This window comes from Hydrogenophaga intermedia, from assembly GCF_023715105.1.
In the GTDB taxonomy this organism is placed as follows: Bacteria; Pseudomonadota; Gammaproteobacteria; order Burkholderiales; family Burkholderiaceae_C; genus Hydrogenophaga; species Hydrogenophaga intermedia_A.
This window is the reverse complement of sequence record NZ_JAMBNO010000014.1, coordinates 1-56,687: the sequence shown is the minus strand read 5'-3', so window position 1 is coordinate 56,687 and position 56,687 is coordinate 1. Positions and strand designations below refer to the sequence as shown.

Annotated in this window: 54 protein-coding genes and 1 pseudogene (1 of these 55 running past the window's edge); 22 read left to right on the top strand and 33 right to left on the bottom strand. The window is 66.2% G+C overall.

Annotated elements, in window-relative coordinates; translation table 11 throughout:
- Positions 1-5,909, bottom strand: partial view of a PAS-domain containing protein gene (locus M3149_RS14350; RefSeq protein WP_251710229.1) — the 5' portion only. It extends 421 nt beyond the left edge of the window; the window shows 5,909 of its 6,330 coding nt (coding positions 1-5,909); the start codon lies at positions 5,907-5,909; the stop codon falls past the left edge of the window.
- A gap of 219 nt (positions 5,910-6,128) precedes the next feature.
- Positions 6,129-6,521, bottom strand: coding sequence for a response regulator (locus tag M3149_RS14345; protein ID WP_251710228.1), 393 nt, complete (start codon positions 6,519-6,521; stop codon positions 6,129-6,131).
- A 102-nt stretch (positions 6,522-6,623) separates the two neighbouring features.
- Here M3149_RS14345 and M3149_RS14340 point away from each other — a divergent pair, with 102 nt between their 5' ends.
- Positions 6,624-7,631: an alpha/beta hydrolase gene (locus M3149_RS14340; RefSeq protein ID WP_251710227.1), complete on the top strand. Its 1,008-nt coding sequence runs from the start codon at positions 6,624-6,626 to the stop codon at positions 7,629-7,631.
- A gap of 23 nt (positions 7,632-7,654) precedes the next feature.
- Here M3149_RS14340 and M3149_RS14335 read toward each other — a convergent pair whose 3' ends face one another.
- A complete protein-coding gene (locus tag M3149_RS14335; protein WP_251710226.1) occupies positions 7,655-8,806 on the bottom strand; it encodes a glycosyltransferase in 1,152 nt (383 codons plus the stop codon).
- Between the two features lie 119 nt (positions 8,807-8,925).
- Positions 8,926-9,651: a PEP-CTERM sorting domain-containing protein gene (locus tag M3149_RS14330; protein WP_251710225.1), complete on the bottom strand. Its 726-nt coding sequence runs from the start codon at positions 9,649-9,651 to the stop codon at positions 8,926-8,928.
- 317 nt (positions 9,652-9,968) lie between these two features.
- Here M3149_RS14330 and M3149_RS14325 point away from each other — a divergent pair, with 317 nt between their 5' ends.
- Positions 9,969-11,489, top strand: coding sequence for a sensor histidine kinase (locus M3149_RS14325; protein ID WP_251710224.1), 1,521 nt, complete (start codon positions 9,969-9,971; stop codon positions 11,487-11,489).
- 168 nt (positions 11,490-11,657) lie between these two features.
- Here the strand turns inward: M3149_RS14325 and M3149_RS14320 are convergent, their stop codons facing one another.
- Positions 11,658-12,452, bottom strand: coding sequence for an IclR family transcriptional regulator (locus M3149_RS14320; RefSeq protein ID WP_251710223.1), 795 nt, complete (start codon positions 12,450-12,452; stop codon positions 11,658-11,660).
- A gap of 145 nt (positions 12,453-12,597) precedes the next feature.
- Here M3149_RS14320 and M3149_RS14315 point away from each other — a divergent pair, with 145 nt between their 5' ends.
- The 5 genes from M3149_RS14315 to M3149_RS14295 are packed head-to-tail and all read left to right on the top strand — an operon-like array spanning position 12,598 to position 16,757.
- The gene (locus M3149_RS14315; RefSeq protein ID WP_251710222.1) at positions 12,598-13,050 is read left to right on the top strand and encodes a type II 3-dehydroquinate dehydratase; all 453 of its coding nucleotides are present in this window, start codon (positions 12,598-12,600) and stop codon (positions 13,048-13,050) included.
- 46 nt (positions 13,051-13,096) lie between these two features.
- A complete protein-coding gene (dctP, locus tag M3149_RS14310) occupies positions 13,097-14,089 on the top strand; it encodes a TRAP transporter substrate-binding protein DctP (protein ID WP_251710221.1) in 993 nt (330 codons plus the stop codon).
- Positions 14,086-14,580 (top strand): TRAP transporter small permease, encoded by a 495-nt coding sequence (locus M3149_RS14305; protein ID WP_251710220.1) that lies wholly within the window; start codon positions 14,086-14,088, stop codon positions 14,578-14,580. Before dctP ends, M3149_RS14305 begins: the two co-directional genes overlap by 4 nt.
- Positions 14,577-15,878: a TRAP transporter large permease gene (locus M3149_RS14300; RefSeq protein ID WP_251710219.1), complete on the top strand. Its 1,302-nt coding sequence runs from the start codon at positions 14,577-14,579 to the stop codon at positions 15,876-15,878. Before M3149_RS14305 ends, M3149_RS14300 begins: the two co-directional genes overlap by 4 nt.
- Before the next feature lie 24 nt (positions 15,879-15,902).
- Positions 15,903-16,757 carry a shikimate dehydrogenase family protein gene (locus tag M3149_RS14295; protein ID WP_251710218.1) on the top strand — a complete coding sequence of 285 codons (855 nt, stop codon included), beginning with the start codon at positions 15,903-15,905 and terminating at the stop codon, positions 16,755-16,757.
- A gap of 33 nt (positions 16,758-16,790) precedes the next feature.
- On the opposite strand, the gene M3149_RS14290 is transcribed toward M3149_RS14295, so the two are convergent.
- The 17 genes from M3149_RS14290 to M3149_RS14210 form a co-directional block, all read right to left on the bottom strand.
- Positions 16,791-17,240, bottom strand: a complete 450-nt coding sequence (locus tag M3149_RS14290; RefSeq protein ID WP_251710217.1) for an SRPBCC family protein — start codon at positions 17,238-17,240, stop codon at positions 16,791-16,793.
- A 108-nt stretch (positions 17,241-17,348) separates the two neighbouring features.
- Positions 17,349-17,705: an ankyrin repeat domain-containing protein gene (locus tag M3149_RS14285; RefSeq protein WP_251710216.1), complete on the bottom strand. Its 357-nt coding sequence runs from the start codon at positions 17,703-17,705 to the stop codon at positions 17,349-17,351.
- Positions 17,706-17,873: 168 nt separating this feature from the next.
- Positions 17,874-18,260: a DUF4148 domain-containing protein gene (locus tag M3149_RS14280; protein WP_251710215.1), complete on the bottom strand. Its 387-nt coding sequence runs from the start codon at positions 18,258-18,260 to the stop codon at positions 17,874-17,876.
- 191 nt (positions 18,261-18,451) lie between these two features.
- Positions 18,452-18,778, bottom strand: a complete 327-nt coding sequence (locus M3149_RS14275) for a hypothetical protein (RefSeq protein WP_251710214.1) — start codon at positions 18,776-18,778, stop codon at positions 18,452-18,454.
- A gap of 96 nt (positions 18,779-18,874) precedes the next feature.
- Positions 18,875-19,900 (bottom strand): ACR3 family arsenite efflux transporter, encoded by a 1,026-nt coding sequence (arsB, locus tag M3149_RS14270; RefSeq protein ID WP_251710213.1) that lies wholly within the window; start codon positions 19,898-19,900, stop codon positions 18,875-18,877.
- Positions 19,900-20,418: an arsenate reductase ArsC gene (locus tag M3149_RS14265; RefSeq protein WP_251710212.1), complete on the bottom strand. Its 519-nt coding sequence runs from the start codon at positions 20,416-20,418 to the stop codon at positions 19,900-19,902. Before M3149_RS14265 ends, arsB begins: the two co-directional genes overlap by 1 nt.
- Before the next feature lie 10 nt (positions 20,419-20,428).
- Positions 20,429-20,761: an ArsR/SmtB family transcription factor gene (locus tag M3149_RS14260; RefSeq protein WP_251710211.1), complete on the bottom strand. Its 333-nt coding sequence runs from the start codon at positions 20,759-20,761 to the stop codon at positions 20,429-20,431.
- Positions 20,762-20,771: 10 nt separating this feature from the next.
- Positions 20,772-22,028, bottom strand: a complete 1,257-nt coding sequence (gene arsJ, locus M3149_RS14255) for an organoarsenical effux MFS transporter ArsJ (protein ID WP_251710210.1) — start codon at positions 22,026-22,028, stop codon at positions 20,772-20,774.
- Positions 22,029-22,041: 13 nt separating this feature from the next.
- Positions 22,042-23,088 carry an ArsJ-associated glyceraldehyde-3-phosphate dehydrogenase gene (locus M3149_RS14250; protein WP_251710209.1) on the bottom strand — a complete coding sequence of 349 codons (1,047 nt, stop codon included), beginning with the start codon at positions 23,086-23,088 and terminating at the stop codon, positions 22,042-22,044.
- A gap of 86 nt (positions 23,089-23,174) precedes the next feature.
- Entirely contained in the window at positions 23,175-24,284 is a 1,110-nt protein-coding gene (locus M3149_RS14245) for an FAD-binding domain-containing protein (RefSeq protein WP_251710208.1), read from the bottom strand.
- Positions 24,281-25,807, bottom strand: coding sequence for a cryptochrome/photolyase family protein (locus M3149_RS14240; protein ID WP_251710207.1), 1,527 nt, complete (start codon positions 25,805-25,807; stop codon positions 24,281-24,283). The genes M3149_RS14245 and M3149_RS14240 overlap by 4 nt, the downstream gene beginning before the upstream one ends.
- Positions 25,804-25,965 (bottom strand): DUF2256 domain-containing protein, encoded by a 162-nt coding sequence (locus M3149_RS14235; protein WP_251710206.1) that lies wholly within the window; start codon positions 25,963-25,965, stop codon positions 25,804-25,806. Before M3149_RS14235 ends, M3149_RS14240 begins: the two co-directional genes overlap by 4 nt.
- A complete protein-coding gene (locus tag M3149_RS14230; protein WP_251710205.1) occupies positions 25,962-27,413 on the bottom strand; it encodes a cryptochrome/deoxyribodipyrimidine photo-lyase family protein in 1,452 nt (483 codons plus the stop codon). The genes M3149_RS14235 and M3149_RS14230 overlap by 4 nt, the downstream gene beginning before the upstream one ends.
- A gap of 11 nt (positions 27,414-27,424) precedes the next feature.
- Positions 27,425-27,910, bottom strand: coding sequence for a TspO/MBR family protein (locus M3149_RS14225; protein WP_251710204.1), 486 nt, complete (start codon positions 27,908-27,910; stop codon positions 27,425-27,427).
- Between the two features lie 67 nt (positions 27,911-27,977).
- Positions 27,978-28,433 (bottom strand): fasciclin domain-containing protein, encoded by a 456-nt coding sequence (locus M3149_RS14220; protein WP_251710203.1) that lies wholly within the window; start codon positions 28,431-28,433, stop codon positions 27,978-27,980.
- Between the two features lie 343 nt (positions 28,434-28,776).
- The gene (locus tag M3149_RS14215; RefSeq protein WP_251710202.1) at positions 28,777-29,373 is read right to left on the bottom strand and encodes a glutathione S-transferase family protein; all 597 of its coding nucleotides are present in this window, start codon (positions 29,371-29,373) and stop codon (positions 28,777-28,779) included.
- Positions 29,374-29,383: 10 nt separating this feature from the next.
- Positions 29,384-29,809, bottom strand: coding sequence for a VOC family protein (locus M3149_RS14210; RefSeq protein WP_251710201.1), 426 nt, complete (start codon positions 29,807-29,809; stop codon positions 29,384-29,386).
- An 85-nt stretch (positions 29,810-29,894) separates the two neighbouring features.
- Here M3149_RS14210 and M3149_RS14205 point away from each other — a divergent pair, with 85 nt between their 5' ends.
- A complete protein-coding gene (locus M3149_RS14205) occupies positions 29,895-30,803 on the top strand; it encodes a LysR family transcriptional regulator (protein WP_251710200.1) in 909 nt (302 codons plus the stop codon).
- A gap of 42 nt (positions 30,804-30,845) precedes the next feature.
- Here M3149_RS14205 and M3149_RS14200 read toward each other — a convergent pair whose 3' ends face one another.
- Positions 30,846-31,682, bottom strand: a complete 837-nt coding sequence (locus M3149_RS14200) for an AraC family transcriptional regulator (RefSeq protein ID WP_251710199.1) — start codon at positions 31,680-31,682, stop codon at positions 30,846-30,848.
- A 122-nt stretch (positions 31,683-31,804) separates the two neighbouring features.
- On the opposite strand from M3149_RS14200, the gene M3149_RS14195 reads away from it, so the two are divergent.
- Genes M3149_RS14195 through M3149_RS14185 form a run of 3 tightly spaced genes read left to right on the top strand, consistent with a single transcriptional unit; the run spans position 31,805 to position 33,605 of the window.
- Positions 31,805-32,233 carry an organic hydroperoxide resistance protein gene (locus M3149_RS14195; protein WP_251710198.1) on the top strand — a complete coding sequence of 143 codons (429 nt, stop codon included), beginning with the start codon at positions 31,805-31,807 and terminating at the stop codon, positions 32,231-32,233.
- 37 nt (positions 32,234-32,270) lie between these two features.
- Positions 32,271-33,221, top strand: a complete 951-nt coding sequence (locus M3149_RS14190) for an alpha/beta fold hydrolase (RefSeq protein WP_251710197.1) — start codon at positions 32,271-32,273, stop codon at positions 33,219-33,221.
- 21 nt (positions 33,222-33,242) lie between these two features.
- Positions 33,243-33,605: a DUF4148 domain-containing protein gene (locus tag M3149_RS14185; RefSeq protein WP_251710196.1), complete on the top strand. Its 363-nt coding sequence runs from the start codon at positions 33,243-33,245 to the stop codon at positions 33,603-33,605.
- A gap of 104 nt (positions 33,606-33,709) precedes the next feature.
- On the opposite strand, the gene M3149_RS14180 is transcribed toward M3149_RS14185, so the two are convergent.
- From M3149_RS14180 to M3149_RS14165, 4 genes are all read right to left on the bottom strand, one after another.
- Positions 33,710-34,468 carry a CPBP family intramembrane glutamic endopeptidase gene (locus M3149_RS14180; RefSeq protein ID WP_251710195.1) on the bottom strand — a complete coding sequence of 253 codons (759 nt, stop codon included), beginning with the start codon at positions 34,466-34,468 and terminating at the stop codon, positions 33,710-33,712.
- A gap of 109 nt (positions 34,469-34,577) precedes the next feature.
- Complete coding sequence (gene map / locus M3149_RS14175; protein WP_251710194.1) at positions 34,578-35,324, bottom strand: type I methionyl aminopeptidase; 747 nt, start codon at positions 35,322-35,324, stop codon at positions 34,578-34,580.
- Positions 35,325-35,423: 99 nt separating this feature from the next.
- A complete protein-coding gene (locus M3149_RS14170; protein ID WP_251710193.1) occupies positions 35,424-36,674 on the bottom strand; it encodes a beta-lactamase in 1,251 nt (416 codons plus the stop codon).
- A 64-nt stretch (positions 36,675-36,738) separates the two neighbouring features.
- Positions 36,739-37,134, bottom strand: coding sequence for a RidA family protein (locus M3149_RS14165; protein WP_251710192.1), 396 nt, complete (start codon positions 37,132-37,134; stop codon positions 36,739-36,741).
- Positions 37,135-37,263: 129 nt separating this feature from the next.
- Between M3149_RS14165 and M3149_RS14160 the strand changes: the two genes are divergently transcribed.
- Positions 37,264-38,193, top strand: coding sequence for a LysR family transcriptional regulator (locus tag M3149_RS14160; RefSeq protein ID WP_251710191.1), 930 nt, complete (start codon positions 37,264-37,266; stop codon positions 38,191-38,193).
- A gap of 151 nt (positions 38,194-38,344) precedes the next feature.
- Here M3149_RS14160 and M3149_RS14155 read toward each other — a convergent pair whose 3' ends face one another.
- Both M3149_RS14155 and M3149_RS14150 read right to left on the bottom strand, forming a co-directional pair.
- Positions 38,345-38,695 (bottom strand): hypothetical protein, encoded by a 351-nt coding sequence (locus M3149_RS14155; RefSeq protein ID WP_251710190.1) that lies wholly within the window; start codon positions 38,693-38,695, stop codon positions 38,345-38,347.
- A gap of 53 nt (positions 38,696-38,748) precedes the next feature.
- Positions 38,749-39,615 carry an oxidoreductase gene (locus M3149_RS14150; RefSeq protein WP_251710189.1) on the bottom strand — a complete coding sequence of 289 codons (867 nt, stop codon included), beginning with the start codon at positions 39,613-39,615 and terminating at the stop codon, positions 38,749-38,751.
- A gap of 278 nt (positions 39,616-39,893) precedes the next feature.
- Here M3149_RS14150 and M3149_RS14145 point away from each other — a divergent pair, with 278 nt between their 5' ends.
- The 7 genes from M3149_RS14145 to M3149_RS14115 all read left to right on the top strand — a co-directional run bounded on the left by M3149_RS14145 (position 39,894) and on the right by M3149_RS14115 (position 49,649).
- A complete protein-coding gene (locus M3149_RS14145; RefSeq protein ID WP_251710188.1) occupies positions 39,894-40,403 on the top strand; it encodes a carboxymuconolactone decarboxylase family protein in 510 nt (169 codons plus the stop codon).
- Between the two features lie 32 nt (positions 40,404-40,435).
- Complete coding sequence (locus tag M3149_RS14140) at positions 40,436-41,401, top strand: AraC family transcriptional regulator (RefSeq protein WP_251710187.1); 966 nt, start codon at positions 40,436-40,438, stop codon at positions 41,399-41,401.
- Positions 41,402-41,695: 294 nt separating this feature from the next.
- Positions 41,696-42,388: a TnsA endonuclease N-terminal domain-containing protein gene (locus M3149_RS14135; protein WP_251710186.1), complete on the top strand. Its 693-nt coding sequence runs from the start codon at positions 41,696-41,698 to the stop codon at positions 42,386-42,388.
- On the top strand, positions 42,381-44,612 hold the full coding sequence (locus M3149_RS14130) for a transposase family protein (protein ID WP_251710185.1): 2,232 nt from the start codon (positions 42,381-42,383) through the stop codon (positions 44,610-44,612). The genes M3149_RS14135 and M3149_RS14130 overlap by 8 nt, the downstream gene beginning before the upstream one ends.
- Positions 44,609-46,030 (top strand): ATP-binding protein, encoded by a 1,422-nt coding sequence (locus M3149_RS14125; RefSeq protein ID WP_251710184.1) that lies wholly within the window; start codon positions 44,609-44,611, stop codon positions 46,028-46,030. The genes M3149_RS14130 and M3149_RS14125 overlap by 4 nt, the downstream gene beginning before the upstream one ends.
- Before the next feature lie 24 nt (positions 46,031-46,054).
- Complete coding sequence (locus M3149_RS14120; RefSeq protein WP_251710183.1) at positions 46,055-48,010, top strand: TnsD family Tn7-like transposition protein; 1,956 nt, start codon at positions 46,055-46,057, stop codon at positions 48,008-48,010.
- Positions 47,973-49,649 carry a TniQ family protein gene (locus tag M3149_RS14115; RefSeq protein ID WP_251710182.1) on the top strand — a complete coding sequence of 559 codons (1,677 nt, stop codon included), beginning with the start codon at positions 47,973-47,975 and terminating at the stop codon, positions 49,647-49,649. Before M3149_RS14120 ends, M3149_RS14115 begins: the two co-directional genes overlap by 38 nt.
- Positions 49,650-49,686: 37 nt before the next feature.
- Here the strand turns inward: M3149_RS14115 and M3149_RS23190 are convergent.
- The 4 genes and pseudogenes from M3149_RS23190 to M3149_RS14095 all read right to left on the bottom strand — a co-directional run.
- A pseudogene (locus M3149_RS23190) lies at positions 49,687-49,764 on the bottom strand (XRE family transcriptional regulator); the annotation flags it as partial.
- A gap of 670 nt (positions 49,765-50,434) precedes the next feature.
- Positions 50,435-51,688, bottom strand: a complete 1,254-nt coding sequence (gene pncB / locus M3149_RS14105; protein ID WP_285887119.1) for a nicotinate phosphoribosyltransferase — start codon at positions 51,686-51,688, stop codon at positions 50,435-50,437.
- Positions 51,689-51,713: 25 nt separating this feature from the next.
- Positions 51,714-52,529 (bottom strand): isochorismatase family protein, encoded by an 816-nt coding sequence (locus M3149_RS14100; RefSeq protein WP_251710181.1) that lies wholly within the window; start codon positions 52,527-52,529, stop codon positions 51,714-51,716.
- Position 52,530: 1 nt separating this feature from the next.
- On the bottom strand, positions 52,531-53,283 hold the full coding sequence (locus M3149_RS14095) for an NUDIX hydrolase (RefSeq protein ID WP_251710180.1): 753 nt from the start codon (positions 53,281-53,283) through the stop codon (positions 52,531-52,533).
- Positions 53,284-53,359: 76 nt separating this feature from the next.
- Between M3149_RS14095 and M3149_RS14090 the strand changes: the two genes are divergently transcribed.
- From M3149_RS14090 to M3149_RS14080, 3 genes are all read left to right on the top strand, one after another.
- Entirely contained in the window at positions 53,360-54,421 is a 1,062-nt protein-coding gene (locus M3149_RS14090) for an SPFH domain-containing protein (protein ID WP_251710179.1), read from the top strand.
- Complete coding sequence (locus M3149_RS14085) at positions 54,418-55,362, top strand: sugar kinase (protein WP_251710178.1); 945 nt, start codon at positions 54,418-54,420, stop codon at positions 55,360-55,362. The genes M3149_RS14090 and M3149_RS14085 overlap by 4 nt, the downstream gene beginning before the upstream one ends.
- A 138-nt stretch (positions 55,363-55,500) precedes the next feature.
- Positions 55,501-56,687: IS1182 family transposase (locus M3149_RS14080; RefSeq protein ID WP_251710177.1), on the top strand; the 1,187-nt coding region annotated here is incomplete at its 3' end.

The following is a 56,687-nucleotide window of genomic DNA, read 5'->3' as shown; positions in this document are numbered from 1 at the left end:
TTGTGCAGCCGCGCGGCCAGCCGCTCGCGCTCCAGATCCGACAGGACCGCAGGCAGTGTCTCGTCGGCCAGCGGGCCGTATTCGTCGAGCAGGCGGCGCAGGCTGCGACGCAACAGGCCCTGGTCGTTCCCCAGGCGGCGCGCAGCCTGCTCGCCGTCGATGCCGGCGATCACCGGCCAGTCGTGTGCGCTCGCGGGCATGGCCTCGCTGGGGGCCACGGCCTGCCGCGCCACACCGCGTTCGTCCAGCAGTTCCACCACCGCGGCCAGCAGTTGTTCGGGGTCGAGCGGCTTGGTGAGGAAGCGGTCCATGCCGGCGTCGATGGCGCGGCGGCGCTCCTCGGACAAAGCGCCCGCGGTAAGCGCAATCACCGGCAGGTGGCGCAGGGCCGCGTCATCGCGCAGCAGGCGCGTGGCCTGCAGGCCGTCGAGTTCGGGCATCTGCACGTCCATGAGCACCAGGTCGATGGCACCTGGGTCGTCGCGCAGCACGGCCAGGGCCTCGCGCCCGTTGCCCGCGAGGTACACGCTCGCGCCCTCGCGCAGCAGCATGTGCATTGCGATTTCCTGGTTGATCTCGCTGTCGTCGACCACCAGCACGCGCGCGCCGCCCAGGCGCGGGCCGCCGGGCGGCGCGTTGCGCTGGGAAGGCAGCACGCGGCCGCTGTGGCCGTGGCGCGCCACCACGCCCTGGTGCACGGCGTTGAAGAGTACCGAGGCGTTGACGGGTTTGGTCAGGATGTCGTCGGCCAGGCGCAGCCGGTCTTCGCGCGCCACGCGCTCGCGCTCGCTGGCCGAGACCATGAGCGCCGCCGGCAGGTGCGACAGGCCGTAGCGCTCCGCGAGCACCGCCAGCGCCTGCAAACCGTCCATGCCCAGGCCGTTTTCGCCCTGCATCTGCCAGTCGACCAGCATGGCGTCTGGCAGGGGCTTGCCGTGCGCCACACGATCGGCCACCCAGGCCAACATCGCTTCGGCGGATTCACAGGCTTCGGTGCGCCAGCCAAAGGCACGCGCCATGTCCACCAGCGCCTGACGCTCGTCGCTCACGTCGTCCACCACGAGCACCTCCAGCGCACCGGCGCCGGTGGCCGGCAGTGCGGCGGCCGGACGCAGACACACTTCAAACCAGAAACGGCTGCCTTGACCGGGCGCGCTTTGCACACCGATGGTGCCGCCCATGAGCTCCACCAGGCGGCGTACGATGGACAGGCCCAGGCCGGTGCCGCCATGGCGGCGCGAGGTCGAGGCATCGGCCTGTGAAAAGGGCTGGAACAGCCGCGCCTGCGCCACCGGGTCGATGCCTTCGCCGCTGTCGTGCACCTCGCCGCCCAGGCGCACCTGCTCGGCGGTGGTCTCCAGCACACGCAGGCTCACACGGATGTCGCCGCGTTCGGTGAACTTGAGCGCGTTGCCCAGCAGGTTGGTGAGCACCTGACGCAGACGCATCGGATCCCCGCGCACCAGCGCCGGCAACGTGGGGTCGGCCTGCACGCGCAGCGCCAGGCCCTTGGCCTCGGCCTGCTGGCGGAACACGGCGTCGAGTTCGGCCAGCAGGGCCGCGGGGCTGAAGGCCGCGTCTTCAAGCGTGAGCGCGCCGGCCTCGATCTTGGCCATGTCGAGCACGTCGTTGACGATGCCCAGCAGCGACTGGCTGGCCATCTGCGATTTGGCCAGCAACTGCTGCTGACGCGCGGTGAGCGGCGTGTCGGCCAACAGGTGGGACAGGCCGATGATGGCGTGCAGGGGCGTGCGGATCTCGTGGCTCATGTTGGCCAGGAACTCCCCCTTCGCGCGCGACGCAGCCTCGGCGGCCTCGGTGGCGCGCACGAGATCGGTGATGTCGATGCGGAACCCCACCGTGTGGCCATCGGGCAGGCGGGCATCGACGACGCGCAGCACACGGCCATCGGCCTGTGGCTGGATCAGCATGGTGCCGCCGACGCGGTGGGCCGCAAGCCGCCTGGCAAACCATTCCTCTTCCCGGCCCACGGCCTCGGGATAGTCGCCAATGGCAAGGCCAGCGCGCACCAGCGCTTCGAAGGTGACGCCAGGCTCCATCAGGTGGGCCACCCGCGGATAGGCCTCGCGGTAGCGCTGGTTGCACATCACCAGACGATCCTCGGGATCGAACAGCACGAAGGCTTCATTGACGGCGTCGATGGCGCCGCGCAGTAGCGCCTCGCTGCGGGCCACGCTCTCCTCGGCACGCTTGCGCTCACTCATGTCCATGTAGGTGGTGACGAAACCACCGTCGGGCATGGGCGTACCGCGAATCTCGATCAGCGTGCCGTCGGGCCGCAAGCGCTCGAAACGGTGCGGCACGGGGTTGCGCGCTTGCGCCAGCGTGCGCTGGATGTGGGCCTCGACGTCGCCGCTGCCGTACTCGCCGCGCATGGCGTTGAAGCGGATGATGTCTTCGAACGTGGGCACGCCGCGCGCGAACAGTTCCTCCAGGCCGAGCAGGCTCACGAACTCGGTGTTCCAGGCAACCAGGCGCAGGTCGGCATCGAAGGCACTGATGGCGCACGGCATGTGCTCCAGGATGCTGTGCTGCAGCGCGTTGATGCGCAACAGCTCGGTCTCCATCAGGTCGCGATCGGTCACGTCCTGCATGGCACCGACGATCTGCGACACCGTCATGGTTTCGTCGTAGATCGGTTCACCCACCACGCGCACGCGGCGCACCCGCCCCTTGGCGGTGGTCAAGGGCACCTCGAAGTCGAACGGCTCCCCTTCCTTGCGCGCCAGCCGCAGGGACTGCATCACGCTGCGCCGCGCCTCACCGTCGTAGAAATGCAGCGGCATGGCGGGGTCGATCGGGGTGTCCGGGTCGAGCTCGTGCAGCGCGTACATCTGCGGCGTCCAGACCACCGACCAGGCCTTGAGATCGAACTGCCAGCCGCCCACGCCGGCCACGCGGCCGGTGCGCTTGAGCAACGCCTCGCTGGCGGCCAGGCGCTGCTGCGCTTCCTTGGCGGCGGTGATGTCGCGGTGCGTGCCATACATCCACAGCGGCTGGCCGTCGTCGCACCAGCTGTTGACGCGCCCGCGGTCGAGAATCCAGACCCAGTGACCGTCGCGATGGCGCATGCGCAGCTCGCATTCGTACTGGTCGATCTCGCCCGCGAAGTGTCGACGCAGCTCGATGCTGGAGCGCTCCTTGTCGTCGGGATGGACAAGCTGGTGCCAGACACCGCCTCCCATGGCCGCGACATCGCCGAGGGTGAGGCCCAGCATGGTGGCCCAGCGCTCGTTGTAATGGCGCTCGCCGGTCTGCACGTTCCATTCCCAGGTACCGGCGTTGGTGCCGCGGATGATGTTCTCCAGCCGCTGGCGCTCGTCCGACAGGCTGGCGGTGCGCTCGCGCACCTGCTGCTCCAGGCTTTCGTTGAGCGCAATCACCTCGCGCTGTGCGGCGCGCTCGTCGGTGATGTCGCGCACGATCGCAGCCGCCCCGGCGGCGCTCCCATCGGGCGCACGGATCGGCGAGAGCGTGATCGCCACCTCCACACGACGGCCGTCACGCGTGCGCAACCAGCGCTCCATGTGCGGCGTGTCGCCCGCGCCGCGCACCGCATCCGTGTGCACCCGGGCGCCGTCGTCATCGCCGGGCACCACCAGCGATTCGAGCGATCGCCCCACCGCCTCCTCGGCGCTGAAGCCGAACAGCACCTGCGCCCCGCGGTTCCACGAGTTGATTTCTCCCGCCGGGTCGAGGCCGATCACGGCGTCGTTGGTCTGCTCGACGATGGCGGCCAAGCGCAGCCGCTGGCGCTGCGCATCCTCGCGCCGGCGCATGCTCAACCAATACAGATACAACACCCCGTGCCCGGCCAGCAGGGCGGTCAGCATCAACGGCATGTGCGCCACCAGCGCCGCCCAGGCCGTGGCCTGCACCACGCTCTGCGGCATCCAGGCAAGAAAACGCAAGGTGCCGATGTCGCTGCCGGGGTTGGCCTGGATCTCCGCCATGCCGACCAGCAGCACACCATCGGTCGCACTGCGCCAGCGCGGTGAACCCCCGGCGTGGAACGGTGCCACGCGCTCATGATCGTCCTCCCAGCGCCGCGGTCGGCCCAGGTCGGTACCGAATTCGCGCGAGTGATCGGCGTCGAACACGTAGTCGCCCATCGCATTGGTGGCCGTCACGCGCGCACCGGCGGGCGGGCGCGTGGGGAATTGCTGCATGGCGCGGTCGCGATCGACGTGCATCACCACCAGGGCGCGCTGTCGGCCCTGGTTGTCGAAGACCGGCGCGGCATAGCGCACAGCGGCGCGGTGCGGCAGCGCGACGATGCCGCCCTCGCGGTGCAAGGACACCTCGGACACATAGACCTGCCCGGGACTGAGGCTGCGCGCCTCGCGCAGTTCGTGCAGGCTGTTGCGCTGACCGAGCATGGCCTGCGGGACCACTTGAACGCCCTGATCGCCTCGCTGCACGCGCACCAGCTCGTGGCCGTTGTCCTCCAGACCCACCAGCCTCATCAGAAAGACATCGGGCGTGGACTCCAGCAAGCCGGCAAAGACCAACTGCAGTCGGTCCTCCCATTGCGCATAGGTGGACTGATCGTCCGGATCGACACCGCTGTTGTCGAGCGCTCGCATCAGGCCGTTGATCGGCGGCGTGCTGGCCACGAACAGCAACGCGCGGCGGCGGAACGCTTGCTGCGCCTGGGTGGCATGGGCGTAGGCGCGGGCGCCATCGTCCAGCGCGCGTTGCTGCTGGGTCACCGCGTCGTCCAGCGCGAGCCGGTACCCCACCAGCGACCACAGCGCGAGCAGACCCACGCTGAGCAGCGCGCTGCGCCGAAACAGCGGGCTGGCCACATAGGCACGCAAGCCCGCGGGCGCGCGCAGCGGCGGGCGGCCGCTGCCCTGCCCGAGGGTCTGCGCCATCGGCGGTGCTGCGGACGATCCGGTGGCTCCCTGGCCGAAGCGCCAGAGGTAGAGCGCCGCGGTCAGACCACTCACCAGCAGCACGCCGTAAGCAAACACGCCCAGCGGCGAGGCGCCGGCCACACCGTCCAGCAGTGCGCCGCTGGCCTGTGTGCGCAGCACCCAGGTGCGGCCATGGACCGACAGGGTGCGCTCGTGCACAAAGCCGCTCACCGCCGCGCCGCTGCCGTCGCGTTCGAAGAACGGCTCGGTGTCGCTGCCGTCGGTGATCGACAGGTGGAGTTCGTGCGCGCGCGGCCCGAGTTGCGCCGTCACCTCGTCCATCAGCAGCGGCGAGTAGGTCCAGCCGATGGTTTCGAGCCAGCGCGTCTCGGGGTTGAGCCCGGGATCGACGCGGTAGACCGGCAGCAGCATCAGCAGGCCGCGGCGGGTACGCGCGTCGGCCTGCACCAGGGTGATCGGTGCGCTCAGCTGGGTGCGCCCGAGCCGTGCGGCAGCGATGGCGGCGTCGCGGCGTCGCGCTTCGGAGGCGATGTCCAGGCCCTTGGCGCCGGGGTTGTCGGCGCGGGGGTAGATGTAGTGAATGACGAAGCGCTCGCCGCCGTTCGGCTCGATCTGGCGCACCCGGAAATCGCCCGGCCCCTCGGCACGCGCCACCGCCTCGAAGGCGGCTTGCTCGGCGGCCGGCACGCGGCGGATGAAACCGATCCCTCGTGCCCCCGGAAACTCGACCGCCAGATCGCGCGTGGTCACGTAGGCCTCGAAGGCGCGGCGATGGACGTTGGCCCCCCCGGCGGCCGCGATGGCGCCGCGGGCGCCGCGCAGGCCGAACTCGTAGAGGCGCAGCCGCTCTTCAAGGCGGTTGGCCACCTCGGCACTGCCGGTCTCCACGCGCGCCTGCACGCGCGCACGCCAGTCGAGGTGCGCCCACCCCGCGGCGGCCGCACTCAGCAGCAGCCCGACGCCCCAGAGGGCCCAGGCCCGGCCGCGCAGCGAATGGCGCCAGCCCATGTCCAATTCGCCCTCTCCCGGGCCCGGGGCCCGCGCAACGGTGTTCAATGGCCCGCGCGCCAGCGGCGCCCGGGGTGGTGAGCGCACCGCCACACGGGGTGCTCGCAGTGCATGCTAACGATTCACTTCGGCGCGGCGGGGCAGAAATGAAGGGCAGCAAGGGGCCAATTCACCGCCGTTCGGCGGATGAAGCCAACGACCGTGGTGTCTGGACCGGCCTCAGTCCTGCCCATGGCGGCGCAGCAGGTTCGCCGCTTCCGAGCGGTCCAAGGGTTTGGTGAGGTAGCCCACCACGCTCGGACAGGCCTGGGCGCGCGCGCGATCGGCCGGGTCGGACGAGGACGACAGCATGGCCACCACCGCACTGCCGCGCTGCTCGGGCGGCAGCGCCTCGAACGCGTCGAGGAAGGCGAAGCCATCCATCACCGGCATGTTGATGTCGAGCAGGATCAGCCGCACGCCATGCCCGCGCGTACCGCGCAGATGCGCCAGCGCATCCTGCGCACGTTCGAAGGCCAACACCTCGCAGGGTTCGCCGCAACGTTGCAGCGTGACCCGGGTATAGAGCAGGTCGCTGTCGTTGTCGTCGACCATCATCACGCGCGGCGGCATTCGGGCTCCAGGCAGGGTGGTGTTGCATGAAAACCCCCACTGTACGCGGGCCAAGGCGTCACCCCACAATGCGCGGCCGATGACGGCGATACGGAGCGGCGCATGACGCGACAGGGTGGACGGGCTCGTTGGTGGATCGGCGGGTTGCTGGCGATCGCAGCGCTGCTGGCTGCCTTCACCCTCAGCCCGCGGCCCATGCTGCTGGTGCTGGTGTGGCTGTTCGACCGCGGCGCCGCCCAGACCTCGCAGGCCTTGGCGCCGCGCGTGCCACCGGGCGTGCAGACGCTGGCCGACCAGCCAGTGGATGGCCCCTGGCCTGGTCTGCGCTTCGACCTGCACCGGCCCGAGGCGCCCGCGCCGCCCGGCGGGCGGGCGCTGCTGGTGTGGATCCACGGCGGTGGCTGGGTGTCCGGGCGCAAGGAAGACGTGGCGAACTACCTGCGCATCGTGGCGGCGCGCAGCGGCCTGGCGGTGGCCAGCCTGGACTACACACTCGCCCCCGAGGCCGTGCACCCGACGCAGCTGCAGCAGGTGCACGCGGGCCTGTTCACGCTGCGCGCGCGCGCCGAATCGCTGGGCATCGACCCGCAGCGCATTGTGCTGGCCGGCGATTCGGCCGGTGCGCAACTCGCCGCGCAGTTGGCCGCAGCCATCACGCACCCGGAGTACGGCCACCGGCTGGGCGTGCCCGCGGGCAGCGTTGACGCGCAGGCGATCCGCGGCACCGCGCTGTTCTGTGGCCCCTACGACCTCGGCCTGTTCAATCTGGAGGGCAAGCTCGGCCCGGTGCTGCGCGCCGTGCTGTGGGCCTTCACCGGTGAGCGCGATGCGCGCGCCACGCCCGCGTTCGAGCTGGCGTCGGTGCTGCGCCATGTGACGGCCGACTTCCCGCCGAGCTTCATCAGCGTGGGCAACGCCGACCCGCTCAAGCCCCATTCCCTGGCCCTGGAGGCGCGCTTGCGTGCGCTCGATGTGCCGGTACAGACGCTGTACTTCGCAGACGACCGCACGCCGCCACTCGGGCACGAATACCAGTTCTTTCTCGACGACCCGGCGGGTGAAGAAGCGCTGCAGCGGTTGTTGGCCTTCCTGGCCGAGCGACTGCGCTGAAGCGGCGAAAGCGGCGCCAGCGCTCAGGCCGCCAGGCCCAGCGGCACAGCCGCCGGCGCGTCGGCCAGCAGCCGCGAGAGGATCTGCGGCACCTCGTATAACGCGCGGTTTCGCTGCGCACGCACGCGCTCGCGCAGCGCGGGCAGATCGGCCAGCAATCGATCGACCGCCTGCGCGATGCTGCGGTGGCTGTGGTGCACGATGCCCAGGCCGTGTTCCTGCACCCATTGCGGGTTGTAGCGCTCCTGCGGCATCGTCCAGGCGTTGTCGACCACGATCACCGGCAAGCCGCGTTGCACCGCTTCGCTCACGCTGCCCGGGCCCGGCTTGCCGATGAAGAAATCGGCCATGTCCATGAGCTGAGGCACCTCGGTGGTGAAACCGACCACATGGCGCGGTGCCTGCGCCGGCATTGCCTGCAGCTGGCGCGCCAGCGCCCCGTTGTGGCCGCACAGCAGGATGAGTTGAACCTGCGGCAGTTGCCGGGCGATGGTGAGCATGGCGCGCGAGCCGTGGCCGCCGAACAGCACCAGACCGGTGGGGCGATTCGGGTCGAGCCCGAGTTGCGCGCGCGCCGCTGGGCGGTCGACCAGCGGCGCCCGGTAGAAATCGGGCCGCAGGATCATGCCGCTGGTGGCGTGCACGCGTTCGGGGGCGTGGCCGGCGGCCAGCGCCTGACGCACCGCGCGCGGCGTGCCGCAGATGAGATGCTGGGGCTGCCGGGGTTCGATCCAGAAATGCGGCGGATGGTCGGCGAGATCGGTCAACACGGTGGCGTAGGGCACGCCCGGGCGCGCCAGGGCCAGGGCATCGAACATGGCGCGGTTGAAGTTGGGGATCAGCGAGACCACGAGGTCGGGCCGCGTGAGCGCCCAGTGGCGTTGCAGCCGGCGCACGAGCGTGGGATGCGCCATGCGGATCAACGCCTGCAGCAGCTTGAGTTCCTGGGCCATGCCCAGCGTCCAGCCGCGTGCGAGGCGGCGGTTGTACCAATCCTCCGGGGCCAGGCCGGTCATGCGGCGAAAGCGTTGTGCCGGGTCGAGCACCTGGAACAGATCGACCAGCCTCACCTGCCAGGAAAGGCCGAGCTCGCCGATGACCGACTGCAGGGCCTGGGCCGACGCCCGGTGGCCGCCACCGGCGTTGAAGTAGACGAGGTCAACCTGTGGCTGCATGCGCGGCAGGCTAGGTGCACCCCATGACACGTGCGTGACGTTTCGATGGGGCGATCGTGACCCGCAGGATCGCGACTGGAACGCCGCGAGAGCAGCGCCCATGCGACGGAGGCCAGCGCTCAGCCGCGGCGACGACGGCGCACCATGCCCAGAGCACCCAGGGCCACCCCCAGCAGGGCGAGGCCGCCCGGCTCCGGCACCTCGGTGGGCGGCGTGACGGGGGGCGCTTCGACGAACTGAATGGCCTTGATCTTGAACCGGTCATCCTGGTCGGTGATGGCGTTGGCACCGAACAAGAGGCTGTTCACGAAACCACCCGCGATGGACACGTTGCGCGCATTGCTGCTCTTGTCGGCATCGTCATCGATGCGGGGCGAAAAGCCGAACGCTGCCAAGCCGTTCAAGCCCGCACCCAAAAGGTTGAGTGAGGGAGCCACCAGACCCGTCCAGTAGCTCACGTCGCGGTCATGCGACCCGTAGGGATCGATGTTGACCCGCAGAGGGTCGACCGGTGCGCTGAACTGGAACAGCACGAAGTCGTCATCGCCGCTGTTGTCGACCTGGTGATCAGGCGAGTCACAGCGCAGGCCCTCGTCGCGGTTGCAAACGCCCAGGCCCGTGTCCCACTGGTCCAGCCGGGCCGATTCGAACGTGCCGTTGCTACCCGTTCGAGACCACGCGCTGACCGTGACGGAAACGCCCCCGATCAAAAAGGTTCGCACGTTGCCGTAACCACTGCTGGAACTCACTGAAGGGGCGCCGAGGTCGAGGTAAAGGGGCGCTGCACTGGTCAGCGGCACGTTCAGTGCGAGGGCCGAAGCCAGAACCATTTGCTTGAAATTCACGAAGGCACTCCTTGTTGAAACGAAACCGGAAAGGACATCGCGGATGGCGCCGCGCGTCTGTCACCATGAGGAGCAACCTTTATGACAATACTTTTAACCTATATGAATCAATGCTTTGTACTACTTTGGAAATCTTTTATATGACCCGTGGTGATCGATGTGTCATGTTTTTCGACACACACATTGCCAGGAACGATCGGGCAACAACGGGGAGGTGACGACGATGTTCATCGGCGCTACGCTTCGTGGGTGACAGGGAGCCGCAGCGGACGCCGACGGTCGCAACGGCGCCGCCCCCAGCGCCAGGAAAGGCTCCCATGGCACTGCGCGACTGCGACGCCGCCGCAAGCCCGCCAGACCGCTGCAACGCCGCCCTCGGTGCGGTGTTCGACGCCATGCCCGCGGCGCTGGCCGTCACGCGCCGCCGCGATGGCATGGTGCTGGCGGTCAACCAGGCCTGGTGTGCGCTGCTGCAGCTGCCACGCGAGGCCGCGGTGGGGCGCACCTCGATCGAACTGGGCGTCTGGCGTGACGAGGCCTCGCGCCAGCGCTACTTCGCCCGGCCGCAGGATCCGCAGCGCATCCTGACGTTCCTGGCCGGCACGCCACACCAGCGGCGCGTTCGCATGCGCTCGGCCCCGCTGCGCGTGGACGACGAGGAATGGGTGCTGGTGACGATCACCGACGCCGAGGCCGAAGCGCAGGCGCAAAGCCGACTGGAGGAACAACGCGGCCTGCTGGAGCGCATCGCCGCACACGTGCCGGGCATGACCTATCTGGCCTGGCGCAAGAAGGACGGCAACACCGAATTCGTGTTCATCAGCGACGTCGCGCGCAGCATGATGCAACTTGCACCGCACGAGCACACCGACGATCCCAAAGCGCTGTTCTCGCGCATCCACCCGGACGACCGTGAGGCGGTGTTCGCCGGCCTCGACGAAGCGGGCCGCGAAGGCCGCTGCTACCACGGCCACTACCGCGTGTGCCTGCCCGACGGGCAGTTGCGCTGGCACCAGACCGACGCCACGCCGACACCAGCGCCCGATGGAGGCACGCTGTGGCACGGCTTCACCAGCGACGTGACCGCGCAGCAGCAGGTGCAGGCGGAAATTGAAGCCGCCAATGCCACGCTGGAGCGCCACGTGGCCGAACGCACCGCCGACCTGCAACGCACGCTGGGTGACATGGAGGCCGTTGCGTACTCGATCGCGCACGACCTGCGCACGCCGTTGCGATCCATCAACGGCTTTGCCGCGCTCGTTCACAAGGAGGAGGGATCGGCGCTCAGCAGCGCCGGGCGCCACGCGCTGGAGCGCATCGTGCAGGCCTCCGCGCGCATGGGGCGCATGCTGAGCGACCTGCTCGCCCTGCTGGAGGTGGTGCGGCTGGACCTGCACCCGGCCGAGGTGGACATGACTTCGCTGGCCGACAGCGTGGCAACCGCCCAGGGCCTGCGCGCCAGCGGGGTACAGCTGCAACTGGAGCCGCTGCCCACGGCGTGGGGCGACGCCGCGCTGCTGCGCCAGGCGCTGCACCACCTGCTGGACAACGCCCACAAGTTCTCGAGCCAGGTGCCGTCACCGCGCATCCAGGTCGACTACGACGCCAAACAGCGCGCCTACCGGGTGAGCGACAACGGCGTCGGCTTCGATCCGGCGCTCTCCCCACGGCTGTTCGAGCCTTTCCAACGGCTGCACAACGACCCCGCCCACCCCGGCCTGGGCATCGGCCTGGCCATCGTCGCGCGCATCGCGCAGCGCCATGGTGGCCGGGTCTGGGCCGAGAGCTCCCCGGGCGCCGGTGCCACGTTCTGGTTGCGGGTGTGCGAGCGACCTTGAGCAAGCCGTGCGGCGCTTGAAGCGAACAAGAAGGGCAGTCCACGGTGGCCGTTTCGGGCACGTGCAGGTTGTCGCCAAAAAATGTGGAAGCGCTTCTCAGGACGATCACGGACGTGGACTGTTTCGCCCGGGCCGACGCGAACGCCAAACAAGTGAGGATCGCCAGACTCACCCCTTGCCCAGCGGCGGGCGCCCGAACAAGCTGGACGCATTGCTGATCGGCCCGAGTTCGTTGGCGACGGCCAGCAGCTCGGGCGCCAGCGCCTGCATGCGCTCCACGCTCAGGCGCGTGCGCGGCCCGGCGATGCTGATGACGCCGATGGCTTCGTTGCGGCGCATCACGGGTGCGGCCAGCGCGCTCATGCCGGGCGCGAAGACCTCGTCGATCATGGCGTAGCCGCGCACGCGCGCCGCGTGAAGAAAACCCAGCAGGGCCTTCACCGTGGTCGGTGCCTTGGGGCCGTAATCGCGCGGGGAGCCGAAGCCCTGGCGCGTGACGAGTTCAAGCGCGCGCTCGTCGCTGAGCGTGTGCAGCCAGGCGTGCCCCGAGGCCGAGCACGACAGCCACACGTCGGCACCCATGTCGGGGTCGTATCGCACACCCTGCTGGCGCGCCCCCTGAGCCTTGGCCACGAAGGTGAGGCGATCGACATCGACCAGCGACAGGCGCACCAGCTCACCCGATTGATGCGCGAGGCGCTCCAGCAAGGGGCCGGCGATGTCGACGATGCCGCCGTTGCTGAGGTAGCCCAGGCCGATCGAAACCACCTTGGTGGTGAGCTGGTAGTCGCCCTGCTTGCGCTTCTGGCGCACGTAGCCGCGCTGCTGCAGGTCGCTCAGCAGGCGATGGCAGGCGCTCAAGGGGATGTCGAGCTCTTCGGCCATCAGCGCCAGCGGCAGGCCATCGGGGTGGCGGGCAAGGTGCTCGAGCAGCGACAGGCCGCGGTCCAGCGCGAGGTTCATGGGGACGGTCTCGTTTTTCCTGATGTGGAATGGGTTTCCAGTGTGGAAAGTGTTTCCTGCAACGGGCGAAGAATCGGCCCCTGCACAACGCCAGGCACTGTAGGCCAGGTGCCATTCGGCGCCAAGGCGGCAGACCCTGATCACCATGAAGCCCACCGTCCACATCCTCAACGGCCCCAACCTCAACCTGCTGGGTATCCGCGAGCCGCACCTGTACGGGCACACCACGCTGGCACAGGTGCAAGCCCGCTGCGAGGCGCTGGCCGCCGAACTCGGCCTGGGCTGCGTGTTCCGACAGTCCAACCACGAGGGCGTGCTGGTGGACTGGGTGCAGGAGGCACGCGCTGCGGGCGCCGCGGTCATCATCAACCCGGCCGGCCTGTCGTTCCGCTCGATCCCTTTGCTGGACGCGCTCAAGACGCTGGACCTGCCGGTGATCGAGGTCCACATCACCAACATCCACCGCCGCGACGCGCCCTATCAGCATTCGGTGACCGCACTGGGCGCCACTGGCGTCATCGCCGGTCTCGGCCCGCTGGGCTACGAACTCGCGCTGCACGCCGTGGCGCAGCGGCTGCGCGAGGCGACCACCGCCTGAGCCGATGTCCGTTTTCCTCACCACAACCACACTGGAGACAAGCACCATGACCGCTGCATTCGATCGTCGCACCGCCCTCTTTGCCGGCGCCGGCCTGGCCGCCGCCGCCATGGTGCCGGGCCTGGCCCGCGCCCAGTCCACCAAGCTGCGCTTTGCCGCGGTGTTTTCCGACACCGACATCCGCGCCGAGATGATCAAGCGCCTGGGCGCCGACATTGCGCCCGACCACACCATCGAAGCGCACCTGAACGCCACGTTGTTCCGCCAGGGCACCGAGCTGGTGGCGCTGCAGCGCGACAACCTGGAGATGGGCAACATTGCGCCGCAGGACATCTCCAAGCAGGTGCCGTCCTGGTCGGTTCTGACCTCGGCCTACCTGTTTCGCGACGCCAATCACCTCAATGCTTTCTTCGCCAGCGACCTGGGTACGCAGATGAAGAAGCAGGTGGAGGACCAGCTCAAGGTGAAGATCCTGGGCCCGACTTTCTTCGGCACGCGCCACGTGGGCCTGCGCGGCAAGAAGAAGGTCAACGTGCCGGCAGACCTGGCGGGCGTGAAGCTGCGCATGCCGCCCGGTGACGCCTGGCAGCTGCTGGGCCGATCGCTCGGGGCCAACCCCACGCCCCTGGCTTACGCCGAGACCTACACCGGCCTGCAGACCGGCACCGTGGACGGGCAGGACAACCCGCTGCCCAACGTGCAGAACATGAAGTTCTTCGAGGTGATGGGCCAGATCGTGCTGACCTCGCACCTGGTGGCGTTCGACCTGCTGACCCTCAACCTCAAAACGTGGCAGGCGATGTCGGCCGACAAGCAGCGCGCCTTCCAGGCGGCGGTCGACAAGGCCATCGCCTGGAGCGCCGCCGAGCACCAGAAACGCGAGGCCGAGCTGGCCGAGGGCTTCCGCCGCCAGGGCCTGGACGTGTACGTGCCCAACATCGCGGCGTTCCGCGAGCACGCGCAGAAGGTGTACCTGGCGTCCGACGAAGCCAAGGCCTGGGCGCCTGGCATCCTGGACAAGATCGCTGCGATCAAGTGAAGCTGTTTCGCGCGCTCGCGCGCACGGCAGAGGCGGTGGCCGCGGGTCTGCTCGCGGTCATCTTCCTCGCCTTCATCGCGCAGATCGCGCTGCGCTACCTGTTCGATCTGCCGGTGGGGTGGACGGCGGAGATCTCGCTCGTGGCCTGGTTGTGGCTCATCCTGTGGGGCTCGGCGTTCGTGCTGCGCGACGAGCAGGAAATCCGCATCGAGCTGCTCAGGGCCTTTTTCGGTCCACGCGGGCAGCGCATCCTCAGCTCGCTGGGCTCCATCGCCATCGTGGTGCTGTTTGCGCTCGCCCTGCCCGCTACCTGGGACTACATCACCTTCATGAAGGTGGAGAGCAGCTCGTACCTCAAGATCCGCTTCGACTGGCTCTATTCGATCTACCTGGTGTTCGCGGTCGCGGTCATTGCCCGCCACCTGTGGCTGGTCGTGAACGCCCTGCGCGGGCGCGCCCCGTCCGAGGCCACCCACATAGGCTCCCTGTGAACCCGACGAGTCCGTTTTCCCTGGCCGTGGCGGCCATCGTGCTGCTCAGCCTGCTCGGCGTGCCCATCGGCCAGGCCATGATCGGCGGCTCCATCCTCTACCTCTGGCTCAAGGGCATGGACATGGGCAGCGCGGCCGAACAGCTGCTCAACAGCACGTACTCGAGTTACCTGCTGTTGGCCATTCCACTGTTCATCCTGGCCGCCAGCTTCATGAGCTCGGGCAGCGTGCTCGACCGCCTGCTGCGCTGGTGCAACGCGCTGGTGGGGCGCTTTCCGGGCGGGCTGGCCCAGGTCAACGTGCTGCAGAGCGTGGTGTTTGCGAGCATGTCGGGCTCGGCGCTGGCCGATGCGGCTGGCTCCGGCAAGCTCATGCAGGCCATGATGACGCGCGACGGCCGCTACCCGCCATCCTTCGCGGCGGCGCTCACCGCGGTGTCGGCCGTCATCGGGCCGATCCTGCCACCATCCATCCCGCTGGTGCTGTATGCACTGGCCTCGGGCACCTCCATCGGCTACCTGTTCCTGGCCGGCGTGCTGCCCGGGCTGCTGCTGGGTGCGGTGCAGATGGTCCTGATCCACCACCTGGCGCGGCGCCACCGCTTTCCGGTGGAGGACGCCGTGCCGCTGCGCGAGCTGCCGCGCATCACGCGCGAGGCCCTGCCCGCGCTGATGATGCCGTTGCTGCTGCTGGGCTGTCTGTACAGCGGCATCACCACGCCCACCGAGGCCGCTGGCGTGGCCGCCGCGTACGCGCTGCTCATCGCGGCTTTCTACTACCGCAGCCTGAACGTGCGCGACGTGTACCAGTCGCTGCAGCAAAGCGCGCGCACAAGCGTGTCGATCGGCATCCTGATCGCCGGCGCCACGGTGTTCAACTTCGTCATCACGTCGGAGAACATCCCGGCCTCGCTGAGCACGCTGATGCGCGGGCTCGACCTTTCGCCCGCCACGTTCCTGCTGCTGGTCAACCTGTTGCTGCTGGTTCTGGGTGCGTTCCTCGAAGGCTCGACCATCATCCTCGTCATCCTGCCGGTGCTGCTGCCCACGGCGGTGGCGCTGGGGGTGGACCCGGTGCACTTCGGCGTGGTGGCGGTGCTCAACATCATGATCGGCCTGGTGACACCACCCTACGGCCTGCTGCTGTTCATGATGACGAAGATCGCCAACGTGGCCCTGGCGGATCTCGTGCGCGCCACACTGCCCTTCCTCGGCGCGATGATGGTGGCGCTGGCCATCACCACCTTCTGGGCCGACTTCGTGCTGTTCCTGCCGCGGTTGGCCGGCTACAGCGGCTGAACGCACACCCGAACCGCACGCACCATGGACACGCCGCGCATCGACGGTCGCACGGAATTGATCGTGCACCTGGGCCATCCCACGCACAGTTTCAAGGCCCCGCTCATCTACAACCCGTACTTCGCCTCGGCCGGCATCAACGCCGTGGTGGTGCCGCTGGCCTGCCGCGCCGAACAACTGCCCGCGCTGCTGCCGGCACTGTTCGCGGCCGACAACGTGCGCGGCGCACTCATCACCATGCCGCTGAAGGTCGCGGTGATGGGCATGCTCGATACGGTGTCGCCCACCGCCCGCGTGGCCGGTGCCTGCAACGCGGTGCGCCGCGAGGCCGATGGCCGGCTCGTGGGCGACATGTTCGACGGCGAGGGCTTCGTGCGCGGCGTGCGGCGCAAAGGCCTGGCGCTGGGCGGTGCGCGCGCGCTGGTGGTGGGCTGCGGCGGCGTGGGCTCGGCCATCGCGGCCTCGCTGGCCGCTGCCGGTGTGGCCACGCTGCGACTGTTCGATCTCAACACCAGCACTGCACAGGGCTTGCGCGAGCGGCTGGCCGCCACCTACCCTGCGCTGCGCGTCGAACTGGCCAACCCCGACCCTGCCGACATGGACCTGGTGGTCAACGCCACACCCCTGGGCATGGAGCCGGGTGACGCCCTGCCGCTGGACGTGAGCCGCCTCAACGCAAGCACCTTCGTCGGAGAGGTCGTCATGCGCGAGCGCATCACCGCCTTCCTGGCCGCTGCGCAGGCGCGCGGCTGCCGCGTTCAGGTGGGCACCGACATGCTCTTCGAACAGATCCCGGCCTACCTGGCCTTCTTTGGCCTGCCGGTGACCAGCCCCGAGCGCTTGCGCGAACTCGCCCTGCTGGACGTGGCGCTGCGCTGAGGCGCAGCAGGCGCCATCGGCACAGGCAGCGGCTCAGCCGTTCGGGATCTCCGGCTCCACGAGCCGCGCGAGCTGTTCGAGCGATTCCTGCCAGCCCAGGTAGCACATCTCGGGCGGAATCAACTCCGGAATGCCCTCCTGCACCACGCTGAGTTCGGTGCCACAGGCCACCGCCTTGAAGGTGACACTGACCTGCATCGTGCCCGACAGGCTGGGGTCGTCGAACCGGTCGGTGTAGCGCAGCCGCTCGCCCGGCACGAACTCCAGGTACTCGCCGCCGAAGCTGTGCGAGTGGCCGGTGCCGAAGTTGGTGAAGGACATGCGGTGGCTGCCGCCGGCCCGCGCGTCGAGGTGTTGCACATCGGCCGTGAAGCCGTAGGGCGGCAGCCAGCGGCACAGGGCAGCGGGCTCGGTGAAGGCACGAAAGACGCGCTGCGGCGGGGCCTTGAGGACGCGGTGCAGGCGTACGGTTCCGGTGGGCATGGGCGGTTCCTTTCGGTGTTGAACATGGACCTGTACCCGACGCTTCAGGACCACCGGATTCGACCGCCGGCCGTCGGTGGAGGCGGGCTCAGCCCCGTTGTGCGCGCCTCACACGCTGAGCCAGCGCGCCAGCCAACGCCCAGGGGCGGGCTCGCGCCGCGGTGCGGGGGCGGTGGCGCCGAGCGCGAGCAGGCGCGCCTCGGCCTGCGCCAGACCGGCCTGGCGCGCGGCCTGCAGCGGCACCATGCCGTCGAACTCCGAGTGCAGGTGCGGGTTCGCACCGTGTTCCAGGAGGTACAGCGCAACCGCCTCCTGCCCCGCAAGCAGGCAGGCCACCAGCGGCGTGGAGAGGAATTCCGGGTGCGCGTAATTCACGTCGACGCCGTTCTTCACGTGGTACTGCACCAGGGACAGCTCGCCCTCGCAGGCGGCGTTGAACAGCTCTTTCCAGTTGCCTCCGGACATGCCTGTGCCCTTCCTTGTGTGGTGCGGTTCGTGATGCGGCGGACAGTGCCGCGCAGCCCTGCAGTATCGCCGCGTGCGAGCAAAAAAAAAGGCAGCCCGGGGGCTGCCTTTCGAACCTTGGAGAACACAGGCCGCGGGCAGGGTGTGCCCGCAGCGGCTGGCCGGCGATCAGTTGGCGATCGCGCCGCCGGTGGCTTGCACCACGGCGTTGCCCTGCACGGCGCGCAGGCCGGCCAGACGGACTTGCTCGATCTGCGCGTCGCTCGGCACCGGCAGGATCTCGCCGTTGGCGACCAGGCCCAGGCGGTAGGCTTCGGCGGCTTCGGCCTGCACTTGCGCGCGGCTCAGGCCGCTGGCCACCACGGTGGCTTGCGAGGGGGTGACTTCGCCGCGGGCGATGACGTCGGCGCGGTAGGCCGGGGCCACCTGGGCTTGCACTTCGGCGCGGCTCAGGGTGGACTGGAAATTGAAGACTTCGTTGCCCTGGATGGGGCCTTCGGCGAAGGCGGCACCCGCGCTGAGGGCAAAGGCGATGGGGAGAAGAGCTGCTTTCATGACGGTTCCTTTGAGACAGAGGTTGAGGGTTTCCTGATCTGTCGAACACGCCTTGTTGTGTTCGGCATGGGGTGAACTTTAGGGTTTACCCGCATGAAGAAAAACCAGCCCGCCGACAACGCACTGTTTCGGATTCCGCAACAACGCAGGCGCGCGCCGGGCGCTGTGCCCGCTCACGGCGCCGGTAGAACTCAGCTGTCCTGAAACAGGCTTTCGCGCACGCCCGAGCCTTCGGGCAAGGCGAATTCCTGGCGCACCGCACGCGCGAAGTAGCCCTGGCGCACGGCCTGGCTCACCTGCCAGGCTGAGATCGTCCGCTGCGCGCGTTGCGCTTCGAGCAGGCGCATGGGCGGTGTGCGGAAGTAGATGATGAGCGCGGCCTCGCGCCGGTTGAAACCCTCGCGCATGGCCAGCGCCACCACGGCCTGACGCAACTGCGGATTGACCGTGTTCGACGGGATGCCCAGGTCTCCGAGGGCATATCCCAATCCGATACGGAACCACAGCTTCTTCCACATGCGTGGCATTACATCATCGGGGCCACGTCGGCGTGAGAGGGGAAAACACCGTGAGATGGCCCATCTGGGGGATGACGGCGCGCCGCCTGGCCGCCTTCAGCCCGGCGCACCCGCAGGCAACGGGCGCGAGCGATTCACCAGCGCCACCAGCGACAACATCACCGGCACTTCCACCAGCACCCCCACCACCGTGGCCAGCGCTGCGCCGGAGTGCAGGCCGAACAGCGAAATGGCCACCGCCACCGCGAGCTCGAAAAAGTTGGACGTTCCGATCAGGCAGGCCGGGCCGGCCACCTCGTGGGGCAGCCTGAGCCAACGCGCGCCCCACCAGCCCAGGAAGAAGATGCCGTAGCTCTGGATCAACAGCGGCACCGCGATCAGGGCGATGACCCCGGGCTGCGCGAGGATGGTGTCGGCCTGCAGGCCGAAGAGCAGCAGCACCGTGCCCAGCAAACCGGCAATGGACCAGGGCTTCAAGCGCGCCATCAGACGCGGCAAGGCATCGGGCCCGCGCGCCAGCAGCCGCGCACGGGTGAGCACGCCCGCCGCCAAGGGCAGCACCACGTAGAGCACGGTGGACAACAGCAACGTCGACCAGGGCACGGTCACGTCCGTCACGCCGAGCAGGAAGGCGGCGATGGGCGCGAAGGCCACCACCATGATCAGGTCGTTCACCGACACCTGCACCAGGGTGTAGTTCGGGTCGCCACGCACCAGCTGGCTCCACACGAACACCATGGCCGTGCAGGGCGCCACGCCGAGCAGGATCATGCCGGCGATGTACTCGCTGGCGGTTTGCGGGTCGACCCAGGGCGCGAACAGGTGCTGGAAGAACAGCACGCCCAGCGCGGCCATGGTGAAGGGCTTGACCAGCCAGTTGATGACCAGCGTGAGCACCAGGCCTTGCGGTCGGCGCCCCACGGCGCGAATGGCGCCCCAGTCCACCTGCACCATCATCGGGTAGATCATCACCCAGATGAGCACGGCCACGACCAGATTGACATGGGCCCATTCGAGCGCGGCGACCCGCGCGAACGCCCCGGGAACCGCCGTGCCGAGCAGCACGCCCGCAACGATGGCCAGCGCCACCCACAGGCTCAGCCAGCGCTCGAACAAACCCATCAGGCGTGCTCGCCCACGGGCTTGTCCGTGAGTCCGATGCGGCCGAGTTCCTTCTGCAGCGCCAGGCGATCGAGTTTGTCCAGCGGCAGCGCGAGGAAGATCGCGATGCGCCGGCTCAGCACCAGCAGTGCGTCATTGAAGGTCTGGCGGCGCTTGTCCTCGGGGCCGGTGGCGGCGGCCGGGTCTTCCACGCCCCAGTGGGCAGAGATCGGCTGCCCGGGCCAGAGCGGGCAGACCTCGCCCGCGGCCTTGTCGCACACGGTGAGCACGAAGTCCATCGCGGGCGCGCCGGGCAACGCGAACTCGTCCCAGCTCTTGCTGCGCAGCGCGGACGTGTCGTAGCGGTTGCGCTGCAGCAGTTCGAGCGTCATGGCATGGGGTCGGCCCGCGGGCTGGCTGCCCGCGCTGAAGGCGCGAAAGCGGCCTTGGCCCAGCTGATTGAGCACCGCCTCGGCCATGAGGCTGCGCGCCGAGTTGCCGGTGCAGATGAACAGGACGTTGTACGGCCGGTTTTCCATGGTGCTCCTTTCAGCACGTGGTACAGGGAACGTTGGCGCCTGCGCTGACTTCGCACGGCTGCCCTTCGCAGCAGTGCTCGGTGAGGTAGCCCAGCAAGGCGTTCATGTGCGCGAAGCCGGCGCGGTAGATCAGGTGGCGCCCGTCGCGCTCCTGCGTGATCAGGCCGGCGCGGTGCAGCTCCTTGAGGTGAAACGACAACGTGGTCGGCGTCGCGTCGAGCCGCTCGGCCAGTGCGGAAGGCGTGAGCCCCTCGGGCCCGGCCTGCACCAGCGCGCGGAAGGTGCGCAATCGCGTGACCTGGGCCAGCGCGGCGAGTGCTTGAACGGCATCGGTTTCGTCCATGGCGGTCTCCTCAGGTGCCCGCGCGCGAGACGGCGGGCGAAGGGGCGGCGTGCACGGGCAGACGCAGCGTGATCAGCCAGCACGCAGCCAGCATCAGCGCCGACCCGGCCAGCGTCCACATGAGACCACCCCACTGGTAGAGCAGCCCCGACATCAGCGTGCCGAAGAAGCGGCCCAGTGCATTGGCCGCGTAGTAGAAGCCTACGTCCTCGGCCGCCTTCTCGCTGCCCGCGTAGGCCAGCACCAGGTAGGAGTGCACCGAGGAATTGACCGCGAAGGCAAAGCCGAACACGGCCAGACCTGCCACCACCACCCACTGCAGGTGCGGCGCGCCCGCGAACACCGCCGCCGCCAACGCCGCCGGCACCAGCGCCAGCACGGCCGACCACGCACGCGCCGCAGGCACCTCGCGGCTCAGGCCGTCGGCGCTGCGGTGGACGATCTGCGGCGCCAGCGCCTGCACCGCGCCGTATCCGATGGTCCAGGCCGCCAGGAAACCGCCCACCATGGTGAAGGTCCAACCCTGCGAATAGAGGAACACCGGCACGCCGACCACGAACCACACGTCGCGCGCGCCGAACAAGGCCACGCGGGCCGCGGCCAGCGCGTTGATGCCGGGGTTCTTGGCGAACAGCTCCTTGGCGGACTTCGACGCCTTGCTCTTGCCCATCATCGTGGGCAGCGAAGCGATCACGCCGATCAGCACCAGCGCGAGCGCCGCGGCCATGAGCCACAGCGCGTGCCGGAAACCCAGCGCTTCGAGCAGCAGGCCGCCGAGGAAGAAGCCCACGCCCTTCATGGCGTTCTTGCTGCCGGTGAACCAGGCCACCCATTTGAAGAGCTGGCTGTTGCTGCCCCCGCCTTCCTTCGCCTGCGCGCTCGTGACCTTGATGGCCGACTTGCTGGCCGTCTTGGTGAGGTCCTTGGCGACGCCGCACACGCCCTGCGCGAGCACCACCCAGGCCACCGACGCGGCCGCCGTCCATGCGGGGTTCAGGAACGACAGCAGCGTGAAGCCGACGATCTGCGTGGACAGGCCCACGGTGAGCATGCGCGTGATGCCGTATCGCGTGGCCAGCCAGCCGCCGATGAGGTTGGCCAGCACGCCTGCCGCTTCGTACAGCAGGAACAGGAAGGCCAGCGTGAACGGCGAATAGCCCAGACGATAGAAGTGCAGCAGCACCAGCATGCGCAGCGCGCCGTCGGTGAGCGTGAAGCCCCAGTAGGCGGCGGTGACGATGGCGTAGTGGCGGACGGCGGCGTGCATGTCGGGCAGCGCGTCAGAGGCCGACGGCGTCGAGGTGGCAGGCCAGGTCCACCATGCGGCAGGCGTAGCCCATCTCGTTGTCGTACCAGGCGTACACCTTGAGCAGCGTGCCGTCGGTCACCATCGTGGACGGCGCATCGACGATGCTCGAGCGCGTGTCGCGCGCGTAATCGGCGCTCACCAGCGGGCGCGTCTCGTAGCCCAGGATGCCCTGCAGCGGGCCGCTCCTGGCCGCGGCCTCGAACAGCGCGTTCACCTCGTCGGCGGTGGTGGCGCGCTGCAGTTCGAACACGCAATCGGTGAGCGACGCGTTGAGCACCGGCGCACGCACCGCGTGGCCATTGAGCTTGCCCTTGAGTTCGGGGTAGATGAGCGCGATGGCGGTGGCGCTGCCGGTGGTGGTGGGTGCCAGGCTGGCCATGGCACTGCGCGCGCGGCGCAGGTCCTTGTGCGGGGCATCGACCACCACGTTGGTGTTGGTTGGGTCGTGGATGGTGGTGATCTGCCCGTGGCGGATGCCGATCGCCTCGTGCACCACCTTCACCACCGGGGCCAGGCAGTTGGTGGTGCAGCTCGCGGCGGTGACGATGCGGTGCTTCGCCGGTTCGTACAGGTGGTGGTTCACGCCGACCACGATGTTGAGCACATCGCCCACCTTCACCGGTGCGGCCACGATCACGCGCTTCGCGCCGCGGTCGAGGTGGCCCTGGATGGTTTCGGGCGTGAGGAACTTGCCGGTGCACTCAAGCACCACGTCCACGCCCAGCTCGCCCCACGGGATCTCTGCGGCGGTGGCGTGGCTGGTGAACTTCAGTCGCTGGCCGTCGATGCGGATCGTGTCATCGCCTTCGGCCGCGATGTCGGCGCGCCAGCGGCCTTGCACCGTGTCGAAGGTCAGCAGGTGCGCCGTGGCTGCGGCGCCGCCCTTGATCTCGTTGAGGTGCACCACCTCCAGGCGATTGCCGGCCCGCGGGTCGTCCGCAGGCCGTTCGGCCGCGCCCATCGCCGCGCGCAACGCCAGTCGCCCGATACGGCCCATGCCATTGATGCCCACTCTCATCGTCCGTGCTCCGTTCAGCTTATTAGTTTGATATTCATCGAATTATCGTTTCTTTGATGACAGCTTCGTGACGGCAGCCGCCCGGCTCAGGGGTGTGCCGGTCGCGTCTGGCGCCAGTACTGCGTGAAGGACGCACACGCGGCGGGCGGTTCGTCGAAGGCCGGTGGCTGTGGCAGGCAGCGTGCGCCACCAAGCCAGGGCGCGGCGTGGGGCTCGTCCCAGCACAGGCAGCCGGCGAGCAGCGGCTGCTCCACCCAGTAGGGCGCAGGCCCGAGCGCGCGCATGCGTTGCCACACGAAACGCCAGCGCCGCTCGCTCCAGGGCCAGCGCCGGTGGAAGCCCGCGAGCCACACGGGCGCGGGCTCTCCGGCGGGCGGCGGGTCGCCCAGCGACCACGCATGCACCAGCCAGCGCCCCGGGGCCGGGGGCTCGGGGTTCACGGCGCAATCGGCCGGTGGCCGGTGGTACAGCACCGGTTCGTCGATCGGTTCACCGCGCCCGCCACCGACGTCGCGCGCGCTGCGCGCGATGGCCTCCAGCGCTTCGTACGAGGCGTCAACCACACTGCCCGGGCTGTGCCACGCCGGTGGCGCGAAGCGCGCCACGTTGTCGGCGTTGAACAGGTAGGGCTTGTGGCTGCCGGTGCCCGCCACCCATTGCCAGCTCAGGTGGTTGCTGGCCAGGTCGCCGTCGAGCAAGTGCGCGTAGAGCCAGTCGGCACCGGCGCGCCAGTGCACCTTGCGCAGGTGCACCACGTAGCTGGCCAGCCACAGGCGTGCGTGGTTGTGCAACCAGCCGGTGGCATACAGCTCGCGCACGGCGCGGTCGATCACCGGTACGCCGGTGGCGCCGCGGCGGATGTCCTCGGGCAGCGTTGGCGCGTAGGCCGCGTCAGGCAACGGGCCCTCGTGCAGCGATTCGAAAATCGCCTCGCCCCGGTGGCGCCACACGTGATGGAAGTACGCGCGCCAGCCCAGTTCCTGCACGAAGCGGTGCGCGGGGTCGAGGTTGTGGCGGCAGGTGACCGTCTGCAGCACCTCGGCCAGGCCGAGCAGGCCGTGCGTGAGGTAGGGCGAGAGTCGCGTCACGGCGCCGTCGAGGTGGTTGCGCGTGCGGGCGTAGGCCTCGGGGCGCAGCGCGTCCAGGCGCGCGCGGGCGGCCTCCAGCGTGGGCTCGAATGCGCAGGCGTCGTTCATGCCAGGCGCCCTTCGCGCACCGCGTCGGCCCGCGCGCGGATCGCCTCGCGCTGCGCCACATCGAGCCGCGCCAGGTTCTTCACCTGCAGCGCCATGCGCGGGTGCGCGGCAAAGCGCGCCTCGTGGCGCAGCAGGAAGTCCCAGTAAAGCGTGGTGAACGGGCAGGCGCGCTCGCCCACGCGTTCGCCCGGGTCGAAGCGGCAGCCACGGCAATGATCGCTCATGCGCTCGATGTAGCGGCCGGTGGCGATGTAGGGCTTGCTGGCGAGCAGGCCGCCGTCGGCGAACTGGCTCATGCCCAGGGTGTTGGGCAGTTCCACCCACTCCACCGCGTCCACATAGACGCTCAGGTACCAGGCATGCACCTGCTGCGGCTGCACACCGTGCAACAGCGCGTACAGACCGGTGACCATGAGGCGCTGGATGTGGTGCGCGTAGCCGTGGCGAAGGGTCTGGCCGATCGCGTCGGCCAGGCAGCGCATGGGCGTATCGCCGCTCCAGAACCACGCGGGCAGGTCGTGCGTGGCGTCGAGCGCGTTCTGTTCGGCGTAGCCGGGCATGCGCAGCCAGTAGATGCCGCGCACGTACTCGCGCCAGCCCAGGATCTGGCGGATGAAGCCCTCGGCCGCGGGCAGCGGCACGCGGCCGGCGCGCCACGCCGCTTCGGCCGCCGCGATCACCTCGCGCGGGTTGAGCAGCTTGAGGTTGAGCGCGGCCGCCAGGTGCGCGTGGTACAGCCAGGGCTCGCCGGTCCACATTGCGTCCTGCCAGCGGCCGAAGTGCTCCAGGCGTTCGTCGATGAAGCGGTGCAGCGCCTGCAGCGCCTGCGCACGCGTGACCGGCCAACCAAACGGTGCGGCCTGGCCGGGGTGATCGGCAAAGCGCGTCTGCACCAGCGCGATCACGTCCTGCGTGATGGCATCGGGTTCGAAGCGCGTGGGCGGTGGCAGAAAGCCCGGGCCGTCGGGGCCGAAGGCCTCGCGGTTGTCGGCGTCGTAGTTCCATTCACCGCCGCAGGGCTGGTCGCCTTCCATGAGCACGCGGTGCTCGCGCCGCATCTCGCGGTAGAAGTACTCCATGCGCAGTTGGCGCCGCCCGCGCGCGTGCGCCGCGAAGCGCGTCGCGCTGCACAGGAAGTGGCGGTCTTCCAGCACATCGATCGGGGTACCACCCACCGCGGCGCGAAGCGCCTGCAGCACCCGCCAGTCACCGGGCTGGGTGAGGCGAACGCGCTGCGGGCGCCAGTGTGCGATGGCCTCGCGCAACGCGTCGGACAAGCTGCCTTCGCGCAGGGTGTCGTACTGGATCGGCACGCCCTCCTCGCGCAGCGCGGCCGCAAAGTGGCGCATGGCCGCGAGGAACTGCACGATGCGCTGCTGGCTGCTCCACACATGCGTGCTCTCGTCGGCCGCCTCGCACATCCACACGCGGTCCTGTGCGGGGTCGAAGCCATCGAACGCGGTGGCATCGCGGTCGAGCTGGTCGCCCAGCACGACGATCAGGTGGCGGCACGGCGCGGTCATGTGCCTCCCTTGCGGCGGCGGCAGGCGTCGGAGCAGTACAGCACCGCGTCCCAGTTCTTCGCCCAGGCGCGGCGCCAGCTCATGGGCCGCCCGCAGACGGCGCACGGTTTGGCGGGCAGTGCGCGCTTGTTGCCTTTGAAGCCCTTGTCGTCTTTCATCGGAAAAGATCCTGCTGCGCCGGCGCCTCATCGGCCACCTTGCGTGCGCGTGCACGGCGCGTCGTCGGCGGCAGCCCGGCCTTGCGCGAGCCGTGGCGCTGCTGCACCGCATCGGCCTCGGCGCGCGCCTCGGGCGTGGCGCGCAGCGCGTACAGGCGCTCCTTGGCAAAGGCCAGCGCGGCGCGCTCGTCCACGATGGGTTTCGGGTACGCGGGCGTGCCGAACTCGGGCAGCCAGCGTCGGATGAACACGCCCTGCGGGTCGTGATCGGCGGCCTGCTTGCCGGGCGAGTAGATGCGCAACGTGTTGATGCCGGTGGTGCCGCTCTGCATCTGCATCTGGCTCCAGTGAATGCCGGGTTCGTAGTCGAGGAACTGCCGCGCGAGGAACTGGCCAGGCTCACGCCAATGCAGCCACAGGTGGTAGGCCGCGAAGCTGACCAGCATGGCGCGCATGCGGAAGTTCAACCAGCCGGTAGCGCGCAGGCTGCGCATGCAGGCATCCACCATCGGGAAGCCGGTGCGCCCCTCGCACCAGGCCTCGAAACGCTCGCGGTTGAAGTCGCTTTCGCGCAAGCCGTCGTACGCCCGCGCGAAGTTGCGCTCTTCGATCGCGGGCTCGTCCTCGAGCTTCTGCATGAAGTGGCAATGCCAGCGCAAGCGCCCCGCAAAGCCGCGCAGGGCGTGGGCGAGCGCGCGATCATCGGTGTGGGCAATGGTGGCCTCGGTGGCCTGATGCACACAGCGCATCGACACCGTGCCGAAGGCCAGGTGCGGGCTCAGGCGGCTGCAGCCCTCGGCCGCGGTGAGCGGGCTGGAGAGCGCGCGTCGGTAGTCCCGGCCACGGCCGCCCAGAAAGTCGTTCAGCACCGTCCAGGCCGCGGCTTCACCGGCAGCGGGCAAGGGACGGGGAGACGCCACGCCGAGCGCGGCCAAGGTGGGCAGATCGTCCAGGTCAGCACGGCCACCGCAAAAGCCTTGAGGCATCGATACCTCGGGCGCGTCCATGCGCGCATTCCAGCGGGCCGCCCAACCATCGCGCTGGCGCAGGCGGCGTACCACACCGGTCTGCGGCCATTCGAGCCAGGCCACTCCTTGCGTGCGGCACCAGGCGCTCACCGCGCGATCGCGCGCGTAGGTCCAGCCCTCACCGGTTTCCTCATGGCTGAGCAGGAAGCGATACGGGTGCTCGACGCGCAGTTGCGCGAGCACCGTGACAGCATCGCCCACCCTCACGAGCAGGGGCAGGCCACGCGCTGCCAGTTGCGCGCGCAACTCGCCCAGGCTGGCCAGGGCGAAGGCCAGGTGCTGCGGATCGAAAGTCGGGCTGGCCAACCAGGCGGGCTCGATCACATACAGCGCGATGGCGCCCTCGTGAGCGGCGGCTGCGGCCAGCGGCGCGTGGTCGCGCCAGCGCAGGTCGCGTTTGAGCCAGACCACCGCGCTCATGTGCGGACGCCTCAGATGCCCAGGAGCGCCGGGTTGCGCTGCCAGAGCGACCAGCTCAGCACGGTGGCAAACGTCACCCACGCCCAGTACGGCAACAGCAACAGAGCGGCAAGGCGCCGGTAAGACCAGAACGACGCTGCGGTAGCACCCACCATCAGCCAAAGTGCCACCGAGCCGAAGAAGGCCCAGAAACCCAACTGCCACGCGAAGAACAGCCAGCTCCAGAGCGCGTTCACCACCAGATGCACCGCATACAACCACAGGGCGCTGGCGGCATGGTCCCAACCACGCACGCGCCACACCAGCCAGGCCGCCACGGCCATGAAGGTGTAGAGAACGGTCCACACGGGCCCGAACAACCAGGCGGGCGGCGCCCACGTGGGCCTGTCCAGTGCAGCGTAGAAGGTGGCGGCGTTGACCGACGCCAAGCCCCCGATCGCCCCTGCGGCAGCGGTCAGCAGCACGAAACCAAGCAGCGCGGTGAGTTGTCTGAACATCGGCCTCGCCCAAGTGTGAATGTGCCCGGACGCGCGAGGGCCGCGGCCCTCGCGCGCCGGTGCTCGCTTACTTGGGCATGATGACCGAGTCGATCACGTGGATGACGCCATTGCTGGCCGCCACGTCGGTGGCCACGACCTTGGCGTTGTCCACCGTGACGCCGCCCATGGTGCCGACGGTGATCTCCCCGCCCTGCACGGTCTTGACCTTGCCGGCCTTCACGTCCTTTGCCATCACCTTGCCTGGCACGACGTGGTAGGTCAGCACCGCCGTCAGCTTGGCCTTGTCCTGCAACAGCGCGTCGAGTTGCGCCTTGGGGATCTTCGCAAAGGCCTCGTCGGACGGCGCGAACACGGTGAACGGGCCCGGGCCCTTGAGCGTGTCCACCAGGCCCGCGGCCTGCACAGCGGCGACGAGGGTTTTGAACGAACCGGCCGAGACGGCGGTGTCGACGATGTCCTTCGCGTGTGCTGCGGCCATGGCACCAAACGCGAGCAGGGAAGCGATCAGGGTCTTCTTCATGACGATCTCCAGTGACAGATGGGACGGATGAGGGAGGGTTCCACGATCAACGCCGGGCGCGCCATGCGATGCGCCACAGGCGGAGCAGTCCGGCCGCCATCCCGCGCCCCCAATGCCGGGGCGGGGTGGATCGGACCAACGCATCCTAATCTGAAAAGGGCAAAACGTGACTATTCAGTCACATTTCCAACCAATCAGTGCTGTCGGGTATTCAAGCCGGTCGCATCGCCAGGAGGGCGCAACGGATCCGGGCTGCCGCCACGCGCCTTGTCGAGGTACCCGGATCTCCTGCGCTGGCTTGCCGAAGGACTTGTCTTGGTGGCAGGCACCGTCGTGCAACAGCCTAGATACCGGGCGCGGGAAGGAAACCCGACAGGGCTTTGATCCGCGCAATCCAGGCCTGGATCGCAGGGTATGGCTCGAGACTGACACCGCCTTCCGGTGCCCAGGCCACGTACGGGAAGACGGCGCAGTCGGCAAGGGTCGGACGGTTCAGTTCGAGCCAGTCGTTGCGTGCCAGGTGCTCATCGATCAACCGCAGGATGGACGCACTGCGCTTCAGGGCTTGCGGCTTGTCCAGCTCGTATCCGAACTTCTGGACCAGGCGTGCCGAGGCCGGGCCACTCTGAATCTCACCGGCTGACGTGGACAGCCATTGCACGATCCGGCCTTGGGACGCAGCGTCGCTCGGCCACCATGCCATTGCACCACTGCGCGATGCGAGGTACACGAGGATGGCATGCGAGTCGCGCAGCGTTACGTCGCCGTCGACCAGCAACGGCACCTGCGCCCACGGGTTCAAGGCGAGGAACGGCTCGCCCTTGTGCTCGCCAGCCGCCAGGTCAACAGGACGAATTTCCAGGGGAATCCCGGCAAGCGCTGCGAAGAGCCGGACCTTGTAGCAATTGCCCGACAGTTCAACATCGTAGAGCTTCATCATGATGCAAGCCTCACAGCAGTTGATTGAACTCGAGCACGTTGCCGTCCGGGTCGCGGATGAACAGGCCCACGCGGCGCGGCCCGATCGGCTCAGGCCCTTCGGTGATGGCGATGCCGGCTTCGTTGAGCCAGTTCACCAGGGCGTCGAGGTCGTCGACGACGAACGCGACGTGGGTCACGCCAGGCCACTTCATGGGCTCGTCCTGCAGCACGTTTCGCACGTCGGCGCGTGCCGTGCCGTTGAAGATCAGGTTGATGCGCACACCCGCAGGCGTTGCCATCTCGTTGGCGTAGTCGTCGAAACGGATCTCCTCGTGAAAACCCAGGCGCTCGTAGAAGCGGCGGGCCGACTCAGGGTTTGAAACGCGGATGCCGACGTGTTCGTACGCCGTGGCATACGCGGGGCAAGTCGATTGGGTAGGTGGTCTGGTGTTCATGCCGCCATGATCGTTATCGCGGCAAATACAATAAATAGACCACTTCGCACATGACAAGTGCGGTGAACGCACCAATCGAGACGCCATGGACAAACTCAGGGCAATGGCGACCTTCGTTCGCATCGTCGACGGCGGTAGCCTCACCGCGGCCGCGGACGCGGCGGGTACGTCGCTGACGTCGGTGGTGCGCTCGCTCGCCGCACTCGAGCAATCGCTCGGTACGCGGTTGCTGAACCGGACCACCCGGCGTCTGTCGCTGACCGCCGAGGGCCGTGACTATGCGCAACGGTGCCGCCAGATCCTCGCGGCCGTGGACGAAGCCGATGCGGCTTTGGGTGCTCAGAAAGCCTCCCTGAGTGGGCGGCTGGTGTTGACGGCGCCCGTCACCTTCGGCCGGCTGCACGTGGCGCCGCTGGTCACGTCATTTCTCAAGCAGCACCCGGACCTGTCGGTGGAGTTGCTGCTGCTGGACCGTGTCGTCGATCTGCTGGAAGAAGGGCTCGATCTCGCGGTTCGTATCGGGGAGCTGCCGGACTCGTCGCTGGTCGCCATTCCTCTGGGCAAAGTGCGACGGGTTTGTTGTGCCAGCGCCGCTTACCTTCGCCGTCACGGCACGCCCAGGGAACCGTCGGACTTGTTGAAGCACCGCTGCATCGGCTTCAAGGGCAACGGTCCAAACCCGGACTGGCGCTTCAAGGTCGCCGGCCGTACCGTCAGGGTGCCGGTGGCGCCGGTGTTCGTGACAAACCAGATCGAAGCGTCAATCGATGCCAGCATCGCCGGGCTGGGGTGCGTGTCGCTGCTGCACTACCAAGCGCGCGCCGGTCTCGAGTCGGGTGCGTTGAAGGAAGTGCTTCGTGGATACGAAGTCGATCCGCTGCCCGTACACGTCTTGTACCGGCCGGACCGCTTGATGTCGACCCGCGTGCGCGCGCTGCTCGACTGGTTGGTTCCACGTCTGCGTGAGAGTCTGGCTAGCGCTGCCGCCGGATGAGGATTGCATGGGCCGTGGGCCGCCTCCAGCGCTTGTCTTCTTCTAGGAGCCGGTCGCTACAGGCACAAGGTTTCTCCACTCCCGGGGTGATTGCCCGGTTTGGGCCTTGAAGGCCCGAGAGAGCGCAGCCTCGCTGCCGTATCCGACCTCGACAGCGATCAGCTTCAAAGGACGTCCGCGCCGCAGCGCCAATTGCGCCATCCGCACGCGCCAGCCCTGAAGGTACTGTCCCGGCGTGATGCCGACGATCGAGCGAAACGTCGAGGCGAACACGCTGCGCGACATGTTTGCAACGCCAGCCAGTTCATGGAGTGTCCATTCCTTGGCGGGCTCTTCGTGCATCGCCACCAGCGCATGTCGCAGCCTCGGATGAGACAACCCTGAAAGCAAGCCACCTTTCACCTCGCCACTCTCCATCAGCTGGCGAAGTATCTGGATCATCACCACCTCGAACAGCCTTTCGACCAATGCGGTGCGCCCGCAACGCTGCTCGAAAGCCTCTTCGAACAGCAACGTCAGCACAGGCGCGGCCCCACCGATTTCCTCCAGCGGCAGGCAGACGACCTCCGGCAAGGCCGACGCGATCGGGTTGTCCGCACCACCATCGAACGACAGGTTCGCGCACACCACGTCCACGCCGTGCTCGGCATCGGAGGTGAAGCGATGCGTCAGCGGCCGCGGAAACAGCAGCACGCTGGGCTTGTCGATCTGCAGCGTTGATCTGCCATGGCTGACCGTCGCCGTGCCGCTGCGCACCAGGTGCAACTGACCGTGGGTGCCGTCACTTTCCAGGGTGTTGATCCCGCACAGGGGCCCGGCGTTGAACACCTGTGCTGACACGGGGAAGTGCGCCATCAAGGCCGCCAGTCGATCGCTCATTCAGTACTCTTGGTTAAGTAACAAGTACTTTATATCACCCATCGTCCTGTCCTGCGGGGCACAGTACGTCTCACCGGACAACAGCTGTCCGGCCCTTACGACCCCAACCAGGAACCCTTGCCATGACCATCGAGAAGATCCTTTACCAAGCCACCGCCACCGCCACGGGCGGCCGCGAGGGACGCGCCACCTCGTCCGACAGCGTTCTGGACATCCCGTTGTCCACCCCGCGTGAGCTGGGCGGCGCTGGCGGCCCCGGCACCAACCCGGAGCAGCTGTTCGCCGCGGGCTATTCGGCCTGCTTCCTGGGTGCACTCAAGTTTGTTGCAGGCCGCGAAAAAGTCTCGCTGCCCGCCGCCACGACGGTCACCGGAAAAGTCGGTATCGGGCAGATCCCCACCGGCTTTGGCATCGAGGCCGAACTGACCATTGCAGCGCCTGGCATCGATCGAGCCGTTCTGCAGTCGCTGGTCGGCCAGGCCCACATCGTCTGCCCCTACTCCCATGCGACGCGCAACAACATCGACGTCAAGCTGGTCATCGCCGATTGACCTGAGCACCCCGCAAGCTTCAACAGGACACGAACCCATGAAAGTCAACGCCCGCATCCTCGCCACCACGGTGCTCGCCATGGCGCTGCAATCTGCCTCCACCGCGCACGCCGCTCAGCCGGTACCCACGCCGGCGGCCGCCACGGCCACCATCGATGGCAACTACGTCGTGACCCGCGACAACGTGCGTCTGTACTACAAGGACTGGGGCCCGAAGGATGGTCCGGTCGTCACGTTCAGCCATGGTTGGCCGCTGAGCTCTGACAGCTGGGAATCGCAAATGATCTTCCTGGCCGCCAAGGGATACCGCGTGGTCGCTCATGACCGCCGTGGGCATGGTCGCTCCAGCCAACCCTGGGACGGCAATCACATGGACCAGTACGCCGACGATCTGGCGGCCGTGATCCAGGCGCTCGACCTCAAGGACGTCACCGCGGTCGGCTTCTCCACCGGCGGCGGCGAGGTGGCGCGCTACATCGGTCGCCATGGGACCGGTCGGATCAAGAAGGCTGTGCTGGTCAGCGCCGTGCCGCCCATGATGCTGCGAACCAAAGACAACCCGGGTGGCCTGCCGCTTGAGGTGTTCGATGGCATCCGCAAGGCGTCGCTGGAGAACCGTTCGCAGCTGTACATCGATCTGGCCTCCGGCCCGTTCTACGGCTTCAACCGCCCCGGCGCCAAGGTCTCGAAGGGCCTCATTGACAGTTGGTGGGCTCAGGGCATGCAGGCGGGTCACAAGAACACCTACGACTCGATTGCGGCCTTCTCGGCCACCGACTTCCGCAAGGACCTGGAGAAGTTCAATGTGCCGACGCTGGTGATTCACGGAAGCGACGACCAGATCGTGCCGATCGACAGCTCAGGCAAGGCTTCCGCTGCACGGATCAAAGGGGCGAAGCTGATCGTCTACCCCGGCGCACCGCATGGCTTGACCGACACACACAAAGAACGCTTCAACAAGGATCTCCTCGACTTCCTCGAGAACTGATAACCACCGACACAGAACATCATGAAACATCAAAGAAACATCCTCATCGCAGCCCTGCTCGTGGCCGGGGCCTCGTCCGCCTTCTCGCAGTCGGGCCTGACCCGCGCTCAGGTGAAAGCCGAGCTGCAGGAAGCAATCCAGAACGGCGAGATCCAGTTTGGTGATCGCAATGAAACGCTCCGCGAGATCTACCCGAGCCGTTACCCCGCCAAGGTGCAGCAGCCGGGCAAGACTCGCGCTGAGGTACGGGCAGAACTTGCCGAAGCGATTCGCACGGGCGATATCCAGGGGAACGGTGATCGGTCAGAACCGCTCAACGTGCTGTATCCGCACCGCTACCCCCAGGATGCTTCCACCCAGGCAGCCGCAAAGCCATTGTCTTGATGCGCTGCGCCAAGACGTTGCCTGGCCTGCTGGACGATGCTTGCGTCGTCCGCGGGTGCAGGCAGTCTTCCCCAGGCCGGTGAAGCGCTCGTTCAACATCGGCGTCAGGCCGCGCTCCGGGCGAGCGCGGCCACGGTGGCCGTGGCATGGGACATCGCATGGGCCAGCATCGCCGCCTCGAGCCCCCACCGCCAATAGAGCCAGCCAAACAGGATGCCTGGCACCGCATTGGCAGCGATGATGAACATGGCGACAGGACCGCTCAGTTCCACGCCCATTCCCATAACCAACGGCAGATGGCCCACGCCGAAGAGGAGCGCAGCCACCACGATCGCCATGAAGACGAGCGATCTTCTCGGGGGACCGGCCCGCTTTTGCAGGACGCGCCAGAGCGACCAGAGCAAGGCTGTCATCAGCCCCCAGCGCATCAGGATCTCCTCAGTGACTCCTCCGTAAAGCAGCTTTGCCACGAAAGGAATCTCGAACACCGCGCCCGACGCTCTCAAGCCTTGCGGCGCATGGCTTGTCAACACCGTGAGCAGGCCACCGACCAGCAACCCAACCGCTGCTGCCGGGAGCATCTGTGGCTTGAGCGCCTGCCATATGCCAGTGCCCGCCACCGCTGCCTCAGCAACAGGCGCATGCAGGCCCAGTGGCGGTGCCAGCACGACACCTGCCCAAACCGCCAAAGCCACAAGTACGGCGCTTTGCAGCATGCTGGCGGCAGCGGCGACTGGCGTCGGAAGCGGCGAAGGCGACATCGCGAGGAGCTGGGGAAGCACCGTCAGCGTAAAAGCCACCACCCCAGCCATGCCGGCAAGCCACAGGCAAGCCGCCAGCTTCAGTTGTTTTCGGTTGAGCATTTCGAATCCCTGGAAAGTCGGTGGCGATCCGACGCATGTCTTGCTTTACAACACATCAGTAGCGAGAAACTGGCAAGGCGTGAACGGCACTTGGTGGCGTCACCCGCTCTCAGCACCGAGTGACCACGATAGGCGCGCCATTCGTGATGATCAGCGTGTGCTCGTACTGAGCCGAGAGATTTCCAAGCGCGCCCGCCAACGTCCAGCCATCAGAAGTCTCGGTGACGGTGCGACAACGGGTCGACAGGAAGGGCTCGATGGTGATGACCATTCCTGCCTCCAGCATGCGTCGGTCCGAGGCGTCGAAGTAGCCGGCGATGTGCTCCGGATCCTCGTGCAGCGCGCGGCCGACGCCATGGCTGCCGAGGTTCTCGATAACCCGGAACCCGTAGGACTTGGCAGTGCGTTCGATGGCGGCGCCGATCAGGTTGATCGGCTGCCCCGCGCGCGCGCCATTCATGGCCGCGGTCAGTGCGGTCTGCGCTGCATGACACAGGCGCGTCTTCTTCGGGGTGGTGGGCGGGATGACAGTGGTTCCACCGGTGTCGGCAAAGTAGCCATTGAGTTCAGCCGATACGTCGATGTTGAGAACGTCGCCTGCCCGGATGATGCGATCTCCGGGCACGCCATGCGCCGCTTCTTCGTTGATGCTGATGCAGGTAAACCCGGGGAAACCGTAGGTGAGCTGCGGTGCCGATCGAGCACCGTGATCCTGCAGCAGCCGCCCGCCGATCATGTCCAGTTCGCGCGTCGTCATCCCTGGCTCTGCGGCGTCAAGCATGGTCTGCAATGTCACCGAGACGATTCGTCCAACCTTCTTCAGGGCGAGTACGTCTTCTTGCGTTTCGATGGTCACGTTGGGGTTCTTTCGTTCAGGAATTTTTCTGGTGGCGATTCTCGATGGCCACTTGAGGGGTGCGGTGCAGGTTGTCCCGCGGCGCCGTTGCGACCCGTGTCAACCCAAGGCGCCCAGGGCGTTCATCACCTGGTGGGCTGCCGCCACGCGGTCGATGGCGGGGAAGTTCCGGTTGGCCAGCATCACCAGGGCCACTTGGCGTTGCGGGATCAGCGCCACATAGCCTGCGAATCCGAACGTCGATCCGGTCTTGTTCAGGAGCATGGAGCGCGTTGGCGGCGGCAACGACCGCACTGCCCGCGTGGTCAGCGACTCGCTCAACGCGGTGTCCTTGTCCCGAGCGTCCACGGCCCGCGGTGAAATCGCCTGCACGGCCAGCGCATCGAAGACGGCGCGTGGCCCGTTGCCTTCCACCAAGGCTTGCAGCGACCATGGCGACGGATACATCTCCCAGCCCATGCCTTGCTGCATCGGCCCAACCTGGTATCGGGGAATCATGGTGTGCGCCACGGCCAACCGCAATGCGGGTGGCATGCGTTCGGGATCCAGCAGCGACTGAAGAAAATGAAGCATGTCGCTGGCCGTGGACTTGATGCCGTAGGCCTGCGCATCGAATACGCCGGGATTGACGCGCACCTGCCGCTGGTTCTTGTCATGACCCCAGGCATAGCGATGCATCTGTGCGTCAGGAACCTGGATGTAGGTGCTGGTCAGTCCCAGCGGGGCCAGCAGGGCTCGTTTGCTCAGCTCGGCAAAATCTCCACCCAATGCCTCGGCGGTGGCATGTCCCAGCAGACCGATGCTGGGGTTGGAGTACCGCCGGATCACCCCAGGCGCTGCGCTGGGGTTGAATGCCGAGAGGTATGCGATGGCCTGGTCGTCCGACGTCACGTCCTCGGGGAACTGCAGGGGCAGGCCGCCAGCGGTGTAGGTCGCCAGATGCAGGGGTGTGGCCTGTCCGATCGGCGTACCTCGCAGTGGCGGCACGATCTCGCCAACAGGAAGGTCCAGGTTCAGGCGCCCCTCCACGTGGGCAAGGGCCGCCAGCGTCGACGCAAAACACTTGCTGATCGAACCAAGTTCGAAGATCGTGTTGCGCGTTGCCGCGCCTCCCCCCTGCCTGGCGGTGGTGCCCGACTCCAGGAAGTACGGCCGGCCCTCCAGCACAAGACCCACGACCAAGCCCGGGATGTCGTGTGTTCGAACCAGCGGCCCATAGGTGGCGCTCAGCAGAGCTTCAACGTCTGCGGCGCGGGTGGCGCTGTGGGCAAGCGCTGGCGCCACGCAAGCACTGGCGGCAGCCAGTATCAAGCGGCGGCGCTTGATCGGTGCGATGTTGTCAACAGTCATTTCATGTGCGGTGCAGGTCAATGCGGTCAAGCATAAGACCTGCCGCGTTGGTACCGCTGGGCGATCACGTTGGCAGCCTGGCAATCACCTTGATCTCGAACTGGAAGCCGTACAGCCAGGTGACACCAACGCCGGTGAGCGTCGGGTAAGGTGCTTCACCCCAGTGCTCTTGCACCACGGGCCACGCCACCTCGAAGTTCTGCTCCGGGTTCACCATGAACACGGTCACGTCGATCACGTCCTTGAAGCTGCAGCCCGCAGCCGCGAGGATGTCGTTGAGGTTCTGGAAGGCGAGGCGCACCTGCGTGGGCAGGTCGGGCTCGGGCGTACCGTCCGGTCGGCTTCCCACCTGCCCCGACACGAACAGAAAGCCGTTCGAGCGGATGGCGGGTGAGTAGCGGTTGCGCTCGTACAAGGCCTGGCGGCCGGCGGGGAAAACAACGTCTCGGGGGTGGGTCATGGCACGCGCTTCTGAAACAAGGGTTGATGAGGCATCGACTCTAGAAAGTCACCGCGCACGGATAAACCTGCCAGATCGACAATCACTGTTTGCACAATCCAGACAATCAGATCGCAACCAGAGAACTCCATGGACCGATTCGATGCCATGCAGGCATTCGCGCGTGTGGTGGAGGCAGGCAGCTTCACCAAGGCGGCTGAGACCCTGCGACTGAACAAGACCAGCGTGACCCAGCTCATCCAGCAGCTGGAAGCACGACTGCGCGTGAAACTGCTCAACCGCACCACGCGCAAGGTGCAAGTGACCGCGGACGGCGCCGCCTACTATGAACGCGTGGTACGCCTGCTGGCTGAGCTGGACGACGCCGAGACCAGCCTGTCCAGCGCCAAGACCTCGCCACGCGGACGCCTGCGCGTGGACGTACCCAGCCCGCTCGCGCGCTTCGTGCTCGTGCCCGCGCTGCCCGGGTTCCATGCGAAGTACCCCGACATCCAGATCGACATGGGTGTGAGCGACCGCATGGTTGACCTGATTGGCGATAGCGTGGACTGTGTGATCCGCGGTGGTGAGATTGCAGAGCCCTCGCTGGTCGCACGCCTTGTCGGCGAACTGCCGATATGCGCGTACGCCGCACCCGGCTATCTGCAGCGCCACGGTACGCCTGGACACCCCATGGACCTGGAGAACCCGCACCACCGCGTGGTGGGTTTTCTCAGCACGCGCACCGGTCGCGTGCCGCCCTTTGCCATGCAGCGCGGTGAAGACGAACGCATCACCGTGCGTGGTCACCACGTTCTGGCGCTCGACGACGGCAACGCGTACCTGGCGGCGGGCCTGGCCAGCCTGGGCGTGTTGCAACTGCCCACGTACATGGCCCGCGAACACGTGACACGTGGCGAACTGATGCCTTTGTTCGATGGATGGCGCTTTGACCCGATGCCGCTTTATCTGGCGTATCCGCCAAACCGGTATGTGAGCGCGAAGCTGCGCGTGTTCGTGGACTGGGTGGTGGGTGTTGTTGGCGAGATTGCGCCGCCGGGGGCACGGCCAAGGCCCTGATGGACCCTGGTTCCTGTAGACACCAAGAATCGAGTTCGCGTCGGCCGGATTCAGCGTGCGCGTCATGCTGGGTGTTGCGCAGCAGCGTGAGGTCTTCTCGGCAACCCACGCGCCGAACCGCGTCTGGCGCTGCAGCATCGGCGGCACTCCCTCATTGCTCAGCGATTCGTGCCTGGTGGCGCCATGCGCCGTAGTCAGCCCGGGCGCTGACCTTCACCGGCATGCCGCTGTGGACCGTTACCCTTGGGTCATCGATACCGATCATGTGCAACACCGCATCGCTCGTGGCGATGTACGTGGCTCCTTCGCACAGCGCAATGGGCGCCACAGATGCGTCCACGCCGAGCCATACCGTACCGTGATCGATGCGCAGCGTGTCACCAAGACGCACACAGACCTGCAGGCTGTGCTCCATGGAGAGACGCCATTCGCTGACGAGACGCGCAGATTCGACAAGCGCAAGATTTTCGTTCGCGCCGAACGCAGTACCGAATGAAATCATCGCAGCACTCCCTTCACCACAGCGTTTATGGCCTGTCGATGCTTGCCGCCCTGTCATCCGGCCGCGAAGTCGGTGGACACGGAAAGCGCAGCGTGTTCGGCAATCTCCACCTGACGCCGGTCAAACGCCTGGCGAGCGTAGGCCAATGCGTCGGAACCTGCCGTGAATCGAAGCGGTGGTTTGGCCATTGCAGCCATCTGCACCAACGCGCGCCCCAACTTTGCCGGATCACCGGGCTGCCGATGGTTGTAGGCCTCGTAGTCAACACGCGCTGCGCCTTGCGGATCGTCATAGTCAACGATCCTTTTGTCACCGTAGCGAACCGAGGTCGCGTCCAGAAAATCGGTGCGAAAGAATCCGGGCTCCACAACGGTGACATGGATCCCGAAGCGTGCCACCTCAAGGGCCAGTGACTCCGAGAATCCCTCGACGGCAAACTTGGTCGCGCAGTAGATGGACGACGATTCGAATCCCATGAAGCCACCGATCGAGGCCAGGTTGAAGATGTGCCCGCTTCGCTGACTTCGCATGTGGGGAAGCACAGCCCGCGTGACGTGCATCAAGCCAAACACGTTGGTCTGGAACTGCTCGTCGATGGCCGTACTGGCCACCTCCTCGAACAGACCCAGCTGCCCGTAACCGGCGTTGTTGACCACTACGTCGATGCGTCCGAAACGATCGACCGCCCGAGCAACGGCATCGACGGACTGCGGCTCACGGGCAACGTCCAGCGGAAGACAAAGAACGCTTTCCCCATGTCCTGCGAACGTCGCTTCGAGGTCTCTTGCCTTTCGGCCCGTGGCCACCACCCGATGACCTGCCTCGAGCGCGCTGCGTGCGATCGCCGCACCGATGCCGCGCCCAGCGCCAGTGATGAACCAGACATTGCTCACGGTTTCCTCCTGATCGGGGTTGAACATGGGCAAAGTCTAGGAACGGAACATCGTTCGGCTGTAGCCCGAAATCACACGGAACTTGCCTGATCGTGCAAACCGGCACCGCGTGGTCCTCATGACCACGCAGCGAACGCCCCTCGCCCTGTTCTGGAGTCACCACGGACCAGGCTGCGTGCCACCACGCCTGGCTTGGTCGTGCCCGCAGGAATGTGCAAAGCGCGAATAGTTTTGGGCAATGCACTCAGGGGAGGTCACCCTAGAGTCCAGCCCATCCACACACCTTGATGGAAAGGCCAAGCTCCATGAATGCGCCCATCATCCTGTCGCACACCGGCAGACTGCTCCTGACCGCCGCCCTGCTGCTGACAGCCAGCACCAGTTCGCTTGCCACGGCCACCGCGCCTGAGGGCTCGGCCAACAGCCCGCGCTACGAGAAGGGCATGCAGGTTCTGCGCGACCTCAACAACGGGCAACCGCAGCCGGTCTTCGAAGCCATGCGCAGGGAGTTCCCCTTCCTGGCCGAGAGCACCGCGTCGTATGCGCTGGGCGATGTGTGGGGGCGAGAGGTGCTCGATCCCAAGACACGTCAACTCGCCGCAATGGCGGCGTTCGCCTCGCTCGGTCTGCGCGGCTTCTTCAAAACGCATGCGGGCTATGCGCTCAATCTCGGGGCCACGCCCGATGAGCTCAAGGAGATCGCCTACCTGGTGACCGTGCCAGCGGGATTTCCGCGCGCCATCGAGGCATCGCAAGCCCTGCAAGAGCTGTTCAACGAACGGGGGCTGACCAGCCCACAAGGCAGACAACCGTGACAGCTCCGTAGCATTTCTCTAGAGTTCACCTCATGGCCCAGACCACCGTGGCGTTCAACGAACCAACTCTCGCCGCAAGCGGCAATGCTTCCAGCATGGCCGAACTGCGGGCCCTGTTCGAGCGCCACGCACCCGGCGATGGTTTCTTTCCCGCACCGATCGCGGGTCTGCAACTGATCCGTGCCAGCGCGCCCAGCGAACCCTTGAGCGTGATGTACCGCCCCGCTCTCTGTGTGGTGCTGAGCGGAAGAAAACGCGTGTTCCTGAACGACCAGATCACGGAGTACGGCTCGAACGACCACCTCGTGATTTCGCAAGACTTGCCTGTGTTTGGGCAAGTCATCGAAGCAACGCCTCTCGAGCCGTACCTGTGCGTTCATCTGCGCATCGAGCACGCCGAAATCAACCAGCTCGTGCTCGACCATGGCCTGCCACAAGAACCTGCAGGCGCCACCGCGCACGCGGCTCGGGGGTTGTACGTCGAGCCTTCCACCGCTGCGTTGATGGATGCGATCCTTCGCCTGGTACGGCTGCTGGACTCGCCGGCCGATCTGGCGGCCATTGCGCCACTCGTGCGGCGCGAGATCGTCTACCGGTTGATGAGCTCACCCAATGGCTGGCGCATTGCGCGCACCGCGAAAGCCGACTGCTACGACCAACGCATCGCACGCGTGCTTGCCGTGCTGCGGGCGCGCTTTCGCGAACCCATCGGCGTTCCCGAACTCGCCGACATCGCCCACTTGAGCCCATCGGCCTTGCACCTTCATTTCAAGACGGTGACATCGTTCACACCACTGCAATACGTCAAGCAGTTGCGCCTGCAGGAAGCGCGGCGACTGCTGGTGACCACCGACATGGATGCAGCGGCGGTGGCTTTCACGATCGGCTACGAGAGCCCTTCCCAGTTCAGCCGGGAGTACGCGCGCATGTTCGGCGAACCTCCTGTGCGCGACAGGGCTCGCTTGTTGGGTACTGCAGTCGTGTACGCCCTGGAATAGGCTCGTACGCCCCTCGATCCAGGGGGAGCGGTGTTTTGACGACCACTGGCGGTCGAATGCAAGCCCCCGCTTCAGCGCAAGTGCGAGTCACTGGGGTCAGCGCCTTCGTTTCCTACCCACACATCGGCGTTGATTAACTAAAATTGTGGATAATTTTCCCAAATAATGTATGCTGTTGGAGTGCACTGGAAACCCGACCCCCTGCTCTATCCACCCTACCTGCGGGCACGGATCAGGCGTCGCCGTGGCGTTGGGTGTGGCCCCCACTATGTCCCGTGGCTGAAGGTCCGCGACGTGCCGTCGCGTGGCACGTCATTGGTGAGCCGCGGGGTGTCCAGCGGCAGATCGCACCATCTGCTGTCTGAACTGGAGGCCATCTATTTCTATCTTCTGGAAAGACGCGCTGGCATTGCCGAGATCCGCGAGCAGTGGCCCATCTTGGACATGGATCGAACGTTGGAGTTGTGCGCAAGGTTCGGCGTACGCCCGCGCATGCGAAACGGCTGTCCCGAACCGTTCACTATCGACTTTCTGGTCACCGAGCGGGTCGACGGCCGACTGACGTACCGGGCAGCCAGCGTCAAGTCGCCGGACGATGCGCGGGATCCTGAAACACGGCTGCGACTGGCCGTCGAACACGCCTGGTGCCAGGACCGAGGCATCCCCTGGACTCTCGTGGACACCCAGCGATTCGACAAAACCATGCTGGAGACCCTGCGCTTCATACGCGGCTGGTTCCGTCACAAGTACGCTCCCGATGCCGCGTTAGAGGAACGCTTCGTGGCGCAGTTCGCTGCCCACCATGCACCCAACCGGTTGCTGAGCGAAGTGCTGGCACGCGTGTCGCGGTCGCTACGGCAGCCAGTCGCCACGACGGAGGATGTTTTCCGCTACTGCGCGTGGTCAGGCCAGATTCAGCCTTCGCTCGCACGCCCCCTTTCAATGGACGCGCCCGTCGTCATGACGTCGGACCTCGCACATGCCTGACTTCCAGGTGCTTCCGCACAGCCCAGCCCTCACTGCCGGGCTGGTTCTTCGTGTCGGGTCAGCGCCTCATCGCTACTTGCGACTCACGCATGTCTTCCGGACCTGCGCGTACGGCATGTGGGTTGGCGACCCCGAGGCGGCTCGATACGCGCGCCGGCCCCACGCGATACCGCTGCGGGATCTGAAGGCGCTCGCTGCATCTCCGTCAGCGGCCTGGGGGCGTCTCGTGTTGCCACCAGCCTTGTCAACCGAGCCGGAGAAAGATTCCGACAAGGCCGCCTTGCTCGATAGTGCCTGGGGTCTGGTGCAGGCGCTGGTCCAAGCATTTCAGAGTGAGTCCAATCTGTCCCGCCAGTCCTTTTCCGCGCTAGTCCGTCAGCGCGCTGAGGAGACGGAGTCGAGTCCGTCCACGGTGCTGCGAACCTTGCTGAGGTACTACTACTTCGGCGGTACGCGCCTGGCGCTGCTCCCTCTGCCTCCGGGCGTCAAGCCCGGCCAGGTAGCTTACGCGGACGACACCGAGACTGGACGTCCCCCGCCGCGGCGACGTGGACGCCAGAGTTCCTTGGCTCGTGAACTGGGTCGCAACGAGTTCATCGTTCGTTCCGAAGACATCCAGGACATGGTTGACTGCTTCAAGCGGCTGCTGGCCAAAGGTCCTACGTTCAAGACCATTGCACACGAAGACTACCTGGCCAAAGAATTCCGCGCGCGGCACAGGGCGCTCTATGACAAATACGTCGCCCGTGAGATTCCTGAGCCAGTCACGGCCCGACAATTCCGCAACTACCTTGATGAGCACCTGAGGGTCACCGAGGAGCTGGCCAGGAATGTGCGTACGCATACGCGCAATCCGGGCTTCACGGGCAACGTGCGTGCCGCAGGTCCTGGGGAGATCTACGAGATCGACGCCACCGGCGGACGACTGCATCTGGTGTCCAGCGACGACCCGCCGGTGCTGCTTGGCAAGCCCACAATCTATCTGCTGATTGACCGCTGGAGCCGATTCGTCGTCTCGGCCTACATCTCGCTGCGACCAGCCTCTTATGAGGAAGTGCGCCACGCGCTACTCGTTGCCTTCACTTCGCGGGAAGCCCGATTCAACCGGCTGGGCATCAACGTCACTGACGAGCGCTGGCCCGTGGGGCGGATGCCCGCCGTGATCTGCCCCGACCGCGGCTCCGACTTCATGAGCGAATCGATGGAACAGAGCGTCGTCAACGACCTGCGCATCGATCTGACCCCATTGCCGCCGCTTTGCCCTGATGGCAAGGCCATCGTGGAGCGCTTGATCCGCGAAATCAAGCGCCGCATGGCCGCATCCGGCATCGAAGGTGTTTTTGCTGACCGTCCGATGGACCCCAGGACCAAACGGGCGACACGCAAGGCCGCTGCCGCCGCAGTGCGGACCCTCTCGGAGGCCTACCGGCTATTGGTCGATATCGTCGTCGACCACAACAACCGCCCACACAGCACGTTGCGCCGCCGCCGGGTCCTGACCCAAGCCGGTGTGCAGCCCACGCCGCGGGAGGCCTACCTTTGGGGCCTGCGCCACATCACAGGCCTGCGTTCGGCGCCGCTCAGCGAGAACGACTACCATCGCCTGCTGCTGAGCACCGACAAGGCCAGCATCGCCAACGGTGTGCTCAGCTACAAGAGCCGCCCTTACCTGCCCGACAACGAACCTGCCGCCGGGCTAGCGCGCCACTCGACGCGTCGTCCCAGACGCGTGGATGTGCGACTGGACAAGACCTTGCCGACGCAAATCTTTGTCCCGAATGTGCATGGGAACTGGGCGCGGTTTCAGATGTCGGGCGGGGTGGCCAACGAGATCGCCGGAGTCTCGCTGGACGAGGAGGAGGCAATGGCGGATCACACGGCGCTGCTGTGGGCACGTGCCGACCATCAGGGACGTGTCGCGCGCGTCGCCGCGAAGACCGCCAAGCATACGTCCCCGGGCAAGACGGCAGCCGAAGGGGCTGTGTCGAACTTGGGCAAGGCAGTTAAAGGCAAACCTGCCGCCGCCCAACTTCCTCGCGCCGAATTGATTGCGGCCCGAAACAAGGAGACGGCCCGCATGAAGGCTGCTCTCCATGGCAAGTCCTCCAACGCATCTACTGATGCCGACCCGCCGCAAGCGTCGACACCCGACTGGATGCGCGTGGAAGAGGAAGAGCGCCAGCGCAATCTGGCCTTGATACGCAAGCACAGGAGCCGACGTTGAGTCACGAAACCAGCGATAGCCTCGTCCAAACTGCAGCCTATGTGGACACCGGCGTCCGCAGGTTTTCGGGGAATCCGTTCATCGAGGCATTACCCCCCATCGAGCAGACCAAGCTCGAGTTCTTGACCCTGCTCTCACACTATCCAATCCGCCCCAGCGCCACGACGCGCAAGGCCGGCGAGGTCGTGCGGATCATGGAGTTGTCAGCGGTGAACGACTTGGTGTTCCCGTTCCCCGAGTACCAGAAGGCGGGCCTCGCGCTGGCGACCATGATGCGCGACACCTATGTGGCGCGCAATCCGCTGTCCGTGATCGACCGGCAGCGGCGTCACGCGCTTGCCACTGGTGGTAGCGACGGCTTTCCGTTCCCGGCCAATTGGAAGTCCTCCGCCAAGGGCCACTTCATGATGGCGGTGAGTGGCATGGGCAAGACCACGTTCGCGCTGGCCTATCTCCTGAGATACCCCCAGGTGATCGTGCACAGCGCGTACCAGGGCACCGAGCTCCGATGCCATCAGGTTGTCTACGTGGTGCTGCGGGTGCCTCATGACGCCACTTTGAAGAGCCTGTGCATCCAGTTCTTCGACGAGATTGACCGGTTGCTAGGCACCAACTATGCGCGCCAGGCCAATGCCATCCGCAACGTGGCGCCGATGGTGGAATTGATGAACCGGGTGGCGACGGCCGTCTCGTTGGGCTTCATGGTGGTCGACGAAGTCCAGAACCTGCGCAGCGCCCGTGGAGGGAATGCCGAGTTCGTCCTGAATCTCTTCAGCGAGATCATTGAGCGGCTGGGTATCAGCCTGCTAGCCTTGGCCACGCCGGCCGTGCAATCGGTGATCGAAGGGAGTGTGCGCAATGCCCGCAAGCTCGCCTCCTATGGCGAGACCGTGCTCCGGCCCATGGCAAGGTCCGACCCGCAATGGGAAGACTTCTGCGAAACCTATTGGGACTACTCCTATGTCAAGAAGAAGACCTCGCTGACGAAGGCGACCCTGGACGCCTGGCACCAGGCGTCCGCCGGCAACACCGCCTTTGCCGCGTTGGCCTTCGTGCTTTCGCAGCGCAACGAAATCGGAGGACGCGAGGTCATCGATGCTGCAGCATTCGAGCGCACCGCAGCGACCGACATGGCCTTCCTGCAACCCGCCATTGCCGCCTTGCGCAGCAACGATCCCCGCAAGCTACGCACCTTCGATGACCTGATTTTCAGCCCACGATATCGGGCGCTTCGGCGGTTGCTCGGTGCCAAGGACGAGCAGCCGGTAAACGGGAAGGGCGAGGGGGCCGGCGAAGAGTTCGACGACGTTTCGTCCACGCCGCGCCCGGAGTCCGGCCCGGCCAAGCGTGCGCGCCGGGGTGCCGCCCTCAACGCAGGCCCGGTCGACCTGCCCGAGGAAGACCCGCTGGCCTTCTGAGCACTCCAACACTCGCGTCCGGCCTTGCACCCCATTACCCGAGCTTCGGGGTCCGTCGCCGGCATCGCGTATGTGCCCACGTTACTACCGGACGAGCTACTGTATTCGTGGCTGGCCCGGGTCGCTGCGCTCAATGCCATGGGCGCGCCGCGTGATGTCCTACAGCGATTCTTCGGCTGCTGCACGCTAGTGCCGAGCGTAGACCTGCCGACGCAGTTGCTTGCGCTGGCCCATCGACTCGGCAGCTGGCTTCCGTTCGCGACCCTCGACGAACTGCTGGATCGAGGAACGCTGCTGCCCTACCACCGGCCCTTCCTCACGGCAGCGAGTCACTCCCGTGTACGCCAAATCCTGCTGCACGGCGATGGGAAGGGACTCAAGACGCTGATGGGCAGGGTTGCCAACCGCTTTGGCGCCCATCCTGCGTTGCGCAGCTGTCCTGACTGCATGGTCGACAGTTGGAGTTGCTATGGCAGCCTTTACTGGATGCGCCGACACCAACTGCCCGGTGTTAACCTCTGCACCATCCACGGCATCCCGCTCCATGGCATGCAGTTGCAGGCCCGTACGCACCGTCAGCGGCTGCTTTCGCCCATGGCTACGCCAGGGGCGCAGAGCGCCATCCAGGCCGACGCGCGGCAATTGCGGTTCGCCCTGCTGTCGCAGGACCTCCTTGAGATCGCCCTGCCCGTGATCGCTCCGTTGCAGCGGGCGGCGACGTACCGGGAGGCCGCGCTGGCGCTGGGATACGGCACCCGACGCGGCCGCGTGGAATTCCCGGCACTTGTCGATGCGCTTCGCCGGCGCTACGACGACTTTGAGGGCTTCGACCATCAGGCGCGGCTACTTGCCACCGCTGCGCATCCGCTGGGCTGGCTTAGGCCCCTGTTCGACAGGCCTGAGCGATCGCTGCACCCAATCTGTCATCTGTTGCTGATCGACTTCCTGTTCGGCTCCGTGGCGGCGTTCAAGGTGGCTTGTGCCGAGTACGACCTGGCACTTCCCGCTCGGCCGCTCGACGACCCGTCCTTTGCACTGGCCGCCATTGACCCGGTCGTCGTCGGCGCGGTCAAGGTTCATGCTTCGTCCTCTACGCTAGCGATCACCCTCGAGGACGCGCTGCGCGATCCATCGCTATCCTGCCGCCAAGCGGCCGCGAGGGTGGGCAAGAGCGTGACGACCGTGGTGGCCTTGCGCCGAGCACGGGCCATTCCTATCCAGGAACGCCGCAAGTCGCTGCATCCTACCGTGATCGACCAGGTCCTGAAGGCCTTGGGCTCGCTGTGTTCGCTGCCGGCCGTTGCCAAACGGACGGGCGTCTCGCTGAGTTCGGTGTACCGGATCCTCGCTCAGTACCCGACGACGCCACGGCCTCGCCGAGACGAGGACGGTATCGCGCAGGGGCCACTGCGGCGGGCAAGCTGGGTGACTGCGCTGCAGGCCTGCCGGATGGAAGGGATGGGTGGAGTGGCTGCGGCCCGTGCGCGAGCCGGCGCCGACTATGCCTGGCTCTACCGGCATGACCGCGCCTGGCTCGTCTCAACGAACAACGCGGAGCCTTCTTTCAAACGCCGCAATGGCGGGTCAGGCCGGGTGGACTGGGTCAGGCGCGACACCGAGCTCTGTCAGTTGCTGCAACAGCAACTCAGCCAGTTACGAGACGAGGCGCCACCGCAGCGCTTGACGAAGACCCGGCTGCTGCGTTCTCTCGGCGAGACGATGGTTAGGCGCAACCTGGGCCAACTTCCCCAGCTTGTCGTCTTGCTGGACAAGGAGGTGGAGTCGGAGCAGGCCTTTGGCATGCGCCGTGTCGACTACGCTGTTGCCCTGCTGGTCAGCGAAGGTGCTCAGCTACGTCTGTGGCGCGTCCAGCGTCTGGCGGGTCTGCGCCGATGGTCGCCCTCGCTCACCACCTATGCGAATCAACTGGTTGAACCGCTCCATGCTCAGAATTCCCTACGTCCCCACGGCCTACCCTGACGAAATGCTGGCGTCCCTCCTGACGCGGCTCCAGCTGTATAACGGCGCCGGCCTGTGGCGCAGTCTCCTGGAAGAGACCGGTTACGGGCGGCGTACGCTCTCGCCGTTCTTCAGCACTCCCATGCAGGATGCCAAGCTGGAGAGATTGCTGGCTGCGTTGGGCTACACCTATCCGCGGATGCTTCGCGAACTGACCGTTTTGCCATTCTGGCTGTCTTTTAACCAAGCCACCAAAACCCGGTCGCAGGTTAGATTCGACGCTGCGAGTGGCCGAATCTCTAGACTAACGACGTTGGGCCACTCCCAGTTCCTGCCGGGCGCTCAGTACTGTCCAGCCTGCCTGTGGGACGATATCAAGGCCTTCGGTGAGCCATATGTGCACCGCAACCACCAGTTACCTGTGGCACGTGTCTGCACCCGGCACGGGGTGACCCTACGGTTCACCTGCCCGGTATGCGAGATCGTGGTCATGCCCTTTACCCGAGCGCTGTTGCGCCCCCCGGCGCTTCGATGCCAGTGCGGCCAGGACCTTTCGAGCATCACCGCATCACCGCCCGCGCATCAGCAAGCCCTGCTGCGACTGAGCCAGTTTGCGGCGGACGCTCTTACCTGCACCGACGCACCGTGGACGCTGGAGCAGATCCTTGCGGTTCTGCGCGAGCGCTCGGGAATGATGCGAAAGAGCTTCAAGCGCAGCGCCATGCAACTGATGCAAGACGCCTATGGCCCGCCGGACAAAGGCCGCTCCAAGGCCAGCGCCGTTCTGAGCTGGGAAGACGCAGGGGCCTCCCTGCGATTGAAGACCGGTGGCGGCGTGACAGCGCTGCGCGCACCGGAATTCTGCGCGCTGCTGGCTGCAGCTGGGCTGAGCTTCGACGAGTTCAGACAGGCGGTTAGCCAAGTCGATGTGGCCGATGTGCCGGTCAAACCCATGCGACGGCGCCCCTTCACGATCGAGCAAGCACGCCAGGAATTCGAGCGGTTCGAATCCGAATCGCCAGGGAAGGCCGCTAGGCAGCTGCTGAACAGTTCACCGAAGCTCTTTTGGCTGCTGCGCTTGCGCGACAGCGCCTTCGTGCGAGCGCACGGCTACCCCTTGCACAAGCCCATCCCGACTGTCGAGGCCGATCGCGAAAAGCTTGAGAAGCTACTGGGACAGAGCGATCACATACCGAAAAATGTCTCGGCGGCGATTCGCGCATCGATCCGCGATCGGTCTTGGCTGCGAGCAAGCATCCAGGCGCAGCGCGTCGCGCCCGCCTCCCCGCAAAAGCCGGCGCAGCGCGTTCAACAGGACAGGGCCGTGGCCCTGTCTCGGGCCTTGTTCTCGGTGCTGCGAACGCAGGCACGGCCGGCGCGTGTGCATGCGGGTCTTTTGGCGAAGTTCGTCCAGATCTCCATGAATCAGGCCTTGCACACGATCGCCCACACGCCAGCGCTTCAGGCCTTGGTAGACGCCGTCAACGCGGACAAGGATCGCCGCCTGGCGTTCTGGGCCGCACGCAGTTTCATTGAGGAAGGCCGCTACCCGAGTGCCTTGGAAGTCTTGGTGCGCGCCGGCCTGCCACCGAGGCGGGTCAATCGTCAGGTGTGCATCGAAGCCATCGCATGCTTCACCGCCAGCCACAAAAACCAGTGATACAAACGTTTTGCTCTGCGATCGGCGCTATCCGTCAGCGCGACTCGGCACGTATGGACATCTGCTCGCGCAGTGCCCAGCGTCTTATGCCACTCAAAGTTGCCACGTCTATCACTCCTGAAATCTCCTGCTGCCAAAAGCAGCAGGATAGGGTTCTTACGTGGGTCAGCTTTAAATGGAAATTGCTGCTCTAAGTGGGTCAGTTTTCAAGGGCAGTCGAACAACTTCGCGATAGGCTTGAGGGGTTGTCTGGTAGACAGGCTCGCGTAACTTGAGACGCGGTACTTACGGCTGACCACAGTCGTAGCCGCCGAAGATGACAGCCGCCTTGATCCCGCTGCAAGCAAGGATCAACAACAGGCCTGCCATGAATCGATGCTTCATGAAATGTCTCCTTCATTGGATATTGGTGCAAGGATAGCTTGCTCTCGCAGGCTATGGATGCCTTATCGCCTGCGGCCAGCCATTCAACCAATGGCACGTAAAACATTGGACTAGCTGTCAATTTTGGGATGACTGGATCGGAGTTCTGCGACAAATGCCTGCATTGGGGGTCGGCAGCTCCAGTTCAACTCGAGTTCAACAACTCATTCGGGAACTGGCTGCTGCCACACGTCTTCGAGTACCCAGTCTTTATGGCATTGCAGTCCTGCGAAGCACTGGCCGTCGAATGTCAGGTGGTGATCGCCTCCGACTTCAGGGAAATCGCGCTCGAATGACTCAGTCCAGTCTGAAGCTGTCGAAACGGCCTGTGCAGGCCGTCAGAATCCTAGACACCTTTGGCTTCAAGATTTGATCAGTTGGCTGTTTCCATCCTCGATACGAAACACTTGACGCAGGTACGCAAGAAACGTCTCGTCGTCGCAAATGGTTTTGCCCGGCGAGTCGGAGAGCTTGGCGACGGGTTGGCCATTGCAGCTCACCAGCTTCATGACAATGTTCAGCGGGGTCAAACCCACATCGTTGGTGAGATTCGTGCCGATGCCGAACCCGGTCTGGATGCGGTCGGCGAAACGTTCGTACAGACCCAGTGCAGCCTGCAGGTCCAGGCCGTCGGAGAACACCAGCCGCTTGCTGTGCGCATTGACCTTCAGGCGGGCGTAGTGCGCCAGTGCCTTCTCGCCCCACATGACGGGATCACCCGAGTCGTGGCGCAGCCCGTCGAAGAGCTTGGCGAAGTAGAGGTCGAAGTCGGCAAGGAACGCGTCCATGCCCACCACATCGGTCAAGGCCACGCCCAGGTCCCCGCGGTACTCCTGCACCCAGTTCTCCAGGGCCGCCTTCTGAAAGCCCTTGAGTTGTACGCCCGTTGCCTGGAAGGTCTGGAGGTATTCGTGCGCCATGGTGCCGATGGGCACCAGGCCGTATTTCTTTGCCAAGTGGACGTTGGACGTGCCCTTGAAGAACTCGGGCACCTCACGCGCCAGGGTCGCCACCACCTCCTCCTGCCACGCGGCCGAGAAGCGCCGGCGCACACCGAAGTCGAAGAACTCGAACGGGTGCTCGCGTTGAAGTTCCCGCGCGCCGATCCGCAGCAGCGTGATCTTGCCCTGCAGACGCCGACGACCTTCTTCGAGCGCTTCCGGCGTGGCCAGGCGCCGAAAGTGGATTTCGTTGACGATGGCGAGCACGAAGATCTCGAACAGCATCACATGGATCTGGGGACCCTTGGCCACGATGCTCAGCCCATCACCGTTGGCCGACACCGAGATGTAGCGCTGCTGTAGGCGAAAGATCCGCAGGAAATCGATGAAGTCGGATTTCATGTACCGCAGGCCACCCAGGTACTGCAGCTCTTCCTCGGTGAAGCGCAGCGTGCACAGGTGCTCGATCTGTCGTTCCACCTCGCCCCGGATCTCGCTGAGCGGGTAAGCGGCCTCGTTGCGGCACACAAAGCGGTACTCGGCCTGGTTGGCCGGCATCGAGTGCAGCATGGGCTGCAGCATGGTGAACTTGTAAAGGTCGGTCCCCAGCAGTGAAGTCACGACCGGAACATAGTCCGCTATCGCTTCCTGCGCTGGTGTGTGGTGCGTGTTCAATGGGTCTCCCAGTTGTGTCCGTTTGTCATGACAAGGATTGTGCGAACTCGTCCACGGTCGTCACACCGGTGCCGGCCGCGCGAGCGCGTTCGAACAACGCATCGGCGAGCTTCTCGAAGCCCGGCACCGGACTCATGCAGTCCCGCAGCAGCACCACTCTCGGCATAAGAGCGGGTGCACCGGCCAGGAAGCGCATGAATTGGTCATAACTGGCCGCCACACAGTGGCTTGATGCCTGACCCGCGATGGCGATGAGATCGGCACCGCCGGCAAGCGAGGTGGCCAGCGCCGTGTTGAACTGGGTGCCCGGGACCGACGGCACGGGAGCATCGGCTTCGAACACCCCGAAGTGCTCGGTCAACGGGTACTCGCCCTTGAGCACCTTGGCCACGGCGCGCTGGTGGGTCATTTCCCAGGCCGCGAGGCTGCGGGCCACATCGCTATGGATGTTGTGACCCCAGGTCCCCGTGACGCAGTGCACCGGCCACACCACCATCCCTTCCTTGCCAGCAGCCGCCAGTTGTTCGAGCATGCCGACGACCTGGGCGGTCAAGCCAGTATCCCTGGGGCGGAAGGCACCGGCGATCACATCCGCTGCTGTGATGAAGGTGAAGGGCGCAACCGACTGCCCGTCCCGGCCCAGCCAGAACGTGGTGCGTTCGACCGCAACGCTCGCATGCGAATCCAGCGTGACCGTGACGTCGCTGATGTGGCCCTGGTTCTCCTCGATGAAGCTGGCCAGGCGCTTGAGGTCGTGGTTGGCACCGGCGACCGGCAGCGCCGCGCCGCCGATGTCGCAGAAATCGTTTTGGGGATCAATGATCAGCAGCTTGGTGCGCATGTCAGTCCTTGGTGGATTGCACTTCGACAGAGCGGAACGTCCGCGGAAACACCGCCGCTCGCTCACGGTCCAGGATGCGGTAGCCCATGGCAGCGCGACCGGCATCACCGGCGATGGGCCCCGCCTCGGTCAGGAACTGCGCGTCCAGCATGCGCTTGCGAAACGCGCTCTTGTCCATGGGCCGGCCCAGCACGGTCTCGTAGGTGCGTTGCAGCTGCGGCAGCGTGAAAGGCTCTGGCAACAGAAAGGCCGGAAGCGACGTGTACTCCACCTTGCCACGCAGACGCTCCACAGCCGCCGCCAGGATCTCTGCGTGGTCGAAGGCCAGGCGCTTACGCAAGGCCATGGCGACCTCGATCCATGCGGATCCAGGTGGCGCAGTCTCCGCCGTTTTTTCACCCACCTCGGGCGGTGGAACCAGGGCGAAGTAGACGTGGGTGGCACACCACCCCCGCGGATCCCGTGTAGCGCTGCCCCAGCTGCCCAGTTGCTCCAGGTAGGGGGTCTGAAGCCCGGTCTTCTCCCGCAGCTTGCGCAGCGCGCAGTGGTGCAGGCTCGCGTCGACTTCCACGTTGATGAATCCGCCCGGCAGAGCCCAGCGCCCTGGGTGGGGATCCAACGCCACATCCGGACGGCGCACGAGCAGCACCTTCAACTGGTCGTCGAGCACCGTGAAGATCACCACGTCGACCGTGACCAGCGGGCGTTCGAAGGCGGATACCGGTGGGCGTCTTGCGGGTTTTTTGGCGGCCATGCTTGACATCTCCTGTTCGGGTTGTACTATACAACTTATTAAAGGTTGTACTGTGCAACTTAACAAGGAGATCCAAATGCTTGGCATCCAGTTCATCAAATCGCAGCCCACCACCCACCTCATGCAGTTCCGCGGCGGCAAGCTTGTGCGCCAGGGGGCGGGCTTGTCTTTCTTCTACTACGCACCCACCACCTCGCTGGTCGCGGTGCCGATCGCCAGCCGCGACGCCGGCTTCATGCTGGACCTGGTCACCAGCGATTTCCAGGGTGTGACGGTTCAGGGCGAAGTCACTTACCGGGTGGGCGACCCCGGCCGCATCTACAAGATGATGGATTTCTCACTGGAGCCCGATGGCGTCACCTACGCCTCGGACGACCCTGAGCGCCTGCAGGACCGGGTCGTGATGCAGGTGCGCGCCATCGTGCAGCAGGTGATCCAGGCGCTGCCGCTTCGCAATGCACTCAAGGCCACGGCCGAGGTCGCGCGTGCCGCACAGGAACAGTTGGGCAACCAGCCCGAGGTGAAGGCGCTGGGCCTGGAGATCCTGGGGGTGGCGGTGGTGGCCATCAAACCCACACCCGACATCGCGCGGGCCTTGGAGGCCGAGGCCCGAGAGGCCAACCTGAAAGCAGCCGATGACGCGATCTCCCAGCGCCGCATGGCCGGGGTGCAGAACGAGCGGGCCATCCGGCAGAACGAACTGGACACGGAGATCGCAGTGGAGGTGAAGAAGCGCGAGATCCAGGAAACCCAGATGGAGGCCAAGGCCGCGGCCATGCGGCGCCAGAACGAATTGCGGGCGGAGCAGATGAGCGCCGACATCGTGCTGGAGAACCAGCGCAAGGAATTCGTCACCAGCGAGTCCGAGAACACGCGCCAGGAGGCGGAGGCGCAGGCGCACAAGGTGCGCGCGGTGATGGACGCCCTGGAGAAAGCCGATCCCCGGGTGGTGCAGGCCCTGGCGGCCGTGGGCATGCAGCCCGGCCAGCTGATCGCCCAGGCCTTTGGCGGCATCGCCGAGCGGGCCGAGCGCATCGGGCAGCTGAACATGTCGCCCGAGTTGCTCAATTCGCTGCTGGGCGCCGGTGCGGGCGCAGGAGCCGGGACTGGGTCGGTGGCGGCACGGAGGACGGTGTGAGCACGGGCGCTGCACAAGGTGATCGGCGGGTCGTGCTGGTGACCCGGCGCACCCGGCTGGACAACCTGATCGCCCGCTACAACACACTCGGACAGGCGAAGTTCTATGTCGAGCACCTGGGGGCGGATTTCTCGGACTACCTGACCGAGAGCGAGGCGTACGCGGCCAGCCTGCGAGTCACCGTTCAGGCCCTGCAAACCTGGGGCCGCTACCAGATCGTGGACCGCTCCCTGCTGGCCAACTTCGTGTTTGCGGCCTCGGACATCGTGGTGGCGCTGGGGCAGGATGGCCTGGTGGCCAACACCATGAAGTACCTTGAGGGGCAACCGCTGGTGGGCCTCAACCCGGAGCCGTCGCGCTGGGACGGTGTGTTGCTGCCGTTCCAGCCCGCTGACCTAGGCGCGATCTTGCCGGGCGTTGCAGCAGACCAGCGAGACACCCGCCCGGTGACCATGGCCGAGGCGCGCCTGAGCGACGGGCAGGTGCTGCGCGCCGTGAACGATCTCTTCATCGGACCCCGCAGCCACACCTCGGCGCTCTACGACCTGTCGCATCGATCGACAACCGAATTCCAGTCGTCCTCGGGCTTGATCGTCTCGACCGGCCTGGGCTCCACGGCCTGGCTCAAAAGCATCGTGACGGGTTCGATGGCGATTGCGCGCAGCTTGGGCATGCCATCGTCGGAGGACGCCTACCAGCCCATGCCCTGGGAAGAGCGGGCGCTGGTGTTTGCCGTTCGGGAGCCGTTTCCGACACGGACCTCACAGGCCACGCTGGTTTACGGGCGGGTGCTGCCCAGCGAGCCGCTCAAGGTGCGATCGCGCATGCCGGACAACGGCATCATCTTCTCGGACGGCATGGAGACGGACTACTTGCAGTTCACGGCGGGGATGGAGGCCACGATTGCGCCGTCGGCGACGACTGGCAGGCTGGTGATCTGAAATCGTTCCCGGTGAAGACAATGCAATCGTTGCAGTTCTTGGATCTGGAAGTCAGCTCAAGACTGAGGCTGTGTGAAAACGCTTGAATTGGCCGATGTGATCACTTAAGGTTCGACAACGCGACTTTAGGTGGGCGATATGAAGCGATTCATCGAGGGCGAGGAGCGCAGTCAAGTCACGCTGCTGCCGGAGTGCTTGGACGACTACATCGCAGACGACAACCCAGTGCGGGTCGTCGATGTCTTCGTCGATGAGCTGAAATTGCACCAGCTCGGCTTCGACGGTGTGAAGCCCGCATCGACTGGCCGACCGTCCTACCACCCTGCAGTGCTGCTGAAGATCTACATCTACGGCTACCTCAACCAAGTCCAATCGAGCCGGCGCCTGGAGCGTGAGGCTCAGCGCAACGTCGAGCTGATGTGGCTGACCGGCCGCCTGACACCAGACTTCAAGACCATCGCTGACTTCCGCAAGGATCATGGAGACGCGATCCGAAAGGTTTGCCGCGAGTTCGTCCTGTTGTGCCGGCGGCTCAAGCTATTCGCCGACGGCATTGTTGCCATCGATGGGAGCAAGTTCAAAGCAGTCAACAACCGCGACAAGAACTTCACAAGCAACAAGATCCAGGTGCGGATGCAGCAGCTGGAGCACAGCATCAACCGTTACCTCGCCGAGCTTGACCGCGCCGACCGTGATCCCGCGATCGTTCTTCCAGAGCGGGTGGCCCGTCTGAAGGAGAGGATCGCCAAGATCAAAGAGCAGATGCGCGGCCTTGGCAAGATCGAGGAGCAGTTGCAAACCTCGCAGGAGCGTCAAATCTCTCTCACCGATCCGGATGCTCGCTCCATGGCCACCAGTCGCCTGGGTTCTGCAGTCGTGGGGTACAACGTGCAGACCGCAGTCGATGCCAAGCACCATCTGATCGTTGCGCACGAGGTGACCAACGCCGTCACGGACCGCGGCCAGTTGGCCGCAATGGCAAAGGCTGCCCAGGAGGCAGCAGCGCATCCGAATCTGATTGTCTTGGCGGACCGTGGCTACTTCGAGGGGTACCAGATTCTTGAATGTGAACAGGCGGGTATCGCGGCGATGGTGCCCAAGCCGCTGACCTCGGGTGGTAAGTTTGAGGGTCGCTTTGACAAGCGAGACTTCATCTACAACAGTGAGCGCGACGAGTACCGGTGCCCTGCAGGGCAGACGGGCGTGTCCGAATTTTTGTGTGTGAGGCGCCGGAAGACTTGTCCACGGTGTCGCTCGTCGCTTGCGACGAACGAGCGACGCGGTGGTCAAGTCGCTGCCGCATGTTACGCGGCGGGTCGGGTGAA

Coding starts and splice junctions, on each gene's coding strand:
- M3149_RS14345 (WP_251710228.1), bottom strand. CDS start 6,521: ATGCCGCCGCGCGTGATGATGGTCGACGACAACGACAGCGACCTGCTC.
- M3149_RS14340 (WP_251710227.1), top strand. CDS start 6,624: ATGACGCGACAGGGTGGACGGGCTCGTTGGTGGATCGGCGGGTTGCTG.
- M3149_RS14335 (WP_251710226.1), bottom strand. CDS start 8,806: ATGCAGCCACAGGTTGACCTCGTCTACTTCAACGCCGGTGGCGGCCAC.
- M3149_RS14325 (WP_251710224.1), top strand. CDS start 9,969: ATGGCACTGCGCGACTGCGACGCCGCCGCAAGCCCGCCAGACCGCTGC.
- M3149_RS14320 (WP_251710223.1), bottom strand. CDS start 12,452: ATGAACCTCGCGCTGGACCGCGGCCTGTCGCTGCTCGAGCACCTTGCC.
- M3149_RS14315 (WP_251710222.1), top strand. CDS start 12,598: ATGAAGCCCACCGTCCACATCCTCAACGGCCCCAACCTCAACCTGCTG.
- dctP (WP_251710221.1), top strand. CDS start 13,097: ATGACCGCTGCATTCGATCGTCGCACCGCCCTCTTTGCCGGCGCCGGC.
- M3149_RS14295 (WP_251710218.1), top strand. CDS start 15,903: ATGGACACGCCGCGCATCGACGGTCGCACGGAATTGATCGTGCACCTG.
- M3149_RS14290 (WP_251710217.1), bottom strand. CDS start 17,240: ATGCCCACCGGAACCGTACGCCTGCACCGCGTCCTCAAGGCCCCGCCG.
- M3149_RS14285 (WP_251710216.1), bottom strand. CDS start 17,705: ATGTCCGGAGGCAACTGGAAAGAGCTGTTCAACGCCGCCTGCGAGGGC.
- M3149_RS14280 (WP_251710215.1), bottom strand. CDS start 18,260: ATGAAAGCAGCTCTTCTCCCCATCGCCTTTGCCCTCAGCGCGGGTGCC.
- M3149_RS14275 (WP_251710214.1), bottom strand. CDS start 18,778: ATGTGGAAGAAGCTGTGGTTCCGTATCGGATTGGGATATGCCCTCGGA.
- arsB (WP_251710213.1), bottom strand. CDS start 19,900: ATGGGTTTGTTCGAGCGCTGGCTGAGCCTGTGGGTGGCGCTGGCCATC.
- M3149_RS14265 (WP_251710212.1), bottom strand. CDS start 20,418: ATGGAAAACCGGCCGTACAACGTCCTGTTCATCTGCACCGGCAACTCG.
- M3149_RS14260 (WP_251710211.1), bottom strand. CDS start 20,761: ATGGACGAAACCGATGCCGTTCAAGCACTCGCCGCGCTGGCCCAGGTC.
- arsJ (WP_251710210.1), bottom strand. CDS start 22,028: ATGCACGCCGCCGTCCGCCACTACGCCATCGTCACCGCCGCCTACTGG.
- M3149_RS14250 (WP_251710209.1), bottom strand. CDS start 23,088: ATGAGAGTGGGCATCAATGGCATGGGCCGTATCGGGCGACTGGCGTTG.
- M3149_RS14245 (WP_251710208.1), bottom strand. CDS start 24,284: ATGAACGACGCCTGCGCATTCGAGCCCACGCTGGAGGCCGCCCGCGCG.
- M3149_RS14240 (WP_251710207.1), bottom strand. CDS start 25,807: ATGACCGCGCCGTGCCGCCACCTGATCGTCGTGCTGGGCGACCAGCTC.
- M3149_RS14235 (WP_251710206.1), bottom strand. CDS start 25,965: ATGAAAGACGACAAGGGCTTCAAAGGCAACAAGCGCGCACTGCCCGCC.
- M3149_RS14230 (WP_251710205.1), bottom strand. CDS start 27,413: ATGAGCGCGGTGGTCTGGCTCAAACGCGACCTGCGCTGGCGCGACCAC.
- M3149_RS14225 (WP_251710204.1), bottom strand. CDS start 27,910: ATGTTCAGACAACTCACCGCGCTGCTTGGTTTCGTGCTGCTGACCGCT.
- M3149_RS14220 (WP_251710203.1), bottom strand. CDS start 28,433: ATGAAGAAGACCCTGATCGCTTCCCTGCTCGCGTTTGGTGCCATGGCC.
- M3149_RS14215 (WP_251710202.1), bottom strand. CDS start 29,373: ATGATGAAGCTCTACGATGTTGAACTGTCGGGCAATTGCTACAAGGTC.
- M3149_RS14210 (WP_251710201.1), bottom strand. CDS start 29,809: ATGAACACCAGACCACCTACCCAATCGACTTGCCCCGCGTATGCCACG.
- M3149_RS14205 (WP_251710200.1), top strand. CDS start 29,895: ATGGACAAACTCAGGGCAATGGCGACCTTCGTTCGCATCGTCGACGGC.
- M3149_RS14200 (WP_251710199.1), bottom strand. CDS start 31,682: ATGAGCGATCGACTGGCGGCCTTGATGGCGCACTTCCCCGTGTCAGCA.
- M3149_RS14195 (WP_251710198.1), top strand. CDS start 31,805: ATGACCATCGAGAAGATCCTTTACCAAGCCACCGCCACCGCCACGGGC.
- M3149_RS14190 (WP_251710197.1), top strand. CDS start 32,271: ATGAAAGTCAACGCCCGCATCCTCGCCACCACGGTGCTCGCCATGGCG.
- M3149_RS14185 (WP_251710196.1), top strand. CDS start 33,243: ATGAAACATCAAAGAAACATCCTCATCGCAGCCCTGCTCGTGGCCGGG.
- M3149_RS14180 (WP_251710195.1), bottom strand. CDS start 34,468: ATGCTCAACCGAAAACAACTGAAGCTGGCGGCTTGCCTGTGGCTTGCC.
- M3149_RS14170 (WP_251710193.1), bottom strand. CDS start 36,674: ATGACTGTTGACAACATCGCACCGATCAAGCGCCGCCGCTTGATACTG.
- M3149_RS14165 (WP_251710192.1), bottom strand. CDS start 37,134: ATGACCCACCCCCGAGACGTTGTTTTCCCCGCCGGCCGCCAGGCCTTG.
- M3149_RS14160 (WP_251710191.1), top strand. CDS start 37,264: ATGGACCGATTCGATGCCATGCAGGCATTCGCGCGTGTGGTGGAGGCA.
- M3149_RS14155 (WP_251710190.1), bottom strand. CDS start 38,695: ATGATTTCATTCGGTACTGCGTTCGGCGCGAACGAAAATCTTGCGCTT.
- M3149_RS14150 (WP_251710189.1), bottom strand. CDS start 39,615: ATGTTCAACCCCGATCAGGAGGAAACCGTGAGCAATGTCTGGTTCATC.
- M3149_RS14145 (WP_251710188.1), top strand. CDS start 39,894: ATGAATGCGCCCATCATCCTGTCGCACACCGGCAGACTGCTCCTGACC.
- M3149_RS14140 (WP_251710187.1), top strand. CDS start 40,436: ATGGCCCAGACCACCGTGGCGTTCAACGAACCAACTCTCGCCGCAAGC.
- M3149_RS14130 (WP_251710185.1), top strand. CDS start 42,381: ATGCCTGACTTCCAGGTGCTTCCGCACAGCCCAGCCCTCACTGCCGGG.
- M3149_RS14115 (WP_251710182.1), top strand. CDS start 47,973: ATGCTCAGAATTCCCTACGTCCCCACGGCCTACCCTGACGAAATGCTG.
- M3149_RS14100 (WP_251710181.1), bottom strand. CDS start 52,529: ATGCGCACCAAGCTGCTGATCATTGATCCCCAAAACGATTTCTGCGAC.
- M3149_RS14095 (WP_251710180.1), bottom strand. CDS start 53,283: ATGGCCGCCAAAAAACCCGCAAGACGCCCACCGGTATCCGCCTTCGAA.
- M3149_RS14090 (WP_251710179.1), top strand. CDS start 53,360: ATGCTTGGCATCCAGTTCATCAAATCGCAGCCCACCACCCACCTCATG.